At 69.8% G+C, this 55,721-nt stretch carries 60 protein-coding genes, 2 pseudogenes and 1 riboswitch (1 of these 63 running past the window's edge); of the genes and pseudogenes, 34 read left to right on the top strand and 28 right to left on the bottom strand.

Features of this window, described 5'->3' with window-relative positions; all coding sequences use genetic code 11:
* Positions 1–1,045, top strand: partial view of an AAA family ATPase gene (locus tag ACLZOT_RS42975; protein ID WP_416974670.1) — the 3' portion only. Its footprint begins 824 nt before the window's first position; the window shows 1,045 of its 1,869 coding nt (coding positions 825–1,869); the start codon falls outside the window, past its left edge; the stop codon is at positions 1,043–1,045.
* A gap of 15 nt (positions 1,046–1,060) precedes the next feature.
* On the opposite strand, the gene ACLZOT_RS42970 is transcribed toward ACLZOT_RS42975, so the two are convergent.
* The 9 genes from ACLZOT_RS42970 to ACLZOT_RS42930 form a co-directional block, all read right to left on the bottom strand.
* Positions 1,061–2,107 carry a hemolysin family protein gene (locus ACLZOT_RS42970; RefSeq protein WP_416974669.1) on the bottom strand — a complete coding sequence of 349 codons (1,047 nt, stop codon included), beginning with the start codon at positions 2,105–2,107 and terminating at the stop codon, positions 1,061–1,063.
* Positions 2,108–2,171: 64 nt separating this feature from the next.
* Entirely contained in the window at positions 2,172–3,497 is a 1,326-nt protein-coding gene (locus tag ACLZOT_RS42965) for a hemolysin family protein (protein ID WP_416974668.1), read from the bottom strand.
* 215 nt (positions 3,498–3,712) lie between these two features.
* A complete protein-coding gene (locus ACLZOT_RS42960) occupies positions 3,713–4,153 on the bottom strand; it encodes a PH domain-containing protein (protein ID WP_416974667.1) in 441 nt (146 codons plus the stop codon).
* Positions 4,154–4,165: 12 nt separating this feature from the next.
* Positions 4,166–5,014, bottom strand: coding sequence for an ATP phosphoribosyltransferase (gene hisG / locus ACLZOT_RS42955; RefSeq protein ID WP_416974666.1), 849 nt, complete (start codon positions 5,012–5,014; stop codon positions 4,166–4,168).
* 47 nt (positions 5,015–5,061) lie between these two features.
* Positions 5,062–5,334, bottom strand: a complete 273-nt coding sequence (locus ACLZOT_RS42950; RefSeq protein WP_010357964.1) for a phosphoribosyl-ATP diphosphatase — start codon at positions 5,332–5,334, stop codon at positions 5,062–5,064.
* A gap of 33 nt (positions 5,335–5,367) precedes the next feature.
* On the bottom strand, positions 5,368–5,853 hold the full coding sequence (gene ribH / locus ACLZOT_RS42945) for a 6,7-dimethyl-8-ribityllumazine synthase (protein WP_416974665.1): 486 nt from the start codon (positions 5,851–5,853) through the stop codon (positions 5,368–5,370).
* Between the two features lie 54 nt (positions 5,854–5,907).
* Positions 5,908–7,305, bottom strand: a complete 1,398-nt coding sequence (gene ribA, locus ACLZOT_RS42940) for a GTP cyclohydrolase II (RefSeq protein ID WP_416974664.1) — start codon at positions 7,303–7,305, stop codon at positions 5,908–5,910.
* A complete protein-coding gene (locus ACLZOT_RS42935; RefSeq protein ID WP_416974663.1) occupies positions 7,302–7,925 on the bottom strand; it encodes a nicotinamide mononucleotide transporter family protein in 624 nt (207 codons plus the stop codon). Before ACLZOT_RS42935 ends, ribA begins: the two co-directional genes overlap by 4 nt.
* The gene (locus ACLZOT_RS42930; RefSeq protein WP_416974662.1) at positions 7,922–8,530 is read right to left on the bottom strand and encodes a riboflavin synthase; all 609 of its coding nucleotides are present in this window, start codon (positions 8,528–8,530) and stop codon (positions 7,922–7,924) included. The genes ACLZOT_RS42935 and ACLZOT_RS42930 overlap by 4 nt, the downstream gene beginning before the upstream one ends.
* A 154-nt stretch (positions 8,531–8,684) precedes the next feature.
* Positions 8,685–8,815: riboswitch (FMN riboswitch) on the bottom strand.
* Between the two features lie 119 nt (positions 8,816–8,934).
* Here ACLZOT_RS42930 and ACLZOT_RS42925 point away from each other — a divergent pair.
* Both ACLZOT_RS42925 and ACLZOT_RS42920 read left to right on the top strand, forming a co-directional pair.
* The gene (locus ACLZOT_RS42925; RefSeq protein WP_416974661.1) at positions 8,935–9,819 is read left to right on the top strand and encodes an RNA polymerase sigma-70 factor; all 885 of its coding nucleotides are present in this window, start codon (positions 8,935–8,937) and stop codon (positions 9,817–9,819) included.
* A gap of 68 nt (positions 9,820–9,887) precedes the next feature.
* Complete coding sequence (locus tag ACLZOT_RS42920) at positions 9,888–10,622, top strand: SDR family oxidoreductase (protein ID WP_416974660.1); 735 nt, start codon at positions 9,888–9,890, stop codon at positions 10,620–10,622.
* A gap of 534 nt (positions 10,623–11,156) precedes the next feature.
* On the opposite strand, the gene ACLZOT_RS42915 is transcribed toward ACLZOT_RS42920, so the two are convergent.
* On the bottom strand, positions 11,157–12,569 hold the full coding sequence (locus ACLZOT_RS42915) for an ROK family protein (RefSeq protein ID WP_416974659.1): 1,413 nt from the start codon (positions 12,567–12,569) through the stop codon (positions 11,157–11,159).
* A gap of 126 nt (positions 12,570–12,695) precedes the next feature.
* On the opposite strand from ACLZOT_RS42915, the gene ACLZOT_RS42910 reads away from it, so the two are divergent.
* Both ACLZOT_RS42910 and ACLZOT_RS42905 read left to right on the top strand, forming a co-directional pair.
* Entirely contained in the window at positions 12,696–13,883 is a 1,188-nt protein-coding gene (locus ACLZOT_RS42910) for an MFS transporter (RefSeq protein WP_416974658.1), read from the top strand.
* A gap of 111 nt (positions 13,884–13,994) precedes the next feature.
* A complete protein-coding gene (locus tag ACLZOT_RS42905; protein ID WP_416974657.1) occupies positions 13,995–14,684 on the top strand; it encodes a DUF5995 family protein in 690 nt (229 codons plus the stop codon).
* Positions 14,685–14,686: 2 nt separating this feature from the next.
* Here the strand turns inward: ACLZOT_RS42905 and ACLZOT_RS42900 are convergent, their stop codons facing one another.
* The 8 genes and pseudogenes from ACLZOT_RS42900 to ACLZOT_RS42865 form a co-directional block, all read right to left on the bottom strand.
* The gene (locus tag ACLZOT_RS42900; protein ID WP_416974656.1) at positions 14,687–16,384 is read right to left on the bottom strand and encodes a flavin monoamine oxidase family protein; all 1,698 of its coding nucleotides are present in this window, start codon (positions 16,382–16,384) and stop codon (positions 14,687–14,689) included.
* A gap of 14 nt (positions 16,385–16,398) precedes the next feature.
* On the bottom strand, positions 16,399–17,184 hold the full coding sequence (locus tag ACLZOT_RS42895; RefSeq protein ID WP_416974655.1) for a carbon-nitrogen hydrolase family protein: 786 nt from the start codon (positions 17,182–17,184) through the stop codon (positions 16,399–16,401).
* A gap of 215 nt (positions 17,185–17,399) precedes the next feature.
* Positions 17,400–17,840, bottom strand: a complete 441-nt coding sequence (locus tag ACLZOT_RS42890) for an Lrp/AsnC family transcriptional regulator (RefSeq protein ID WP_416974654.1) — start codon at positions 17,838–17,840, stop codon at positions 17,400–17,402.
* 21 nt (positions 17,841–17,861) lie between these two features.
* Complete coding sequence (locus ACLZOT_RS42885; RefSeq protein ID WP_416974653.1) at positions 17,862–18,362, bottom strand: GNAT family N-acetyltransferase; 501 nt, start codon at positions 18,360–18,362, stop codon at positions 17,862–17,864.
* 54 nt (positions 18,363–18,416) lie between these two features.
* Positions 18,417–19,859 (bottom strand): GuaB1 family IMP dehydrogenase-related protein, encoded by a 1,443-nt coding sequence (locus ACLZOT_RS42880; RefSeq protein WP_416974652.1) that lies wholly within the window; start codon positions 19,857–19,859, stop codon positions 18,417–18,419.
* Between the two features lie 79 nt (positions 19,860–19,938).
* Positions 19,939–20,208 carry a barstar family protein gene (locus ACLZOT_RS42875; RefSeq protein ID WP_416974651.1) on the bottom strand — a complete coding sequence of 90 codons (270 nt, stop codon included), beginning with the start codon at positions 20,206–20,208 and terminating at the stop codon, positions 19,939–19,941.
* A pseudogene (locus tag ACLZOT_RS42870) lies at positions 20,205–20,342 on the bottom strand (ribonuclease domain-containing protein); the annotation flags it as partial. The pseudogene ACLZOT_RS42870 and the gene ACLZOT_RS42875, both read right to left, overlap by 4 nt.
* A 475-nt stretch (positions 20,343–20,817) precedes the next feature.
* Positions 20,818–21,327, bottom strand: a complete 510-nt coding sequence (locus ACLZOT_RS42865; protein ID WP_416974717.1) for a hypothetical protein — start codon at positions 21,325–21,327, stop codon at positions 20,818–20,820.
* A gap of 288 nt (positions 21,328–21,615) precedes the next feature.
* Here ACLZOT_RS42865 and ACLZOT_RS42860 point away from each other — a divergent pair.
* The 7 genes and pseudogenes from ACLZOT_RS42860 to ACLZOT_RS42830 form a co-directional block, all read left to right on the top strand.
* A pseudogene (locus ACLZOT_RS42860) lies at positions 21,616–21,780 on the top strand (helix-turn-helix domain-containing protein); the annotation flags it as partial.
* A 96-nt stretch (positions 21,781–21,876) separates the two neighbouring features.
* Complete coding sequence (locus ACLZOT_RS42855) at positions 21,877–22,260, top strand: hypothetical protein (protein ID WP_416974716.1); 384 nt, start codon at positions 21,877–21,879, stop codon at positions 22,258–22,260.
* Positions 22,242–22,826, top strand: coding sequence for a helix-turn-helix domain-containing protein (locus ACLZOT_RS42850; RefSeq protein WP_416974650.1), 585 nt, complete (start codon positions 22,242–22,244; stop codon positions 22,824–22,826). Before ACLZOT_RS42855 ends, ACLZOT_RS42850 begins: the two co-directional genes overlap by 19 nt.
* A 186-nt stretch (positions 22,827–23,012) precedes the next feature.
* Positions 23,013–23,729, top strand: a complete 717-nt coding sequence (locus tag ACLZOT_RS42845; RefSeq protein ID WP_416974649.1) for a ParA family protein — start codon at positions 23,013–23,015, stop codon at positions 23,727–23,729.
* Positions 23,726–24,583 carry a hypothetical protein gene (locus ACLZOT_RS42840; RefSeq protein WP_416974648.1) on the top strand — a complete coding sequence of 286 codons (858 nt, stop codon included), beginning with the start codon at positions 23,726–23,728 and terminating at the stop codon, positions 24,581–24,583. Before ACLZOT_RS42845 ends, ACLZOT_RS42840 begins: the two co-directional genes overlap by 4 nt.
* 122 nt (positions 24,584–24,705) lie before the next feature.
* Positions 24,706–25,017 (top strand): hypothetical protein, encoded by a 312-nt coding sequence (locus tag ACLZOT_RS42835; RefSeq protein ID WP_416974647.1) that lies wholly within the window; start codon positions 24,706–24,708, stop codon positions 25,015–25,017.
* Between the two features lie 440 nt (positions 25,018–25,457).
* Complete coding sequence (locus tag ACLZOT_RS42830) at positions 25,458–25,643, top strand: hypothetical protein (protein WP_416974646.1); 186 nt, start codon at positions 25,458–25,460, stop codon at positions 25,641–25,643.
* 191 nt (positions 25,644–25,834) lie between these two features.
* Here ACLZOT_RS42830 and ACLZOT_RS42825 read toward each other — a convergent pair whose 3' ends face one another.
* The 7 genes from ACLZOT_RS42825 to ACLZOT_RS42795 all read right to left on the bottom strand — a co-directional run bounded on the left by ACLZOT_RS42825 (position 25,835) and on the right by ACLZOT_RS42795 (position 31,726).
* Positions 25,835–26,479: an HAD family hydrolase gene (locus ACLZOT_RS42825; RefSeq protein ID WP_416974711.1), complete on the bottom strand. Its 645-nt coding sequence runs from the start codon at positions 26,477–26,479 to the stop codon at positions 25,835–25,837.
* Between the two features lie 91 nt (positions 26,480–26,570).
* Positions 26,571–27,845, bottom strand: coding sequence for a hypothetical protein (locus ACLZOT_RS42820; protein ID WP_416974645.1), 1,275 nt, complete (start codon positions 27,843–27,845; stop codon positions 26,571–26,573).
* A gap of 42 nt (positions 27,846–27,887) precedes the next feature.
* Positions 27,888–28,103 carry a hypothetical protein gene (locus ACLZOT_RS42815; protein WP_416974644.1) on the bottom strand — a complete coding sequence of 72 codons (216 nt, stop codon included), beginning with the start codon at positions 28,101–28,103 and terminating at the stop codon, positions 27,888–27,890.
* Between the two features lie 66 nt (positions 28,104–28,169).
* Complete coding sequence (locus tag ACLZOT_RS42810) at positions 28,170–29,033, bottom strand: hypothetical protein (protein WP_416974643.1); 864 nt, start codon at positions 29,031–29,033, stop codon at positions 28,170–28,172.
* A 16-nt stretch (positions 29,034–29,049) separates the two neighbouring features.
* Complete coding sequence (egtD, locus tag ACLZOT_RS42805) at positions 29,050–30,054, bottom strand: L-histidine N(alpha)-methyltransferase (protein ID WP_416974642.1); 1,005 nt, start codon at positions 30,052–30,054, stop codon at positions 29,050–29,052.
* Complete coding sequence (locus tag ACLZOT_RS42800) at positions 30,051–31,184, bottom strand: MFS transporter (protein WP_416974641.1); 1,134 nt, start codon at positions 31,182–31,184, stop codon at positions 30,051–30,053. The genes egtD and ACLZOT_RS42800 overlap by 4 nt, the downstream gene beginning before the upstream one ends.
* A gap of 134 nt (positions 31,185–31,318) precedes the next feature.
* Complete coding sequence (locus ACLZOT_RS42795; protein ID WP_416974640.1) at positions 31,319–31,726, bottom strand: hypothetical protein; 408 nt, start codon at positions 31,724–31,726, stop codon at positions 31,319–31,321.
* 1,277 nt (positions 31,727–33,003) lie between these two features.
* Between ACLZOT_RS42795 and ACLZOT_RS42790 the strand changes: the two genes are divergently transcribed.
* Complete coding sequence (locus tag ACLZOT_RS42790; protein WP_416974639.1) at positions 33,004–33,762, top strand: hypothetical protein; 759 nt, start codon at positions 33,004–33,006, stop codon at positions 33,760–33,762.
* A 48-nt stretch (positions 33,763–33,810) separates the two neighbouring features.
* Here ACLZOT_RS42790 and ACLZOT_RS42785 read toward each other — a convergent pair whose 3' ends face one another.
* On the bottom strand, positions 33,811–33,948 hold the full coding sequence (locus tag ACLZOT_RS42785) for a hypothetical protein (RefSeq protein ID WP_416974638.1): 138 nt from the start codon (positions 33,946–33,948) through the stop codon (positions 33,811–33,813).
* 724 nt (positions 33,949–34,672) lie between these two features.
* On the opposite strand from ACLZOT_RS42785, the gene ACLZOT_RS42780 reads away from it, so the two are divergent.
* From ACLZOT_RS42780 to ACLZOT_RS42755, 6 genes are all read left to right on the top strand, one after another.
* A complete protein-coding gene (locus ACLZOT_RS42780) occupies positions 34,673–35,617 on the top strand; it encodes a quinone oxidoreductase family protein (protein WP_416974637.1) in 945 nt (314 codons plus the stop codon).
* Positions 35,618–35,763: 146 nt separating this feature from the next.
* Positions 35,764–36,603: an IclR family transcriptional regulator gene (locus tag ACLZOT_RS42775; RefSeq protein WP_416974636.1), complete on the top strand. Its 840-nt coding sequence runs from the start codon at positions 35,764–35,766 to the stop codon at positions 36,601–36,603.
* A 94-nt stretch (positions 36,604–36,697) separates the two neighbouring features.
* The gene (locus ACLZOT_RS42770) at positions 36,698–37,054 is read left to right on the top strand and encodes a hypothetical protein (protein ID WP_416974635.1); all 357 of its coding nucleotides are present in this window, start codon (positions 36,698–36,700) and stop codon (positions 37,052–37,054) included.
* Between the two features lie 20 nt (positions 37,055–37,074).
* Positions 37,075–37,608 carry a hypothetical protein gene (locus tag ACLZOT_RS42765; protein ID WP_416974634.1) on the top strand — a complete coding sequence of 178 codons (534 nt, stop codon included), beginning with the start codon at positions 37,075–37,077 and terminating at the stop codon, positions 37,606–37,608.
* Positions 37,609–37,737: 129 nt separating this feature from the next.
* Positions 37,738–37,986, top strand: coding sequence for a hypothetical protein (locus tag ACLZOT_RS42760; RefSeq protein ID WP_416974633.1), 249 nt, complete (start codon positions 37,738–37,740; stop codon positions 37,984–37,986).
* Positions 37,987–38,233: 247 nt separating this feature from the next.
* Complete coding sequence (locus ACLZOT_RS42755; protein WP_416974632.1) at positions 38,234–39,964, top strand: hypothetical protein; 1,731 nt, start codon at positions 38,234–38,236, stop codon at positions 39,962–39,964.
* Between the two features lie 213 nt (positions 39,965–40,177).
* Here the strand turns inward: ACLZOT_RS42755 and ACLZOT_RS42750 are convergent, their stop codons facing one another.
* Complete coding sequence (locus tag ACLZOT_RS42750) at positions 40,178–40,456, bottom strand: hypothetical protein (RefSeq protein ID WP_416974631.1); 279 nt, start codon at positions 40,454–40,456, stop codon at positions 40,178–40,180.
* Between the two features lie 467 nt (positions 40,457–40,923).
* On the opposite strand from ACLZOT_RS42750, the gene ACLZOT_RS42745 reads away from it, so the two are divergent.
* The 5 genes from ACLZOT_RS42745 (at position 40,924) to ACLZOT_RS42725 (ending at position 44,806) form a co-directional block, all read left to right on the top strand.
* Entirely contained in the window at positions 40,924–41,265 is a 342-nt protein-coding gene (locus ACLZOT_RS42745) for a hypothetical protein (protein ID WP_416974630.1), read from the top strand.
* 317 nt (positions 41,266–41,582) lie between these two features.
* Positions 41,583–41,936 (top strand): SH3 domain-containing protein, encoded by a 354-nt coding sequence (locus ACLZOT_RS42740; protein WP_416974629.1) that lies wholly within the window; start codon positions 41,583–41,585, stop codon positions 41,934–41,936.
* Between the two features lie 604 nt (positions 41,937–42,540).
* The gene (locus ACLZOT_RS42735) at positions 42,541–43,074 is read left to right on the top strand and encodes a GNAT family N-acetyltransferase (protein ID WP_416974628.1); all 534 of its coding nucleotides are present in this window, start codon (positions 42,541–42,543) and stop codon (positions 43,072–43,074) included.
* A 209-nt stretch (positions 43,075–43,283) separates the two neighbouring features.
* A complete protein-coding gene (locus ACLZOT_RS42730; RefSeq protein WP_416974627.1) occupies positions 43,284–43,871 on the top strand; it encodes a GNAT family N-acetyltransferase in 588 nt (195 codons plus the stop codon).
* The gene (locus ACLZOT_RS42725; RefSeq protein ID WP_416974626.1) at positions 43,868–44,806 is read left to right on the top strand and encodes an alpha/beta fold hydrolase; all 939 of its coding nucleotides are present in this window, start codon (positions 43,868–43,870) and stop codon (positions 44,804–44,806) included. Before ACLZOT_RS42730 ends, ACLZOT_RS42725 begins: the two co-directional genes overlap by 4 nt.
* A gap of 268 nt (positions 44,807–45,074) precedes the next feature.
* Here the strand turns inward: ACLZOT_RS42725 and ACLZOT_RS42720 are convergent, their stop codons facing one another.
* A complete protein-coding gene (locus ACLZOT_RS42720; RefSeq protein WP_416974625.1) occupies positions 45,075–45,305 on the bottom strand; it encodes a hypothetical protein in 231 nt (76 codons plus the stop codon).
* A 232-nt stretch (positions 45,306–45,537) separates the two neighbouring features.
* Here ACLZOT_RS42720 and ACLZOT_RS42715 point away from each other — a divergent pair, with 232 nt between their 5' ends.
* From ACLZOT_RS42715 to ACLZOT_RS42670, 10 genes are all read left to right on the top strand, one after another.
* Positions 45,538–46,722, top strand: coding sequence for a hypothetical protein (locus ACLZOT_RS42715; protein ID WP_416974624.1), 1,185 nt, complete (start codon positions 45,538–45,540; stop codon positions 46,720–46,722).
* A 483-nt stretch (positions 46,723–47,205) separates the two neighbouring features.
* Positions 47,206–47,526 (top strand): hypothetical protein, encoded by a 321-nt coding sequence (locus ACLZOT_RS42710; protein ID WP_416974623.1) that lies wholly within the window; start codon positions 47,206–47,208, stop codon positions 47,524–47,526.
* Between the two features lie 527 nt (positions 47,527–48,053).
* On the top strand, positions 48,054–48,647 hold the full coding sequence (locus ACLZOT_RS42705; protein ID WP_416974622.1) for a hypothetical protein: 594 nt from the start codon (positions 48,054–48,056) through the stop codon (positions 48,645–48,647).
* Between the two features lie 225 nt (positions 48,648–48,872).
* Positions 48,873–50,276, top strand: a complete 1,404-nt coding sequence (locus ACLZOT_RS42700) for a hypothetical protein (protein ID WP_416974621.1) — start codon at positions 48,873–48,875, stop codon at positions 50,274–50,276.
* A gap of 536 nt (positions 50,277–50,812) precedes the next feature.
* Positions 50,813–51,652, top strand: a complete 840-nt coding sequence (locus ACLZOT_RS42695) for a hypothetical protein (protein WP_416974620.1) — start codon at positions 50,813–50,815, stop codon at positions 51,650–51,652.
* A gap of 80 nt (positions 51,653–51,732) precedes the next feature.
* Complete coding sequence (locus ACLZOT_RS42690) at positions 51,733–52,074, top strand: hypothetical protein (RefSeq protein ID WP_416974619.1); 342 nt, start codon at positions 51,733–51,735, stop codon at positions 52,072–52,074.
* Positions 52,075–52,158: 84 nt separating this feature from the next.
* A complete protein-coding gene (locus ACLZOT_RS42685) occupies positions 52,159–52,737 on the top strand; it encodes a DNA cytosine methyltransferase (RefSeq protein WP_416974618.1) in 579 nt (192 codons plus the stop codon).
* Positions 52,738–52,831: 94 nt separating this feature from the next.
* Positions 52,832–53,980 (top strand): ISAs1 family transposase, encoded by a 1,149-nt coding sequence (locus ACLZOT_RS42680; protein WP_416974617.1) that lies wholly within the window; start codon positions 52,832–52,834, stop codon positions 53,978–53,980.
* Between the two features lie 266 nt (positions 53,981–54,246).
* Positions 54,247–54,930 carry a hypothetical protein gene (locus ACLZOT_RS42675; protein WP_416974616.1) on the top strand — a complete coding sequence of 228 codons (684 nt, stop codon included), beginning with the start codon at positions 54,247–54,249 and terminating at the stop codon, positions 54,928–54,930.
* A 101-nt stretch (positions 54,931–55,031) separates the two neighbouring features.
* Positions 55,032–55,637, top strand: a complete 606-nt coding sequence (locus tag ACLZOT_RS42670; protein WP_416974615.1) for a hypothetical protein — start codon at positions 55,032–55,034, stop codon at positions 55,635–55,637.
* Positions 55,638–55,721 lie beyond the last annotated feature (84 nt).

Below are 55,721 nucleotides of genomic sequence, written 5' to 3'. Positions count from 1 at the left end.
CGACGCGGCCGACGGGTTCGACCCGCTGTTCGGCACGGAAGGGCGGGACCTGAAGCTCACCGACCCCGGTGAACTCCCGCCCGTCGTACCGCTGCCGCCCGTCGCCGACCCCGCCGTGCGGGAGAAGTTCCCCTCCAGCGCCGCCACGCTGCCGCCCGGGCCCGCCGACCCCGTCTTACTTGAGGAGGCGCTCGCCGAACTGGAGCGCATGGTCGGGCTCGAACCCGTGAAACGGCAGGTCAAGGCGCTCTCCGCCCAGCTCAACATGGCCCGGCTGCGCGCCGGTCAGGGGCTGCCGGTCCAGCCGCCGAAACGACACTTCGTCTTCTCCGGGCCCTCCGGCACCGGCAAGACCACCGTCGCGCGCATCCTCGGGCGGGTCTTCTACGCGCTCGGGCTGCTCGGCGGGGACCACCTCGTCGAGGCCCAGCGCGCCGACCTCGTCGGGGAGTACCTCGGGCAGACCGCCGTCAAGGCGAACGAGCTGATCGACTCCGCGCTGGGGGGTGTCCTCTTCGTCGACGAGGCTTACTCGCTCTCCAACTCCGGGTACGGCAAAGGGGATGCGTACGGGGACGAGGCGCTGCAAGTTCTGCTGAAGCGGGCCGAGGACAACCGGGATCACCTCGTCGTCATCCTCGCGGGGTACCCGGAGGGGATGGACCGGCTCCTCGCGGCGAACCCCGGGCTGTCGTCGCGGTTCACCTCGCGCGTCGACTTTCCGTCGTACCGACCGCTCGAACTCACCTCCATCGGGGAGGTGTTGGCGGCGGAGAACGGGGACGTGTGGGACGAGGAAGCCCTTGACGAGCTGCGGTCCATCGCCGGGCATGTGGTGGAGCAGGGGTGGATCGACGAGCTGGGGAACGGGCGGTTCCTGCGGACGCTGTACGAGAAGAGTTGTGCGTACCGGGATCTGCGGTTGTCGATGTATACGGGGGCGTTGTCGCGGGATGATCTGTCGACGTTGCGGTTGGCGGATCTGATGCAGGCGTATGGGGAGGTGCTGTCGGGGCGCGGGCCTCAGGACCCGTCGGCCATGTGAGACCCGCGCCCCGCGTCAGACGGCCAGCGCCTTTTCCGGTGCCTCCCTGTGTGCCGGGTCCGTTACCTCCCCCACCAGCATCTCCAGTACGTCTTCCAGCGCGACCAGCCCCAGCACCTTCCCCGTCCCGTCCGCCACCTGCGCCAGGTGCGTCGCCGCTCGGCGCATGACCGTCAGGGCGTCGTCCAGAGGCAATTCCGAGCGCAGGGTCGTCATCGGGCGCCACAGTTGCTGCGGGACCGCTCGGTCCGAGTCCTCCAGGTCCAGGACGTCCTTCACGTGCAGGTAGCCCATGAAGGCGCCGGTCCCGGCCGCTATCGGGAAGCGTGAGTAGCCGGTACGGGCCGTCAGGGCGACGATCTCGCCCGGGGTCACCGCCGGGGTCACCGTGACCAGTGCCTCGCGTTTCAGGAGGACGTCCGTGATCGGGCGGGAGCCCAACTCCAGGGCGTCTTCGAGGCGTTCGCGTTCCTCGGGGTCGAGGAGGCCCGCTTGGCCGGAGTCTTCGAGGAGGCGGTTGAGCTGCTCGCTCGTCACCACCGCCTCGACCTCGTCCTTGGGCTCGACGTGGAAGAGCCGCAGGATGCCCTGGGCGACCGCGCCGAGGGCGATGGTGATCGGCTTGCAGAAGCGCGCGAACCACACCAGGCCGGGGCTCAGCCACAGCGCCGCCTTCTCGGGGGCGGCCATCGCGAGGTTCTTCGGGACCATCTCGCCGATGACGAGGTGGAAGAAGACGACCGCCGCGAGCGCGATGACGTACCCCAGGGGGTGGATCATGCCGTGCGGGAGGTGGATCGCCTCGAAGACCGGCTCCAGGAGGTGCGCGACGGTCGGTTCGGCGACCGCGCCCAGGGTCAGCGAGCAGACGGTGATCCCGAACTGGGCCGCCGCCATCATCTGCGGCAGCCGCTCCAGGCCGTACAGCACCTGCCGGGCCCGCGCGGTGCCGAGCGGTTCGATCTGGCTGCGCCGTACGGAGACGAGCGCGAACTCGGCGCCGACGAAGAAGCCGTTGGCGAGGACGAGGAGCCCGGCGAACAGGAGTTGCAGGAGGCTCATCGGGCGACCTCCGAAGTGATGCGGGCGCGGACGACGTGGCCCGCCTCGCACGATCCCGGACACCTCATCGCGCCACCTCCACGACAACCCCCGTACGCACCACGCGCACCCGCTCCGCGCGGTTGTGGCCCACGCGGCGTACCGACAGGCGCCAGCCGGGGAGTTCGGTGCGGTCGCCGACGGCGGGGATGCGGCCGAGGAGGTCGGCGACGAGGCCGGCGACCGTCTCGTAGGGGCCCTCGGGGACGTCGAGACCTATGCGCTGGAGGGTGTCGACGCGGCAGCTGCCGTCGACGTCCCAGGCGGGCCGTCCGTCCTCGGGCGGGGCGGCGGCGAGTTCGGGGGTGTCCTGGCCGTCGTGCTCGTCGCGGACCTCGCCGACGATCTCCTCGACGATGTCCTCCAGGGTGACCACCCCGGCCGTGCCGCCGTACTCGTCGACGACGACGGCGATGGGCTGCTCACTGCGCAGCCGGCCCAGCAGAGGCTGGACGGGGAGGGTTTCGGGGACCAGGAGCGCGGGGCGGGCGATCCGGCTCGCCGGGGTGCGCAGCCGCTCGTGGACGGGGACGGCGAGGGCGTCCTTCAGGTGGACCATGCCGACGATCTCGTCGATCTTCTCGCGGTAGACGGGGAAGCGGGACAGGCCGGTCGCGCGGGTCAGGTTGACGACGTCCTCGGCGGTGGCCGACGCCTGGAGGGCGCTGACCTTCACGCGGGGTGTCATCACGTGCTGCGCGGTCAGTTCGGCCAGGGACAGGGTGCGGACGAACAGGTCGGCCGTGTCCTGTTCCAGGGCGCCCGCCTGCGCGGAGTGCCGGGCCAGGGAGACCAGTTCACCGGGGGTGCGGGCGGAGGCCAGCTCGTCGGTGGGCTCGACGCCGAGCGCGCGCACGAGCCGGTTGGCGACCGTGTTCAGCGCGGCGATCACCGGCCGGAACAGCCGGGAGAACGCGTGCTGCGGGCCGGCCACGAAGCGGGCGACCTGGAGCGGCTTGGACACCGCCCAGTTCTTCGGCACGAGTTCGCCGATGACCATCTGGACGGCGGAGGCGAGCAGCATGCCGACGACGACGGCGACACCGGAGACGGCGCCCTCGGGGATGCCGATCGCGGTGAACGGGCCGTCGAGGAGCTGGGCGAGGGCCGGTTCGGCGAGCATGCCGACGACCAGGGACGTGATGGTGATGCCGAGCTGGGTGCCGGAGAGCTGGAAGGAGAGTTCCTTCAGCGACTCCACGACCGTACGGGCGCGTTTGTCGCCCTCGGCGGCGGCCTTCTCGGCGTCGGGGCGCTCGACGGTGACGAGTCCGAACTCCGCGGCCACGAAGAAGCCGTTGGCGAGGATCAGGACGAACGCGGCCGTCAGGAGCAGCAGGGGGGTGGTCATGATGCCGCCGCCTCGGGGGTGAGGGGGGAGGGGGCGGCGCAGGTACTACAGGACGATCCGTCCATTGCCGGAGGGAGTCACTCCTCGGATAGCAGGTGTCCCCCTGTCCGCCGGGGCGCGGTACGACAGGGGCGGAGACGCATGGGAGAGTCTCCGCCACCAGATTAATCAAGACAGGGGGGTCAGCGGCAGGCCCGGCGGCCCGGATGTCGTCCCTAGGGTGTTCCGGGTTCCCGGATGGAGCGCGCTTCGCTCAGTGCGCGCAGCGCGGTCGCGTCGGTGATGGCCTGCTTCTTGTCGAAGCCCGGCTGGATGCCGAGCGCGGGCAGGCTGGTGCCGTCGCTGAGGTTCAGGAACACCCACGGGTCGCCCGGGCGCAGGTTGACCTGGAGGATCTCGGCCCAGTCGAGGCGCCGGCGGCTGACGATGTTGACGACGGTGACCCCGGCCTCGTCGGCGACGACCCGGACCCGGGAGAGCAGTCCGAGGACCCAGAAGACCAGGCCGCCGGTGACGACGAAGCTGAGCCGCTCCCCCGGGCCGAGCTGTTCGAGCAGCAGGGCGACGACGGAGATGGTGAGGAAGATCATCACACCGGAGCCGAGCAGCACCACGCGGGTGCGGCCGGGGCGGAAGGTGACGGGCAGATCAGGCATCGCGGGGTTCCCTCAGAGCCGGCAGGCGTGGATGGCCGTCGTGAGGATCGCGCGCGCGCCGATGTCGTACAGGTCGTCCATGATCCGCTGCGCCTCCTTGGTGGGGACCATCGCCCGGACGGCGACCCAGCCCTCGTTGTGCAGCGGGGAGACCGTCGGGGACTCCAGGCCGGGCGTGAGGGCGACGGCCTTCTCCAGCTGCTCGACGCGGCAGTCGTAGTCCATCATCACGTACGTCCGGGCGACCAGGACGCCCTGGAGGCGGCGCAGGAACTGCTGGACCTTCGGGTCCTCGGCGTCCGCGCCGGTGCGGCGGATCACGACCGCCTCGGACTTCATGATGGGCTCGCCGAAGACCTCAAGTCCCGCGTTGCGCAGGGACGTTCCGGTCTCCACGACGTCCGCGATGACCTCGGCGACGCCCAGCTCGATCGCGGTCTCGACGGCGCCGTCGAGGTGGACGACGGAGGCGTCGATGCCGTTGTCGGCGAAGTACTTGGCGACGATGCCCTCGTAGGAGGTGGCGACCGTCTTGCCGTTCAGGTCCTCGACGCTCGTGGCGGTGCCGGGCTTGGCGGCGAAGCGGAACGTCGAGCGGGCGAAGCCGAGCGGGAGGATGACCTCCGCGTTCGCGCCCGAGTCGACGAGGAGGTCCTCGCCGGTGAGGCCGATGTCGAGGCGGCCGGAGGAGACGTAGATCGCGATGTCGCGGGGGCGGAGGTAGAACAGCTCCACCTCGTTGACCGGGTCGACGATCCGCAGTTCCTTCGACTCGCGGCGCTGCTGGTAGCCGGCCTCATGCAGCATGTCCGCCGCAGGGCCGGAGAGGGAACCCTTGTTGGGGACGGCGATGCGCAGCATGAGGGCGGCTTCCTTCTGTGTGAGCGGGATTGACTGAAAGCGGGTTTCTACAGGTGGCTGTAGACGTCGTCCAGCGAGATTCCGCGGGCGACCATCATCACCTGGACGTGGTAGAGGAGCTGCGAGATCTCCTCCGCCGCCGCGTCCTTGCTCTCGTACTCGGCGGCCATCCAGACCTCGGCGGCCTCCTCGACGACCTTCTTGCCGATGGCGTGGACGCCCTTCTCGACGAGTTCGGCGGTGCGGGAGGTGGCGGGGTCGCCGGTGGCGGCCTTCTGCTGGAGCTCGGTGAACAGCTCCTCGAACGTCTTCTTGGACATGGTGAGGTCACTCTAGCCCGATGCTCATTCGGGTCAGTGCCACGGTTCGGATACTGAACGCAGGACGGCCGCCGTCGCCACCGCCGCGGTCACCGCCTCGTGGCCCTTGTCCTCGTTCGAGCCCTCGATGCCCGCGCGGTCCAGGGCCTGATCCTCCGTGTCGCAGGTCAGGACGCCGAAGCCGACGGGGACGCCGGTCTCCACCGAGACCTGGGTCAGACCCTGGGTGACGCCCTGGCAGACGTACTCGAAGTGGGGGGTGCCGCCGCGGATGACGACGCCGAGGGCCACGATCGCGTCGTAGCCGCGGCCGGCGAGGACCTTCGCCGCGACCGGCAGCTCCCAGCTGCCGGGGACCCGGATCAGGGTCGGCTCGTCGATGCCCAGGTCGTGCAGGGCGCGCAGGGCGCCGTCCACCAGGCCGTCCATCACCTTCTCGTGCCACTGCGCCGCGACGACGGCGACCCGCAGGTCACCCACATTGCGTACGGACAGTTCCGGTGCGCCCTTGCCGCTCACGTCTCTCCTTCAGGTCGTTCAGGTCGTTCAGGTCGTTCAGGTGGTTCGGGGGTTCTACTGGTCGCCGGCGGCGTCGAGCCACGGCAGGTCGTGTCCCATCCGGTCCCGCTTGGCGCGCAGGTAGCGGATGTTGTGCTCGCCGACCTGCACGGGGACCGGCTCGCGGGCCGTCACCGGCAGGCCGTACCGGGCGAGCGCGGCGGCCTTGTCGGGGTTGTTCGTCAGCAGGCGTACGGTGCGTACGCCCAGGTCGGCGAGGATGCGGGCGCCGGCCCCGTAGTCCCGGGCGTCGGCGGGCAGGCCGAGTTCCAGGTTGGCGTCCAGGGTGTCGTGGCCCTGCTCCTGGAGTTCGTACGCCCGTAGCTTCGGCAGCAGTCCGATGCCCCGCCCCTCGTGTCCCCGCAGGTACACGACGACTCCCCGGCCCGCTTCCTGGACCCGCTTCAGCGAGGCGTCGAGCTGCGGCCCGCAGTCACAGCGCCGCGAGCCGAGGACGTCACCGGTGAGGCACTCCGAGTGGAGGCGGACCAGTACGTCGGCGCCGTCGCCGATCTCGCCGTGCACGAGCGCGATGTGCTCGACGCCGTCGGCGGCGCGGTAGCCGTACGCGGTGAAGGTGCCGTGGGCGGTAGGGAGGGGGGTCTCGGCCTCGCGGTGGACGAGGGGGGCCGCCGCCGGGGTGTCCTGCGGGGCTTCCTGCGGAGTGGCGGGGCGGGCGTCCAGTTCGGTGAACGTGACGCTCGTGAGGCCGAGTTCCCGGTTCCTGCGGTACGCGATCAGGGCCTCGATGGAGATGATCGTCAGGCCGTGCTTGCGGGCGAACGGCACCAGTTCGGGCAGCCGCAGCATCCGGCCGTCCTCCCCGGCGATCTCGACGATCGCCCCGGCCGGCCGCAGCCCCGCGAGACGGGCGAGATCGACGGCGGCCTCGGTGTGCCCGTCGCGGACGAGGACGCCGCCGGCGCGGGCGCGCAGGGGGAAGACGTGGCCGGGGCGGACGAAGTCGTCGGCCTGGACGGGCTGCTCCGCCTCAGAAGCGCCGTCCGTCCCGCCCGCCCCCTCCGCGAGCAGCCTGATCGTCGTGGCCCGGTCCGCCGCCGAGATGCCCGTCGTCACCCCGTGCGCCCCGGACGCGTCGACCGAGACCGTGAACGCCGTCTTCATCGACTCGGTGTTGTCGCCGACCATCTGGGGCAGGGCGAGCCGGTCGAGGTCGGGGCCCTCCATGGGTGCGCAGATCAGGCCCCGGCACTCGCTCATCATGAACGCGACGATCTCGGGGGTGATCTTCTCCGCGGCGACGACGAGGTCGCCCTCGTTCTCGCGGTTCTCGTCGTCGACGACCACGATGGGGCGTCCGGCGGCGATGTCCGCGACGGCCTGCTCGACGGGGTCGAGGGTGAGATCGTCGGAGTCGGTGTCGGTGCCGTAGAAGACGGTCGCCGTGCTCATGCGGGGGCTCCTTCCAGGGTGGGCCGGCGGGTGCGCAGCCACCAGTCGCGCATGCCCCACAGGACGAGCGCGCCGTAGATGACGTAGACGAAGCCGGAGAAGGCGTAGCCGTTGGCGAAGTTGAGGGGGACGCCGACGGCGTCGACGAGCAGCCAGGCGAACCAGAACTCGACCATGCCCTTGGCCTGCGCGTACATGGCGACGATCGTGCCGACGAAGATGTACGCGTCGGGCCAGGGGTCCCAGGAGAGGCTGGGGTACGCCTCGAAGAGCAGGGCGACGGCGACCGTGCCGGCGGCGCCCGCGGCGATCATCGCGCCGCGTTCGTTCCAGGAGGCGAAGCGGGGGGTGATCCGGCCCTGGCCTCGGTTGCGGCTCCACTGCCACCAGCCGTACGCGGCGACCGCCATGACGATGACCTGCTTGCCGGCGCTGCCCGCGAGGTGCCCGTAGAAGGCGCTGAACAGGACGAGCCCGGAGACGAACTGGACCGGCCAGGTCAGCAGGTGCCGGCGCCAGCCGAGCGCGAGGGCGGCGAGGCCGAGCAGGTTGCCGATCATGTCCGACCAGATGATGTGCTGGTCGAGCAGGACGAACGCCTCGGAGTTCAGCCAGTTCACTTGCCCGCTCCTGGAACCCGGTCGCCCATCAGGCGCTCGACGTACTTCGCGACGACGTCCACTTCGAGGTTGACCGGGTCGCCGGGCTGCTTGCGGCCGAGCGTGGTCAGTTCGAGGGTCGTCGGGATGAGGCTGACGGTGAAGAAGTCCGCGCCCGCCTCGACGACCGTGAGGCTGATGCCGTCGACGGTGATGGAGCCCTTCTCGACGACGTAGCGCGCGAGGTCGGCGGGCAGGGAGACCTTGACGATCTCCCAGTTCTCGGACGGCGTACGGGCCAGGACCTGGCCGGTGCCGTCGACGTGTCCCTGCACGATGTGGCCGCCGAGGCGCGCGCCCACGGCCATCGGGCGTTCCAGGTTGACGCGGGAGCCGACCGCGAGGGCGCCGAGGCTGGAGCGGTCGAGGGTCTCGGCCATGACGTCGGCGGTGAACTCGTCGCCCTCGTGCTCGACGACGGTGAGACAGACGCCGTTCACGGCGATGGAGTCGCCGTGCTTCGCGCCGTCGGTGACGACGGGGCCGCGCAGCCTGAACCGGGAGGAGTCGCCGAGGTTCTCGACGGCGGTGATCTCACCCAGTTCTTCAACGATTCCGGTGAACACTTCCCGGGTCCTCCTGCCACGATCGGGCACGGACTCCGGGGCCTGTCGAGAGACGACAGAGAAGACGGACAGGAACACACTCGGGGGAGGTCGCCGAACGCACCCGTCGGCAGACGGGCACACATACGGCGGCACACCCGAAAGGGCCTGCCCGCCGCGCACTGCCTCCCATCCGGACTTTAACCGTCGGTCCAGGAATTCCACCTGGTCAACCGATCACTGGAAGCGATCGGGTCGCGGACTGTAACCGCCGGTTCGGACTTTCACCGACCCCGGAGTGCGCTGCTATTGGTACACGGTCAGTGTGCCACGGCGGACGGTGGTCCATACGGGTGAAGTCTGTGGAGTGGCTCACAGGGAGCGGCCCGGCACGCTGTGTGCGGGGCGTCGGGCACAGTGGGGTCATGACGACCGCGCTCGCCGAGGAGTTCGAGACCCACCGCCCACGGCTGTTCGGCCTGGCCTACCGGATGCTGGGCTCCGCGCAGGAGGCCGAGGACACCGTCCAGGACGCCTACCTGCGGTTCGGTACGGCCGACCGGGCCGCGATCGAGCACGTCGGGGCGTGGCTCGCGAAGGTCACCACGAACCTGTGCCTGAACCGGCTGACCTCGGCACGGGCCCGCCGCGAGCGGTACGTCGGGACCTGGCTGCCGGAGCCGGTCCTCACCGCGGACGGCACCCTCGGCCCTCTGGAGACCGCCGAGCAGCGCGACGCCGTCTCCCTCGCGCTGCTCGTGCTGCTGGAGCGGCTCACGCCGACCGAGCGCGCGGTGTACGTGCTGCGGACGGGGTTCGCGTACGGGCACGCGGAGATCGCCGGCGTCCTCGACCTCACCGAGGCCAACTCCCGTCAGCTCTACCGGCGGGCCGAGCGGCGGATCGCCGAGGAGAAGGCGCGGTTCGAGCCGGACGCCGGGCGGCGGGACGCGCTGCTGACCGCGTTCCTCGCCGCCGCGCGGGGCGGTGACCTCGCGGGGCTGGAGAAGCTCCTCGCCGCCGATGTCACGTGGTGGGGCGACGGGGGCGGCAAGGCGTCCGCCGCGGTACGGCCCGTCCTCGGGCGGGAGAAGGTGGCGCGGTTCGTGGCCGGCGTGTTCCGGCTGCACCTGGCCGGCGCGACGTTCACGGTCGTCGAACTCAACGGCGCCCCGGGGCTGTTGATCCTCGACGGCGACACCCTCGTCGGCACGGTCGGGGTCGTGTGCCGGGAGGGGGTCGTCAGCGAGGTGCGGGCCGTCCTCAACCCCGACAAGCTCGCCTTCGTACGGCGCCAGCTCGCCGGCTGACGTCGGTGTCACGTTTCACGGGGCTGCCCGGTTCTTCCTGGGAGACACCGTCGAAGGAGCTGATGCGCATGTCCACGATCCTGGTGACCGGGGGGACCGGAACCCTCGGGCGGCCCGTCGTCGAACGGCTGCGGGCAGGGGGCCACGAGGTACGGGTCCTCAGCCGGCGCGGTCCCGACCACGCCGTCGACCTGTCCGCGGGCGGGCCCGCGCTGCGTACGGCGCTGGCGGGCGTCGACACGGTCGTGCACTGCGCGAGTTCGACGCGCGGAGGTGACGAGAAGGCCGCCGCGCACCTGATCTCGGCCTCGCGCGAAGCCGGGGTCGGGCACCTCGTGTACATCTCCATCGTCGGCGTCGACCGGGTGCCGTTCGGCTACTACCGGTCCAAGTTCGCCGTCGAACACCTCGTGGAGGAGTCGGGGCTCGGCTGGACGACCCTGCGGACCACCCAGTTCCACGACCTCATCGCCCAGTGGCTGGACACCCTCGCCAAGTCCCCGGTGATGCCGGTCCTCTCCGGAGTCCGCGACCAGCCCATCGAGGTGACCGAAGTCGCCGCGCGCCTCGCGGAATTGACGCTGGCCGACCCTCAGGGCCGGGTCCCCGACATGGGCGGGCCCGAGATCCTGACGTTCGACGCGCTCGCCCGCGCCTACCTCCGGTCCCGGGGCAAGCGGCGTCCACTGGTGCGGGTGCCCCTGTGGGGCGCGACGTACCGCTCGTTCCGGGCGGGCGACCATCTGACGCCGGGGAACGCGGTGGGGAAGCGGACGTTCGGGGAGTACGTGTCGGGGGTGTAGGGCGGGTACGGGGCACCTGCCTCGCGCGGGGCGTGAGCATTACGGCGGCCCGCCTCGCGCGGGGTGCCGGGCACGACGGCAACTCGCCCCGCGCTGAGCGCAGGTCGCCATGGCCACCCGCCCCGAGCCGGGAGCAGGCCGCCACCAGCCCTCCGCCTCGCGCTGGACGCCGGTCGCGACGGCACCTCGCCCCGCCCTGAGCGTGGACCGCAACAGCGTCCCACCTCACGCCGGGCGCAAGCCGGAAGCAGCCGCCCACCCCACACTCGGCGCAAGCCACCACAGCAGCCCACCCCGCGCTGAGCGAAGGTCGCCATGGCCACCCGCCCCGAGCCGGGAGCAGGCCGCCACCAGCCCTCCGCCTCGCGCTGAGCGCGGATCGCCACGGCGGCTCGCCCCGGGCGCAAGCCGGAAGCAGCCGCCCGCCCCACGCTCAGCGCAAGCCACCACAGCAGCCCACCCCGCACTGAGCGCAGGTAGCCATGGCCGCCCGCCCCCGCACTGGGCGCAAGCCACAGCGCCCCGCCCCGCGCCCTACGACGCCCCGAACAACTCGTCCTGCGCAGCCTCCCGCGCGGTCAGCAAGGCCCCCCGCAGCACAGCCCCGCCCCCCAACCCCCCGGCCCTCACCTCGGTCGCCAGCGGCGCCATCCTCCGGATCCGCTTCTCGACCTTCCCCGCGAGGACGTCCCCACCGGCTTGCCCGATCTCGCCGCCGAGGACCACGCACCCGGGGTCGAGCACGGCGACGACGGAGGCGACGCCGAGGGCGATGCGGTCGGCGAGGGTGTCGAGGAAGGCGGAGGCGGGGGAGGTCACGGTGTCCGGGGCCTCTGTGGCGACGGGCCCCGGGCCAGCCGCTGCCGTCCGGGACGGGGCCTGCGCGGGATCTTCGGGCGGAATGGTTCCCGCCGCAGCGGACCCGGCTCCGGAAACGGCGTCACCGACCGCTGAACCGGCCCGGCCGGCAAGCCCGGTCGCGGCGGAACCCGGCGTGACGACAGCCCCGGACCCCGGCAGCGCCGTACCGGCGTCTCCACCCCCGACCGGTGACACTCCCCCGCAGCTCACCGCCTCGACCGCCCCCCGCACCACCCCCGCGGCCCCCTCCCCCGCCACCCCGTACTCCCGCGCGAGCCGTTCGACGGCCCACCCCCCGGCCACCGAGTGGAATCCGCCCTCGCAGTCCGTGGCGGACGGCAGCGCGACCCCCGGGACGGGAAGGAACCCGATCTCCCCCGTCCCCCCCGACGCGCCCCGGCGCAGCGTGCCGTCCAGGACGACGGCCGCGCCGATGCCGTGGCCGAGCCAGAGCAGGACGAACGTGTCACGGCCCTGCGCGTTGCCCTCGCCGCGTTCCGCGAGGGCGGCGAGGTTGGTCTCGTTCTCGACCAGGACACGGGCGGCGGGGAAACGTTCCTGGAGAACGGCGACGAGGCGCCGGTGCCACAGGGGCAGGCTGCCCGAGTCGTGGAGGTCGCCGGTGGCGGGGTCGATGAGGCCGGGAGCGCCGATACAGACCGTGTGGAGGGCGTCGGCGCCGGCCTCCTTCGCCGCGCGTTCGACGAGGGTGACCGCCTGATCGAGCGCCGGCCCGGTGTCCGTGTCACCGCCGATCGGCACGGACGCCTCCGCGAGGACCCGCCCGACGAGGTCGGAGATCAGCACGGCGACGCTGTCGGTACGGACATCGAGCGCGGCCAGATACGCACGGCCCGCGACGATCCCGTACAGCTTCGCGTTCGGCCCCCGGCGATGCGCGCCGGTCTCCCCCGTGATCTCGACGAGCCCGGCGGCGGTGAGGCGTTCGACGAGGTCGGCGACGGTGGGCCGGGACAGTCCGGTGAGGTGCTTCAACTGCCCCGCCGTGAGCGGGCCTTCCCGCTGGAGCAGGCGCAGGGCGAGCCGGTCGTTGATGGCTCGGGCGGTGCTCGGTGATGCGGGCATGGCGGGATCCTCCCACGGCCGGAGCTGTCTGGAACCGTACCGGCCCCCTATTTATCAGGAAGGGTCCCTGATAGTTTGCGGCGCGGCACAGGACAGCGTCCGAGGGGGCGCGGGAAAGGGGCGGGGATGGGCACGGACGTACGCCGGGGGCGGTACGCCGTCTCGGCGGTGTTCGCGGTGCACGGCGGGGTGACGGGCTCGTTCGCGACCCGCGTCCCGTGGATCCAGGACCACGCGGGCCTCGGCGCGGGCCAGCTCGGCTTCGCGCTGGCGTTCACCGCGTTCGGCGCGGCCTGCGCGATGCCGCTGGCGGGCTGGATCACGCACCACCTGGGCACCCGTACGGCGCTGCGCCTGCTGCTGTCCCTGTGGACGCTCTCCCTGGTCCTGCCGTCCCTCGCACCGGATCTGCTCACCCTGTGCCTGGCGATGTTCGCGTACGGCGCGACCGCGGGGATGGCGGACGTCGCGATGAACGCGATGGGCGTGGAGATCGAGCACCGGCTCGGGAAGTCGATCATGTCGGGCCTGCACGGCATGTGGAGCGTGGGCACGCTGATCGGCTCGGGTGCGGGCACGCTCGCCGCGCACCTCGGCGCGGACGCGCGGATCCACCACGCGCTGGCGGCGGGGCTCCTGACCGTGCTGGGCCTGGCCGCCTGCCGCTGGGTCCTGGACCTGCGGCCGACGCAGGGCGAGGAGGCGCCCCCGCGTTTCACGCTGCCGCCGCGCTCGTCGCTCCTGATCGGCGCGGTCGGTTTCTGCGCGGTGTTCGCGGAAGGCGCCAGCATGGACTGGTCGGCGGTGTACCTGGAGGACCGGCTGACGGCGTCGGCGGGGCTCGCGGCGGCCTGCACGACCGGTTTCATGCTGACGATGGCGATCGCTCGGCTGGCCGGGGACGCGGTGGTGAACCGGTTCGGGGTGGTGCGGACCGTGCGCTTCGGCGGCGGGCTCGCGGTGGCGGGCGGCGCGCTGGTCGTCGTCGCGGATCATCCGGCGGTCGCGATGGCCGGGTTCGCGCTGACGGGGTTCGGGATCGCCGTCGTCGTCCCGCTGTGCTTCGCGGCGGCCGGGCACTCGGGGCCGAACCCGAGTCAGGCGATCGCGGGCGTGGCGACGATCACGTACACGTCGGGGCTGATCGCGCCGAGCCTGATCGGCGGGGTGGCGCACGCGACCAGCCTGACCGTGTCGTTCGGGGTGGTGACGGCCCTGTCGTGCGGGCTGCTGCTGTTCGCGGGCGTCCTGCGGGGTGCGGAACGCGTGAAGGCCGGCTCCGGGGCCGCGGCGGTGGCGGACCCGCGGCCCTGACGGGGGCGTTCCGGGGCGCGGACCGTTGTTCCGGTTTCGCCGTGTCCCTCGTTCCGGGGAAGCCGGGGCGTCCGCGCCCCGAACCCCGCCCGGGCCTGCCACCCTTCCCCCATGCCGGAGTTGGAGCACTACACGTCGTCCGCCGTAGACGCGGTGATCGCCCGGATGCGGGACCTGGCCGCGGAGCTGCCCGCGCGGGACGGGGTCGCCGTGTTCAACCGGGTCTACCTGGCCGTCACCGAGGAGGTGGACCGGCGCGTCGACACGGGCCGCTTCGCCGACCCCCGGGCGGCGGTCACCCTGGACGTGCGGTTCGCGCGGCGCTACCTCGACGCCGTCGACGCGGACCTGGACGACCGCCGTACGCCCGCCTGTTGGCGCCCGCTGTTCCAGATGCGCCGCCATCCGGGGGTACGGCCGCTGCAGTTCGCGCTGGCCGGGATCAACGCGCACATCGGGCACGACCTCGCGCTGGCCCTGGTCGACACCTGTCACGAACTCGGCTGTGAACCGGCCGAGCTGGAGGACGAGTTCGAGCAGGTCGGGGACATCCTCATGACGCTGGAGGAGCGCATCCGGGAGGAGCTGATGCCGGGCCCCGACCTCCTCCAGCTCGCCGACCCGCTCACGCACCTGCTGGGTTCGTGGAGCCTGGAGCGGGCGCGGGCGGCGACCTGGTCGGCGGCGCGGGCGCTGTGGGCGCTGCGGCGGTTCCCCGACCTCACGGAGGAGTTCGGGGAACGGCTCGACACGGCGGTGGGGTTCGCGGGGCGGATGCTGCTGACGCCGCTGCCGAACTGACGTCAGTCCTCGGGGAGTTCGACCGGCGCGATGTCGTCGTACACGTCCCCGGGGCCCGGGTTGGCCGGGTCGGTCTCCCCGCCGAAGTGGTGCATCACGCCCCATACGGCGTTCAGCGCGGTCTGTACGGCTCCCTCGGCCCATCCGGCGGTCCACGAGATGTCGTCCCCGGCGAGGAACAGGCCGCGCCGGTCGGCGGGGAGCCGGTCCTGCATGAAGTGGGTGAACAGGCGGCGCTGGTAGCGGTAGTGGCCGGGCAGGTTGGCCTTGAACGCGCCCATGAAATAAGGCTCGTTCTCCCAGGAGACGGTCACCGGGCTGCCGATGACGTGGCGCCGGATGTCGACGCCCGGATAGATCTCGCCGAGCGACTTCAGCATGACCTCCATCCGCTCGTTCGCGGACAGCGGCAGCCACTTGAGGCTGTCGTCGCACCAGGTGTACGACAGGCAGATCACGGCCGGCTTGTCGGGGCCGTCGTCGAGGAGGTAGGTCCCGCGCGTCATCCGGTCGGTGAGGGTCATCGACATGACGTCCCGCCCGGTCACCGGGTCCTTGTCCAGCCAGAACGGCCGGTCGACGGGGACGAACAGCTTGGAGCTCTCCATGTAGTGGGTGCGCTCGATGGCCGTCCAGTGGTCGACGGGGAACAGGTCGTCGTCGCACACGACCTTGGACAGCAGCATCCACGACTGCGCGGTGAACACTGCCGCGCGGTACGTGCGGATCTCGCCGTCCGCGTCGGTGACGGTGATCCGGTTCCCGGCGGTGCGGTGCAGCCGGGTGACGGCGGGGCGGGGCTCGCCGTGCGGGTGCAGCGTCCTGAGGGAGGTGCCGTACGGCCAGTGGACGAGCTTCGCGGGCTCCGACTCCCAGAGCCTGAGCGGCAGTTGCTGCGAGCCGCCGACGATCCCCCGGTGATGGTCGTCCGCCTCGGTGTAGACGACGCGCAGGATCTCCAGGATCGAGTTCGGGAAGTCGGTGTCCCAGCCGCCCGTCCCGAAGCCGACCTGCCCGAAGATCTCGCGGTGCCGGAACGACCTGAACGCCTCGGAGGCGCACAGGAATCCGTAGAACGTCTGGTTGTCGAGCCGCTCGACGAGCCGCCCCCAGATCTCCCGGATCCGCGGTACGTCCCGCTCGCGCAGCGCCCGGTTCATGTCCGCGAACTCGGCGCCTTCGTCGAGGCACTTGGCCCACGCCTCCGCCACATCCCGGTAGACCTGCGGGAGATCCTCGATCGTCTCCGCGTAGTGCGACTCGCCCTTGAGGTCGACGACCGTCGAAGGGGTCGTCTCCGCGAGGGGGTTGGGGAAGGGGCGGGTCTCCAGACCGACCAGGTCGATGTAGTGCTGGAGGGCCGTCGAGGAGGGCGGGAAGCGCATCGCGCCCATCTCGGCGGTCAGCGAGGGGTCGCAGCCCTCGAAGCCGACGGTCCGCAGCCGCCCGCCGATCTGGTCGGCCTCGTACACGACCGGCTTCAGGCCCATCCGCATCAGCTCGTACGCGGCGACGATCCCCGACAACCCGCCCCCGATGACGGCGACTTCGGCGCCGTGCTCGGTCGCCGGGATCTGCCCGAGGCCAGCCGGGTGGGCGAGGAAGTCGTCGTAGGCGTAGGGGAAGTCCGGCCCGAACATGGTGATCGGCGGCTGCTGCGCGTCGGCGTGCTCTACGGCGTTGGGCACCATGGACGTCATGGGGGTACGGACTCCTAGCGGGCCACGGACCGGTAGAGGTCCGGGCGGCGGTCGGCGAGATAGGGGTTGGCCTCGCGGGACGCGGCGAGGAACGCGGGGTCGGCGTCGGCGAGGAGCAGTTCCTCGTCGCGGCCGGCCCGGGCGCGGGCGACGCCGTCGGGGCCGGCCAGCACGGACAGGCCGACGAAGTCGAACTCCCCTTCCTCACCGACCCTGTTGACGTACGCCACGTACATCTGGCTCTCGAACGCCCGCACCGGGATCATCGACTCCGCGACGAACTGGAAGGGGTGCATCTGGGCCGTCGGGACGATCAGGAGGTCGGTGCCGGCGAGGGCGTGCGCGCGGACGTTCTCCGGGAACTCCACGTCGTAGCAGATCATCAGCCCGACGGTCAGGCCGCCCAACTCGACCTGGACGACGGGCTGTTCGCCCGGTGTGAAGTGGTCGCGCTCGAAGCAGCCGAAGAGGTGGGTCTTGCGGTAGTTGGCGAGCCTGTCGCCGGTCGCCGAGATCACCTGGGCGGAGTTGAAGACGCTCTCGCCGGCCCGCTCGGGATAGCCGTACGCGATTGCGAGGCCGTGCAGCGCGGCCAGGTCCGCGACCGCGTCGGCCGACTCGCCGTCCGCCGGTTCCGCGAGCCCCTCGATGTCGACGGCGTATCCCGTGAGGAACATCTCCGGCGCCACCAGCAGCTCCGCGCCCGCCTCGGCCGCCCGCCCGGCCGCCTCGCCGAGCACCTTGAGGTTCCCCTCGGCCGAGCCGGGGCGTCCGGAGCTCTGGAGCAGGGCGATGCGCATACGGGGTCCTCACCAGGGGCGTAAGGGGGGTGTCGGGGGCCAGATAGACGGTACGGTCGGCCGGACCTGGCGGACAATAGGCACCCATTGCGGGCAGGTGAGCGATTCGTTGCGTGAAGCGGGGAGCCTCCGGCGATTCGTTGCGCGCCCCTCGGGCGGACGCCCGTCACACCGGCAGCCCTCTCGGGCCGGCGCCCGCCACACCAGCAGCCCTCTCAGGCCGGCGCGCGCCTCAGCAGCGGTGACAGCACCAGCACCGACTTGGTCCGCTCCACGAACGGCTCGCCCGCGATCCGCTCCAGGACCCGTTCGAAGTGCCGCATGTCGGAGGCGAAGACCTGCGCGATGGCGTCGGCCTCCCCGGTGACGGTCGACGCGGCGACGACCTCCTGGTACCGCTCCAGGCCGCGCCGGATGGTCTCCGGCGAGGTGTTGCGGCGGCAGTGGATCTCGACGAACCCCTCGGTCTCCCACCCGAGCGCCACGGGGTCGACCCGGACGGTGAACCCGGCGATGGCCCCGCTCTCGCGCAGCCGGTCCACCCGGCGTTTCACGGCGGGCGCGGACAGCCCGACGAGCTGCCCGATGTCGGCGTAGGACCGCCGGGCGTCTTCCGCGAGGGCGTGCACGATACGTTCGTCCAGGTCGTTCAACACATACGGCAGTAGACCACGCCCTCAGGGGCTCAGCTTCCTCGTCAGGAACCGGCACGGGTCGACGTGCTCGTGCCGGACGCCGCGCGGGTCGACCTCGGTCCAGCGGTCGACGTACCGCACGCCGGGCCGGTACCCGAGGCGCTCGTACAGCGCCGCCGCGCGCGGGTTGCGGTCGTCCACGCCGAGCCCCATGACCGTGACGCCCCGCGCGAGCGCCCACTCCTCGGCGGCCCGCACCAGCGCCGTCCCGATGCCCTGCGAGCGCAGGTTCTCGGGCCACACGACCAGGCCGTTGATCTCGGGGCAGCCGGGGTGCGCGGCCTGGACGTCGGGCGCCTCGCAGCCGGTCCAGCGGACCTCCGCGTGGCCGACGGGCCGGCCGTCGAGCCACGGGATCAGATAGGTGCTGCGGCCCGCTTCCTGCCGGGCGAAGCGCATCGGGTGGCTGCCGTCGACGCTGTCCGACGGCATGACGCGTTCCAGCACGACGAGGTCCTCGCGGCGGCAGGCCAAGATCTCCATGGGGACGACGCTAGAGTGCGCCGCCCCCTGCCCGCTTCCCCTTTTCCGAAGCGGCTAGCTCCAGCTCGCGTGCAGCGGCTTGCCCTCCGCGTAGCCGGCCGCGCTCTGGATGCCGACGACGGCCTTCTCCTCGAACTCCGCGAGCGACCCCGCGCCCGCGTACGTGCAGGACGACCGCACCCCGGCGATGACGGAGTCGATCAGGTCCTCCACCCCCGGCCGGGCCGGGTCGAGGAACATGCGGGACGTGGAGATGCCCTCCTCGAAGAGCGCCTTGCGGGCGCGGTCGTAGGAGGACTCCTCGGAGGTGCGGTTGCGGACCGCGCGGGCCGAGGCCATGCCGAAGGACTCCTTGTACAGGCGCCCGTTCGCGTCCTGCTGGAGGTCGCCCGGGGACTCGTACGTACCGGCGAACCAGGAGCCGATCATCACATTGGACGCCCCGGCGGCGAGGGCCATCGCGACGTCGCGCGGGTGGCGGACACCGCCGTCGGCCCAGACGTGCTTGCCGTGCTTGCGGGCCTCGGCCGCGCACTCCAGGACAGCGGAGAACTGGGGCCGGCCGACGCCGGTCATCATGCGGGTCGTGCACATCGCGCCGGGGCCCACGCCGACCTTGATGATGTCCGCGCCCGCCTCGATCAGGTCGCGGACACCCTCGGCGGACACGATGTTCCCGGCGACGATCGGCACCCGGGGATCCAGCGCGCGGACGGTCCGGATCGCGCTGATCATCGACTCCTGGTGGCCGTGCGCGGTGTCGATGACGAGCGTGTCGACGCCCGCGTCGAGGAGCTGCTTGGCCTTGCCGGCGACGTCACCGTTGATGCCGACGGCGGCGGCGATCCGCAGCTTGCCGTTCGCGTCGACGGCCGGCGTGTACAGCGTCGCCCGCAGCGCGCCCTTGCGGGTGAGGATCCCGGCGAGCTTGCCGTCCTTGTCGACAGCGGGCGCGTACCGCCGGTTCGCCCCGTCGAGGGTCGTGAACGCCTCGCGCGGGTCGATGTCCGCGTCGAGGAGCAGCAGGTCACGGGACATGACCTCGCCGAGCTGCGTGAACCGGTCGACGCCGGTCAGGTCCTGGTCGGTGACGACGCCGACGGGCCGGCGCTCCTCGTCGACGACGACACCCGCGTTGTGGGCACGCTTCGGGAGCAGGGCGAGCGCGTCGGCGACGGTCTGCTGGGGGGAGAGCACGATCGGCGTGTCGAGGACGAGGTGGCGGCTCTTGACCCAGGAGACGACGTCCGTGACGACGTCGATGGGGATGTCCTGCGGAATGACGACGAGCCCGCCGCGCCGGGCCATCGTCTCGGCCATCCGGCGCCCCGCGATCGCGGTCATGTTGGCGACGACCAGCGGGATCGTCGTCCCCGTCCCGTCCGGCGAGCGCAGGTCCACGGCCTGGCGGGAGCCGACCGCGCTGCGGCTCGGAACCATGAAGACGTCGTCGTACGTGAGGTCGTACGCGGGCTTGATGTCATTGAGAAAACGCACGTACTTGATTCTCCCACGCGGGCCCCCGAACCGACTCCGGGAGAAACGTCCAGCCTGCGCGGGAACGCCCTGGAGCTTCCTACAGGGCGAGCAGGACCGGGAGGTCAGTCCCCTCGAAGATCTCCAACGCGATCTCCCACTCATCGGGCCTCGCAGTGGCGTACGGCCGCCACTCTTGTATGACAATCCGCTCGGTCCCCGCCGGCCAGAAACCTGGATCGCGCAGGACATCGGCCAGCGCGTCCCAGTTGCGCCCGAACCAGTCGGGCAGCCGCAGTCCCTCGGCGAACCGGTCCATGAGCCCGGCCCTGTCCGTGACGCCGGCGAGGTCGATCGCGATGTCGGTCATCTCAGTACCGTCCGGAACGAGTCGTAGTGATCATCGGTGTAGTAGATCTCGCCGCCCCGCCCCGTGACAATGCGCCGGGCGCCCCGGTCGCGCGAGCCCGGGGTCTTGACGGTGTACTCGTGGTAATCCGACCGCACCCCTCTGACCTGGACCTATGGAGGCCGAGTTGGCTGTGACCTGCCAGGACGGGTTGCAGAGGCCATCTGAGGCAGTCAGAGGAAAACACTCTGATTCGACCCCGGATCGACCCGGGTCGTTCAGAGGCAGTCAGAGGCGATCCCTCTGATTTCGCCTTGGAACGGCCTGCGTCGACCGACCGGATCAGGAGTGGTGACCTCGTGACAGCCCCGGGTCGCGCCATGGTCGGGTTGCGATGGGGACGCCTGCCTCCCTTGGGAGCCAGGCATACGAAAGCCTCCGGGACGGGAATCCTGGAGGCTTCGCTGGCACCGATTGGAGGTCGGTTCCGGACACCACCTGCGGTTTTTGCGGGCCTGGGTGATGTCCATGTCTTTGCGAGACGACTCCAGAGTGCCACACGACGCCCCCCCTACGCACTACTCACAGCAGGCTTCATCCCAACCAGAGGCAGCCACAGGCGTCCAAACCTCACGGCAGGGGCTCGCCCGACTCCCACGGAGCGCGGCTGATCTGGTCCTCCTCGGAGACCTGACCGGCCGTTACGCGGCAGGCAGCTACAGCAAGCTCGACCACCGAGGGCAGGTCGTCCGGCGCGAAGAGCGACAGGGCATTGCCGAACACGGCCACCGCATCACTGCGGCTGTCGCGTGTCACATCGCCCGTTCCGGTGGCACCGTCGACCAGTTGACGGAACTGCTCATGCACCCGGATCACGAGGGTGGCCGGCACGCACAGGCCATCGCGCTTCGCTCTGGACAGGCACGCGCCCTCGACTACATCCATCGCGTCTGGAAGAGCGCCAGCGCAACCGTCGGCAGCACGAAGGAGGTCGATTCCCGCCAAGGCGCCGACGAAGACCTCGCTGCCCTTCGCGACCTCATCGAGGTCACTCCCTGGCGTGGGGAGCGGGGACGCACCGCTCTGCGGATACTGCGCGCCCACCTCAACTTCGCCGAGGCCGCTGGCGGCCGTCTCCACGCCGCGAGCGAGCGCCAGGCAGCAGAGGTGGCCGGGATCTCCCGGCAGACCCTGCGCAACGCGTACGACACGGTGCTGGGGCCCGGTGGGTGGCTTCGTCGCCTGAGGGTCGGGCGTGGAAGGGAAGGTTCCTCGTGGTATCTCGGCAACGGCCCTGCGGACCGCGCGGGGAATCCGCTTTCTCGCATACAGACCACTCAGTTCCCCCCCGCCCCGGAACTTGGGGAGTGGTCTGCCTCTGAGACCGCGCTCTCGGCCGATGTGGACTCCACGGTCATCAGCCGCCTGATGGCCCACGACGCTTTCGCCCACCGCGCTCTGGGGAGCTCCGCCCTCATGATCATCGGAGCGTTGCACGCACGCCCGGCACAGACCGCCGGTGAACTCATCATCACGTCGTCCGTTTCCCGCGCCACCGTCTACCGCACTCTCCACCGCCTCATGAGTCACGGGCTGGTGCAGCACGTCGGTGAGACATGGACCCTTGCTCCTCACGCTTTGGACAACTTCGGTAACAGGCTCCCGCAGGCTGTTACCGGCCCCCACGGCATGTCCTCACCCAGCTGGGACACGATCGCCCGTCATTACGGGACCGCGGGTTCAGCTGCCCGGCGAAGGGCCTTCCACGCCGTCGAACGGGCCCTGTACAGGGAGACGCTGGACCGGCTTGCGGTGCACCCCCGCAGCGCTGCCGTGATCGTGCGCGACGGCCGCCATGTCGTCGTCCCGGCACTCCGCCCCGACGAGATCCCCACCTCGTGGCACGCGCCGGACGGGTGTGTCCTCGATCCGGTCACCGGCCGTGCCGATCCGGACTGGCGTATCGCCACCGACGGCCGGCTGCTCCTCATCACCCCTGCCGACCAGCTCAGTTACGACGAGCTGGCCGCCGCCTACACCGAAGCCCTCAATGAATGGGAGTCCGTCGCATGAACCCGCCCCCGGAGAAGGCCGCCAAAAGCGATTCGCCCACCCCTGAGTCCCTGCGCGAGCAATACGAGTCCGGAGCCACGGTCCACAGGCTCGTGGCTGACAGCGGCCTGTCGTACGGCACGGTTCTCAACCGGCTGCGGGAAGCCGGTACCGAGATGCGCACGTCGTGGCAGACACGCCGGATGCTCAATGACGCGCACGCACGCCAGCGTCTCGCCGCTCATCTCCGCGTGCTGTACGAGAAGCACGGTGCGACCTTCGCCGAACTCGCCACCGCCGCGGGAGAGAGCAGGCGTGGTGCCCGGCGCCTGCTGATCGAGGCCGGGGGTACGCCGCGGACGTCGCAGCAGACGCAGAGGGTGCGTTCGGCGGCGCGCGCCGCCGAACGGCAGAGGCTCGCGATGTTCCTGCGGAAGCGGTACGAGGCCGGCGCGAGCGTGCCGGGACTCGCCCGCAAGTGCAACTGCTCCGTTGCCACGGTCTACCGCCTTCTGCACCAGGCCGGAACCCGTATGCGGCCTCAGCATCAGCACGGCCCCGCATCCAGTCCGGGGAAGCGTCCGTGAGCGCCTTCCTCTCCCCTGACGTTCCCTGCCGTCTGAAGAGTCCGTCCACCGGCTGTCCCGGCTGCTTCTCCGCTGCAAGGGCTCCGCCGCCTGCTCTTCGCCGGCACATCGCGAAGCACGCGTCGACTCTGTCGGCCCCCGCGTTCGGTACCCACGCCATCTTTCCCGCAAGGAGATCAAGCACACGTGAACGAAATCACCCGTCTCAAGACCCTGGAAGCGGTCGCAACCCCTTCCTGGGACGCCTTCGTCATCGTTGTCGGCATGCTCAAGGGCGGTACGGGCAAGACCACCTCGGCCTGGTTCATCGCCCTCTACTACGCCGTCGTCCTCGGCGTCCCGACACTGCTGCTGGACGCCGACGCAAGCAGCCAGTCCGCCTACGACTGGTTCAAGGTCGCCCAGGCCGACGGATTCGAGATCCCCGAGAACCTGGTGGTCGAGCGGTACCCGTTCGACGACATCGCCGAGTACATCCGCGAGAAGCGCTCCGAGTTCGGCGCGATCGTGGTCGACGCCGGCGGCGGGAGCGCGAAGCTGTTCCACGAGGCTGTTACCGAGGCGAACCTGCTTCTCGTGCCGGTTGCTCCCACCAAGATCGAGCGGCGCAAGCTCGTGGCCACCTTCGACGAGGCCGAACGTGCCGCAGCCCGCAACGAGCGCGACGTCACCGCTCACGTGGTCCTCGTGAAGGCCGACGACCGCACCAGTCTGCCCCGCAACGCCAAGGACAAGCTCCTGGAGCCCGCCTCGGGTGAAGGCATCGGCCCGGACCGCGACGAACCGTTCCCGCTCGCCGAGACCGTCATCCACTCCTGGGTCCACTACATGGAGGCATTCGGGGAGATCCCGACCGAACTGAGCGAGTACGCGAGCCTCATGAAGGAGCTGACCGAGGTATGACCGATCAGAACGAGAGGCCCAAGCCTCCGGCCCGCCGCTCCGGTCGCGCGCTGGGCGGGGCGAAGGCGAAGACCGCCGTGGTCCCCCCTCCCGAAGCCGAGCTCACCCCCGAGCGGTTCGCTGCCGAGCGCTCGGCCGGACCGGGCGAAAGCCGTTCCGCTGCCGGTCGGTCTGCGGCTGGGCCGTCCGCCCCCGCTGCCGTCGGGGTTCCGGCACAGGACGACCCTGCCGAGGCAGTACCGGTGACGCCGCGGTCCGCGCAGGTACCGGTCGCCGGGTCCGCTTCGCCCGGCACCGTTCAGTCCGAGGGTGCCGAGTTCGCCGCCCCGCCGGTCGGTGGCCCCGTGATACGGCAGGAGACCGCCGAGCAGGAGGGGCAGCCGGATCCGTATGCGGTCCGTGCCGGCAGCTCTGCGGCACCGGAGATCCGTCCCGCCCGGCAGACTGTGGGCATCCAGCAGGACGGACCGCGCCCGTCCGCCTTCACGGGTGGGCCTGCCGCCGAGGTGGTCATTCGTCCCACGGCCCCTCCGATGCCCGGCGGAACGGCTTTCCCGGTGAGGACCGACGTTCCGGGAGGTCAGCGGACCCCGGGCCCGCAGCCGGAGGCAGTGCTTAGTGAGGGTGCGCCGTGGGCTCACGGTCCCGGCCGCCCCACGGAAATTCCTGAGACTGCCGTCATTCTCAACCAGCGCATCATCACCCGCGAGAGCCTCGATTCGTCGGTCCCCGCCGCGCTGAAGCTGAAGAAGCGCATCAAGCGTTTCATGCTGGACAACGAGATCGACCACCTGCCCATCGGTGACATCGTCGCTGTCGCCTTGGATGAGTGGCTCACCGCCCGCGGTTTCTGACACCCCGGTCCGTCTGGTGGCCGCGAGCGGCCCGCTCGTTCGCGGCCACCCCTCCTCCCGACTATTCCACTAGTCCACTAGGCGGCTAGCTAGTCGCCTAGTGGACCTTCCCGGAGCGCCCTGTGCCCGACTTCTCGCACCACGCCCGTCAGCTACGCGCCGTGGCTGACGCGCTCGAAGCACAATCCGACCAGACCGGTGGCCTGCTGCTTCCTCACCCCGACACTCTGAAGATCCTCAATGGCCGTCACACCACTCGCGGGCAGATCAACTACGCCGTCCCTGACGCTCTCCAGATCCAGCGGCGTGTCCGCCGCTTCCACGCGGATCACGGGATGCAGCACGGAGACGTGGTCGCGCTGGCTCTCGATGTCTTCCTTCGCGCCCAGGGTTACCCGCCCGACCTCACGCCGCCCAGGGAGGAGGGTTCATGAGTGGAGCCGACGGTCAACTCGCGCTGGACGGGTTTCCTCCCGGGCGGGGATTCGCAGAAGCGGATGCCGAGCAGTTGTCGCTTCTCGGGGAGCCGATACCCGTTCGGCTTCCTGCGGACCTTTGGCGGGCTTGGCTCGACGACGAGATGGTCGTCGCACGGTTCGAGGCCAAACGCTACGTCAGGCCGGGGGACCGGTGTTGGCCCTGGATCAATGCGGTCAGCTCGACCGGTCACGGTTCGTTCCGCGCCGCGAGCCTTCCCGGTCCTTCCCGGCGCGGAACCGTGCCGGCTCACCTCTTCGCCTTCCAACTGGACCATGGGGTTATAGACCGGCCTGGATGGACCGCTGCCCAGGACCCGGTCGTCTGCCATAGCTGTGATTTTCACGGCTGTACCAATCCGGCCCATCTGCGGCTCGGGACGGCGGCGGAGAACCGTGTGGAGTGGTCACTGCGGCGGGGGAATCCGCACGGTCCTCTGGCGGACACGCGCGGTGCGGCCGGGCGTACGCGGGCCGTGGCCGAGGCGATACGCGCCGGGCTCAGAAGGGGCGAACCGCCCGGGAGGATCGAGCAGTTGATCCGGGCGGCCGAGGAGGAGGGCATGCCGCTCACCCTCTGGTGAGCGGTTCCGGGAGGGTCCTCACGGGCGCCGGCCGTCCCGACGGTGATGGAACGAGCCGAGCGCCGGTGACGGTGCCCCCAACTCCCCCGTGTCACTCCGGTGTTCCGCCGTCCATTGCTGTGGTCCGTGAGATCCGGGTGTCCGCCGGCGGCATGCCGTCGCGGGCCCCGAATCTCACGTCGTCGGAAGGGTCACACTGTGCGGGTGTACTCCACCGCCAGAGCTGCTGCCTCGTCGAGGGTCGCCGCGACGGGTGCGCCGCTGCCGCGGAGGATGTCGGGGTGCGTCAGGCCCCCGCCGTAGGACACGGGGTGGATCTGGGCCGCTCGTGCGGCGCGGACGTCGTCGACGGTGTCCCCGATGAGAACGATCGGCCGGTCGCCGACGGTCTCGGGGAGCAGGGAGAGATGGCGGGCCAGGGTCTGTCTCTTGCTCCTGGAGGACGGGGTCGTCCGTCCGTCGGCGCGCAGGAACAAGGAGTTGATGCCCAGGTCCGAGATGTGCCGGGTCAAGGCGTTGTGGGCGCTCAGCGACAGCACCGAGTGGGTGCACGAGCTGCGCAGGAGGCGGGTGAGGAGTTCCTCGGCTCCGGGCAGGAGCGCGGCCGGTGGCCGGCGGGCGTGGTAGCTCTCGAATGCCACATTCACCTGTGTCCGCTCCCGGTGGGTGAGCGCACGGCCGAGGATGCCGGCGCAGACAGCGGGGGCGGTTGTGGCGAAGTGCTGTCGGACCGTATCCGGATCGGCTGGCTGCTCGTCCAGAGAGATCAGGGCGGCGTTCACTGCTGCGACCTGGCGCTCGACGTCGTCAGCGAGTGTGCCTCTCCATCCCCACACCAGGTGTGGCCGGTTCAAGGTCCGTGGCACGGGACGTGGATCCTTTCTTGATCAGGTGAAGACTACGGTTCCGGTTTTGGAGAAGGGACAGTCACCGGTGCCGGATCCTGTGAAGATCTGCCGCCAGGGCGTGGATGCGGCGGCAGTCCCTCTCGATCGCCTCGGGCTCCTCGTGCGCGAGGACGATCTCGAAGGTTCTCCCGTCGGGAAGCTGCGCCTCGGTCCCGGGGATGAAGGAGTCCGGATGTGCGTCGATGCACACCGTAGTGGGCAGTTCGGCGTCGGCGGGCAGCAGGTTCGACCCGAGTGTGCTGGTGAGCGGGGCAGTAAGGCGGATCCGAGTCACGCGCCGGTGTTGAGTGCCGCGGCGGCGGTCGCGGGGTGTTGTGTCCAGCGTCATGTCGATCGGGTCGTGGCCGGTCAACGCCCATGTCGCCTCGTCCCCGAGGGACCGATGGGTGACGACGCCCGCGGAGAGCAGGACCGGTCCGCGGTCGGGGTCGAAGGCGACGTGGCACACCGCCGGTCCCGATGCCACGCCCAGAGCGTCCAGAACGCGGTGCGTGTGCAGGGACAGACGTCGGGCGAGAAGGTCGTAGCGGTGCAGCAGGTCGATCCGGTCGAGGAGCCCCGTGGGAGCGTACGCATGTGCCCAGATGTCGGTAACAGTGTGCTGGGGACCACCGGGGCCGGACCTCGTGGCGCTGCAGATCACGTACTGCCGCCCGGGCACGCGTTCCTGGATGACGAGGGCGTTGTCGCCGCCGAGGCGCAGGGCTGTCTGCTGGGCCTGCGGCCATACGGCGGTGATCGAGGGCCTCGTCACGTACTCGGCGGGTCCCGCAGGGACACCGATGCAGGGGGAGGCCAACCGGTACGCGGATGCCCGGTGGCTCCTGGTCCAGGCGAGGGCCTCGGCGAGACTGGTCGTGCACAGGGTGCGTGGTGCCGCGATTCCCGCCTGGGACAGTGCTTCTGCCTGAGCGCCGTGGTCCGTGCGCAGGAGAGCTGTCCGCGGTGCGCCGCTCCCGGGCAGGCCCAGCTTCCAGGCGATCTTCTCCGCCAGTTCCACACCGGCCGGGCTGGCGGGCATCACGGCTTCGGTTCCGGCCGCTCGCAGCCTGGCCGCGACGGGATGCGGGTCGCCGGTGTACTCGATGACGTCGGTGTATCTCCCGTCGAGCGCGGCACTCCAGTGTGCAGGCGGGCCTGCGGTGGGGCTGAGGACGACCGCAACGGTGCCCCGTCCTCGGCGGGCCAGTGCGTTGGCATAGCCACAGCCGTGCTGCGGGGCGATGACCGCGACGGTCCGTCTCCCCGCTGTGCAGGATTCTGTCGCGAGGTCAGCGGCGTACTCGGTCGTCATCGGGCAGCCTCCAGAATGCGTCGGTTGGTGGGGCCGTGGAGATCACGGTGTGTGGGCGGGCCGGGGAACCTGCTCGCGAGGGGGCGCGGCGATCAGGCCGGAGCGTTTCGTGCGCCCGGCGTCCGGAGCGGTCGCGGGCCGGCGGGCGAGGCGGCTGTCGGGAGCGGCATGCGGGGGCGTGTGGGGTGCGCTCCGGGTGAGGGCGGGGCCCGCTCCGGCGTACGGGTCGGCGGCGCGGTCGGTCCCGCGCAGGGGCACAGGCGTGGTACTTGTGTGCCGGGATGCCCGGCAGTGAACTTGCCCGCCCGTGGGCGTGACGCGTCTTCATGCGGTTTCTCCGACGTCGGACGGAAGGTGCGGGGTACGGAGTCCGGTTTCGATGGCGGAGAGGACGCGTCGGCGCCAGGTCAGGGCGTACCGGAGGCAGTTCGCCTCGTTCTGGTGCGGACCGTACGAGCGCGGCAGCCGAAACGTGCAGTCGCGGGCGGGGATGCGGCGCCCTTGGGCGGACCAGGCATGGGAGTCAGCGCTGCGCAGACGGCGTGCGGATTTGCGGAGTCCCGTGATTTTGAAGCCGAATCCGTGGCAGCGGGCGGGGCCGAGGATGCCGGTGACCGTCTCGACGATCTCGACGGCTTCTTCGGTGGCCTGGATCCGGCAGACGGAGCCGATGCCGACGAGCGGCTCGTTCAGGAGGTTGATCCCGGCCTGTTCGTACAGGTCGACGCAGTGGGCGTAGTCGGACGGCCTGCGGCCCTGCACGACGGGGATGATGGGCAGGTCCGGGTCCAGGCCGCGCAGGTCCAGGTAGTTTCCGACGGTTCTGTGCAGGTGTTCTTCCACGCTCAGCCCGGTTCCGGGGAAGAACTGGCTGCCGGCCTGTCCGCCGTGGATGATGGCGTCCTCACACATCCAGTCCTGGGGCGCGGCCCAGAGCAGGTTTCCGATTTCGTCGCGGTAGCGCCGCAGGTGCTGGACGTAGGCGCGGGGGCTGGGTCCGGTGTCCCAGGTTCCCTCGCGGCTGAGCTGGGTGAATCCTCCGGAGTCCACGGCGAAGGGTCCGCGGGCCCGTGGAAGGGTCCGCCGGTCCGCCAGGTGGGGATGGGCAATGAACAGGGGCACGTCCGTGTGGGCGAGGAAGTGCGGCTTCGCTCCGAGGAAGAACAGCGGGAGCGTCGGCTCGGTCACGGCAGCGCCTCGCGCATCACGGGCGGTCGGCCCGGGGCGGCAGGCTGGTCTGTGCAGGAGGCGGGGCGACGGGGGCGGCGAGCGTCAGGGCGTACATGTGGCCGGCGGTCCACCAGTGGCGCAGTTCCAGTCCGGCTCCGGCGAGTTCGCGGCGTACGCCGTCCCGGCGGAATTTGGCGGAGACCTCCGTGCGGATCTCCTCGCCGGCCGTGAAGTCGACCGTGAGGTCGAGCGGGGGGATCTTCACGGTCTGCGCGGTGGAGGACCTCAGCCGCATTTCGATCCACTCGTGGGTCTCGTCCCAGCGGACCTTGTGATCGAATGCGCCGGGGTCGAAGTCGGCGCCCAGTTCACGGTTGAGGACGGTGAGGAGGTTCTTGTTGAAGGCCGCCGTCACACCGCCGGTGTCGTCGTAGGCGGCGATGAGCCGGCGTTCGTCCTTAACGAGGTCGGTGCCGAGCAGGAGCGCGTCTCCGGGCGAGAGCAGGGAGCGTACGGACGACATCAGGGCGGCGCGTTCGGGGGGCAGGAGGTTGCCGATGGTGCCGCCGAGGAACGCGACGAGGCGGGGTCCGGGTGCCCCGGGCAGTGCCAGGCCCGTGGTGAAGTCCGCGCTCAGTGCGTGGATGTTCAGGGCGGGGCGTTGCTCTGCCAGTGCGTGGCCCGCCTGGATCAGGGCGCTCTCGCTGACGTCCACCGGCACGTAGGTGTGCAGGTCCGGCATGGCGTCCAGCAGGAGTCTCGTTTTGCCGGACGAGCCGGAGCCGAGGTCGACCAGGGTGCGCGCGCCGGTCTCGGCCGCGATGTCGGCCGCGTGGGCGGCCAGAAGGGCGCGCTCGGCGCGGGCGGGGTAGTAGTCGGGCAGCCTGGTGATCTGCTCGAACAGTTCGCTGCCGTACGCGTCGTAGAACCACTTCGGCGGCAGCGTTTTCGGGGTGCGGGTCAGGCCGCGCAGTACGTCGGCGCGCAGGGCGGCCGTGGTGTTCTCGGGCAGCGTGCGGGTGAGCAGGAAGGGACTCACGGTGAGGTTCCGTTCGCGTCAGGCATCGCCGCGGGGGCGAGCGCAGGGTGATCGGGCCGGGGTGGGGTGGGGTGTCTGCGGGAGGCGGTGAGAATCAGCGCGGCTGCGGTCGCCCCGGCCGGCAGAAGGAGGAGAGAACGCGTGAGATCGGCGGCGGCCGTGCCGATCGCGCAGCCGATGTCCATGCCGGCGACCAGCAGGGCATGGGCCTGCGTCATGTGTCCTCGCGGTGCGTGGGCACTGGTCGTGGCTAAGGCCGCGCCGAGCAGAGGCGCCATGGCCAGGCCCGGGACCGCTGCGGCGAACAGGAGCACGGTGGGGTTGTCCACGGCGGTCAGCGGAAGCCATCCGGCGGCGAAGCAGACGGACAGGGCGGTCAGACGGCTGTCGCGCTCTGCTCGTCCTGCCGCCGCGCCGTAGAGCAGGCCGCCCGCGACAGCGCCGCAGGACAGGGCTGCGGGCAGCCCTCCGGTCAGTCCAGGGGCATCGAGGCGCTCGGCCGCCTGAACGGCCAGCGGGGAGAGGGCACCGAGGGTGATGCCGTTGCACGTCATGGCCAGGTACAGGTGCCGCAGTGCGGGATGCCGGCCCCGCCCGGCTCGTAAGCAGTTCTCGCGACCGGCGCTGGATCCGCGCACGCGCGGGTGTGCCGCGCTCACGAACAGGGCCGTGCCGAGGCCGCCGGCGGCGCCGGTCGCCACGAGAGCCCAGGGGGCGGAGACCGCCATGGTGATCGCGGTCACGAGGAGCGGACCGACGATGTAGTTGATCTCCTGGGTGGTGGAGTCCAGAGCCAGGGCCACCCGCTGATGGGCCGCCGACGGCATCGTCCCGCCGGTGCCCCAACGTGCTCGCAGTGCCGCGTCCAGTGGTGGCCGGGCAGCCCCGGCGACCGCCACCGCCCCCGCCGCCCACCAGGTTTCCTCCGACCCGGCGGCCAGGGTGAGGAAGGCCGTGCTGCTCAAGACTCCGCCCGCCGCTAGTACTCTCCTTTGCCCGTGCCGGTCGGCCAGGCGGGCGCTGACGGGACCCCCGGCAGCGCCGGCCAGCAGGTAGACCGCGGCCAGCAGCCCGCCCGTGCCGTGGCCGCCGCCCGGATCGGCGCTCAGCAGGATCGCCAGCGGGGCCATGGCCGTGGGCAGCCGCCCGGTGAGAGACCCGAGGAGAAGCGTCGGGGCGTCACCTGTTCTCAGGACATCGCGGTAGCGGACCCGGACCGCTGAGCAGGGTCGGCGTGTGGAAGTCCGGGGAAAACCGGGCATGTTCACGGGTGCTGCCGTGTACCCGTGTGTCGGCCCGTACCGGGTGCGGGAGGCTGGGTGGCTGCGGGGTGGAAGGCGGGTTCCCATCCAGGGGTGTTCCGCCACGCGCTGTGCGCCAGGCACCGCAGAGCCCAGCCCATGGCCGCTATCTGCGCGGCGTGCGGGTCCTGTCCGGATGCTCCGGCGCGCTCGCGCGCCTGGTCCCATTCGGTGTAGAGATCGAGCACGCCGGCCGCGAGTTTCTTCTCGGCGAGGCAGCCCGTTGCCTCCACGTCGGCGAGACGCTGGAGGAGGAATCGCGCGAAGCGCGTGTCCCGCTCGCGGGTCTCCTCCTCGTCAAGGAGCCGGAACGCGAGCCCCGCCCTCAGACGGCTGTCGGCCTCCTGCCCCACCGGGTACGACGCCCTCATCACGAGACCCACCGGCAGCCGGCGCTGGAACGATCCGGTTCACCGGACGGGAACCGGACAAGGTTGTACTGCTGGCGCTCGCCCATGGATGCCGTACGCCGGATCGTGTGCAAGGCGGTCCGCCACGGGGCGAGCGAGCGCGCAGGCACCGGCGGCCTGTCGGTGCTCGCACCGTAGTCGGGCAGGGCAGTGGTGGTCTCGCCATCGAGGGACAGCGTCAGGCAGGGCAGTCGTGGGGTTCGGGACGTAGGCAGCATCGTGCCGTGTGCTCCTTAGTTCTCCAGCGGTGCGTAACAGGTCTCCGGACGTCACCGGCCCGGCCGGCGGTCAGCGAGATCATGTGAGTGCACGGGGCAGTCCATGAGCTGTGGCCGGCGCCTCGACGCCCGCGAGAAGAACGCCGAGGCGGGGCATAGGCGAGAAGAGCCACGCCCTGCGGCCGGGGACTCCGCCGTGCGAGCGACTGCGGTGTGCGAGTGAGTCCAGCAGCACGCCGCGAGTGCCGCGGAGAGCCGGGGGTGGAGGGGCGTCACGGCAACCTGCGGTGACGCCCCTCCAGGGAGCCGAGGACCGTACGGGGGGGGGTGGGGTCCTCGGCTGGTCTGCGGACCGGCGACTCGGCACTCCTCAGGATCCGAACGGCACTTTCATGGTCGCCGTACCCGGAGCCCGTGCGTTCCGTCGGCGAGCATGCGGCTGTGTGCTCCTGCCGCTGTCCTGCGGCGCTTCTGGACGGTCAAGGCGGACCCCTCGTCGCTTCTCGGAAGGCATTTCGTGGATGCGGGGCCCAGAGCACGCCGCATCCGCGCATGACGCGCGGAACCTGGGTCCCGCACACTCACATGCTTAAATACTTATGGATAGAAGGAGTCGACCATAACCCTGAGGCAACACCCAGTCGACCCCTTTGTAAATAAATATTTATGATCTTGGTTCCCGCCGCAGCTCCGGGCGGGAACCTCGGCGCCCCCGAAGCCGCGGCCGGCCGCCCCTCAACCCGTCCTGGGGCGGGTCGCCCGCATGATCCCGTATGAGTTAGATTTTCATAAACGCCCGCAGGGAACCCGCCGGAGCGGTCGGCGATTTCCCTGCCAACGAGCGACCCGGAAGGCCGCACGTCCACCTCTGGGCCATGCCTGTTCCCGCGACGGGAGCTGCACGACAGGAGTGCTTGACGCGCACCGCTGGCTTGGTGATATTCACATGCGTGGACAGCCGCGAGGTTCATGCGCCTCCACACGACGACCAGTCCGCACAGGAAGGGGGAGGAGCCGACGATGCCGGAACCCGGCGGCGAGGGCACTCAAGAGCCGCCGCGCACACTCGCAGAGAAACTGACGAGGCTCCGTGAAGCACTAGCACCTGAAGGCGGGAAGCCGCCCTCCTGGGACAAGCTGGCGAAGCGAATCACCGCAGAGACCGGCACCTCGATCACGGGCCAGTACCTCTGGAATCTGGCTGCCGGAAAGGCTGAAGGCAGCCTGAAGTTGCGTCACCTCAAGGCATTCGCCGCGTTCTTCGGCCGGACTATCACCTACTTCGCCGAGGACACCGTGGCGTTCGAGGACGACATCCGGGCACAGACAGCTCTCCTGGAAGAGTTGCGCCGTCTCGGCGTCGATCAGATCCGGCTGCAGAACATGGACCATGACGCGAGTCCCGAGATCGTCACCGACCTCCTCGGGCGGCTGAAGGAAATCGACGTCCTGAGCGACCCCCAGGTCCGCGCCATGGCCATGCAGCTCGCCGACCTGGCGCCCGAACAGCGTGAGGCGTTGGGCAGCGTGGCCGGGGAACCCACACTGCTCAGCACCCTCCCGCGCGCGATCGGTCTCCTTGAGGCCGCCGCCGGGGCCACCGATGAGCAGATCGCCTCGGCAGCCCACGCCCTCACCCAGGCCCTCGACCTCCAAGTCCTCCAGGACGAGGAAGCGGTCGGCATCGCGCGGCAGTGCCGTGACCTGCTTCCGTCCAGCAGACAAGCCGTTCTGTCGATGATCCGGCAGCTCGATCACCTGGAGAAAGGCCAAGTGTGAATGCCGGGCCGCCCCCATGAGGGACCGCCCGGCACCCGGCCGACAGAACTAGGCGGCACCGCCGTCGCGGAACTCGCCCAGCCCGAGCCGCTCCGCAATCAGTTCGCGCGGAAGCAGGGGCATCAGCCGGCATGCCGCATCGAGCGTCAGCTCGTCCGCCGCCTCCGCGGAGGCGGCTTCCGGCATACGGCACCCTCCGCTCCCACCCGGGGAGACGGACTGAAAGAGCACAGTCCCGCCCTCGACCGAGAGCCACACTCCGCCGGGACCATCAGCCTCGCTCGCGTCACCGCGGCGGACCGGACCGCCTCCGCCTTTCCCTTCACGGCGGATTCCGCCCGTTGAGGGCAGATCCCCGTCTTCACGAAATTCCGGGGAATCCACATTCTGCGGATCCTCATCCAGGAATCCGTTCCGTTCCCGCCGGCCCCTGCCCGGCACTATCATCGCTATCGCCCCCACGGTCGGTATTCCACTCTCCGTGCCTCGCGCGACTGCGGCTCGTTCCCCGGTGAGTACACGCGTCTCTTCTCCCTGCCCATGAAGGCGGAACGCCGCGCAACCCGGAGACCCAACTACCGCCCTGGCACACGATTCCAGGGCCGACAGCTTCCAGCCATCCGGCACGCGGCGTCCCGATCCATGCGGTTGATCGCCCTCCCCCGTGCCTTGATTCCTACCCTTGCAAATATGCCCAAGTCAACGAGGAAACACAGAGCGTCGCACACGGCACTGGTTTCTCGCCCAGCGAGAAACCAACCGGGCAGACGCATTGTTTTCCTCAGGGAAACGCTTTCATTTCTCACTGGGTGAGAAGCGGAAGTTTTCGCAATTGCTCCACGCGAGCGTCACCTTTGTGCAATAGCCTGACGGCACGACACGCCTGATAACCACCTACCCAAGGAGACGTGTGCGCGCCATCAGGATGGAACGGTTCGGCGGCCCGGAGGTACTGGAACTGGCAGAGGTCCCCGACCTTGAGCCACTGCGCGGGCATCATCTCCTGCGTGTGAGCCGTGCCGGGGTCAACTACGCGGACGTGCATGTGCGCGGCGACAGCTACCTCGCCCCGGTAACACTCCCCTACACCCCGGGCAACGAGGTCGTCGGCCGCACTGCGGACGGCAAGCGGTTCGTCGGGCTGACCCAGGGCGGCGGATACGCCGAGCAGGCCCTTGTCCACCGCCTCACCTCCTGGGAGGTACCCGAGGAAGTGAGCGACGAACAAGCCCTGGCCCTGTGCCTCCAGGGCAATTCGGCCTACCACCTGCTCCACACCGTCGTCGGCCTCCGGGCGGGCGAGAAGGTGGTAATCCCGGCCGCTGCGGGCGGCCTGGGCTCCATAGCCGTCCAACTGGCCAAGGAACTCGGCGCGACGGTCATCGCGCTGGCGAGCACCGAGGACAAGCGCCGGCTCGCGGAGAAACTCGGCGCGGACATCGTCGTCGACTCCACCAGCGACAACCTCACCGAGGACATCACGAAGGCAGCGGGGGGCCAGGTCCAGGCCGCTCTGGAGATGACCGGAGGAGCGACCTTCCACTCCGTCCTCGACGCCGTCGCCAACCGCGGACGCCTCGCGGTGTACGGATACGCGTCCGGCGAGACCGCCGAGGTGCCGACGAAGGTACTGATGGAACGGTCGATCACCGTGGCCGGCTTCTGGCTGCCCTCGCTCTTCAGCGACCGGCAAGCCCTGCGCACCAGCATGAACGCCCTGTTCGGCGCCGTACATGAGGGATCACTGCACCCCGTCCTCGGGCAGGTCTATCCGCTGAACGAGGCATCGGCGGCACACGCCAACCTGGCCGCCCGGACCCACACAGGCAAGCTCAGCCTGGACACCGCCGGCTAGCCAGAGCTCAAGAATCCTTCAAGTTTCCTCCTTCCCGGAACAAGACCACGACGCGCATTGTCGTTCAACTAGTCATCCATGCGCAGGATTTGGCGGGCCGCACCCCGGGCGGGACCACGGCCCGCCCGACGGGAGGTAGCGACTGCATGACTGGCAACGAGAACCCGAACGCTTCAGGGACTAGTCCACGATTGTTCGACCGATTCATCCGCATTCAGGATGCCTTCAGTGAGCTCAGGGGCGAAGTCCACGGAACCGGCGAGATAGCCCAGGCTGCCGGACTGGATGACTCGACCACCTCCCGGATCCTGCAAGCCGGCGCGGAAACCGGCTTCTTCGACCGCGTCGGCCGCGGCAGATACCGCCTCGGTGTCGGCGCCGTGAACCTCGGCATGCAGGCACTCGCCCACACACGCGCAAAGGACGACGAAACACACTCTGCCCTGGAAGAACTCCGCGAAGCCACCGACGGAGGGCTCGTCTTCGAGTACTTACTGGCCCCGTTCGGTGGCGCCCAGCGCCAGTGCATCGACATGGCCGTCGGCGACTCGGACCTCGTCGAACTCGGCATGACCGCCCTCGACATCTTGTCCGTCACCCGGTCCCTGCGCACTGGCGCAAGCGGACGCACCATCCTTGCCCACCTCCCCCGAGCACTCCAGGAACCCGTCCTGGCCGAGCCCGTACCGGCCGAAGCCGGCCCAGGCGTCTACCGTGACGACAAGGAACTGCTCGCCTCGCTGGAAGAGATCCGCGACCGCGGCTACGCCCTCGGCTTCGAAGAGTGCATGCCCTACTGGAACTCGTGCGCGGCTCCCATCCTCTGGGACAACTCGATCATGGGAGCCGTCCTCCTGCTCAAACCCGCCACCGTCATGCCGAAGGCGCCGGAGTCGGTCATCGAAGCCACCAAAGCAGCCGCGTCCAGGATCAGCGCCAGGCTGAACCACCTGTCGGAATCCGCAGCCGTGACACTCAGTCCGTAACCGGGAACTCCCAGAGCCCGGAAGCCGCCCGCACCCGGCAGGCCAGGACGAAAGCCCAGCGCCTGCCACGGGCCCCGGGACTAGAGTGAGACGCATGAGCGACCATCAGGCGGTTCACTCCGCCGCCCGAGTTGCCGCCACTCTGCGAACGGTCCTGGCCGGATTCCGCAAGGGAGGGGAACGGGCCCTCCCCCTCCTGCTCGCCGAGCAGGAGGGGGGCGACCCCGAAGCCGTCCTCCTCCCCTACGACCTGTTCACCGCTCTCGTCCAGGCCCTGGACAGCGCCGACGACGCCGCAGCCCGCGATCTCACCGCCCGCCGCCTGGCCAGCGCTCCCCTTCCCGGGCAAGGGCTGGACAACGCGGCCCTGGCCCGCCTCATCGCCCGAGAAGACCCCGACCACGCCGACGAGATCCTCCAGGCCGGCGGAGCACCAGCAGACCAGAACTGACCGCGGCAGACGGAGAACTCGTGGCGGCATCCCACCCGTTCCGCGGAGACCATCTCCTGGAAGTCGCCGACGACATCCTCAAACTCAGCCCGCAACTGCGGAGGCTGGCCGTCATCCGCATCGCGCAACTGACCAGCGGCGAGGCCACCGGCATCCGGCTCGAACGGATGCCGGACTCCTGGCCGGCGGAGCTGCGGAACTGCTGGAAGCTGTACTTCGACGAGCAGGAGTACGACGTGGGACGACGGCTCAACCGCCAAGCCCCGCGCTACCGCATCGTCTACCGGTTCCTCGATCCCGTGCCCGATCCCGCCGACCGCGACCGGCGGCCCCGCCTCCAGGTCCTCGCGGTCGGTCCGCGCTACCAGTCGGAAGCCTACGAACGAGCCGTTTCCCGGCTCGCCCGACCGGAGATCGCCAACGAGCCCACCGTCCAGCCGACACCGCGTCCCAACGCGCAGGGCCGCAGACAGCGCGCCGACGAGCGGGCCAGGCGCAATCGGACAGAACCGCAATCCCGCCAGCGTCCTCACCGACCCCAGCACCCCGGATAACGTATACGCAGTGGCACGTCGACATGCCGCGCGCGAGCCGAACGGACCGCGATCACTCAGAGACCCCGCCCCGAGGCATTCCCGTGACCTACGGCACCTTGGTCCTCGGGACGCAGCAAGAGGAGACACATGGGAGACGAGTTCCGCCTGGTAGGTGAGAGCGAAGGTGTACTCGATTCCTTCGACACCTACAACGCCGCCTTTGATGCCATGAAAGGCGTCATCGCCGAGGACGTGACGTCACACGGGAAGCAGGAGGCCCGGGACTCCGGAGTGTCCAGCCCCTACGGCTACTCCATCGAGGTGTGGGAAGACGGCGAGAACATCACCCAGACGTGGCAGAACAACCGCCCGCACCAGCCCCTCAGCCTGAGCTGAGCCGGAGGGCCTGCGACGCACAGACTGAGCAGCCACCGCATCGGTTCACTCGCCGGTGCGGGTTGGTTTCCGCGGCGCGCGGCTGTCTCAGATCCACGCCGCTGCCGGTGTTGTGCCGCATACAGGTCCGCGGGCGCACCGATCTGCGCCACCATTGCGGTCATCACGTTCATCTGCGCCGTCCTAGCATCCGAGGAGTCCGTCTGGGCGGCGCCCTGGGGACAAGGGTGAGGAAAGCAGGAGCACCATGACGGACGTGCACGCCTCCGTGCTCGCGGCACTGGACGCCGCGTCGTCGGTACCCGGCCCGTCGCACTCGATCGTCGCCGGGGAACTGGCGGCTGCGGCCGACCGGCAGACCTGGACCGGGGAGGAGACCCGGCATCTGGAAGCGCTGCGTGCCGCGCTGAACTTCTTCGGCCCGTCCGACGGCACGTTCCGCGGTGAGTACCAGGGACCGGAGGAAGTCCCGTGGCCGCGCGAACTGCGCGAGGTCCCGCAGGAGGCGCGTGAGACGTGGGCGGCGTACGCGCAGGCCGCCCGTCACCCTGTCGTTCGCGCACGGCTGCACCACCTCCTGTGGGCTGCACACCACGGCACGCCCCCGATCGGCCACCTGCGCGCGGCGGTCGACGCGTACCGCCAGGCCGTCCCCCTCCTCATCGGCGGAACGGGGATCTTCGCCTCGTTCGGCCGGATGCAGGCCGCTGACTCGCTCTCCGCCGCGTACGGGCTCGCCGTCTCGACCCGCCAGCCGGTCCTGGTGGACGTCGTCGCTGAGATGCTCGACCTCGCCGGCACCGCACTGGGCTGGGACGATCCGGCTCCGGGCGTCGTCGCGGCGCTCACCGGGCCGCTCCTCGGGCACGAGGATTACCACGGCAGGCTGCGCCCGCTCCTGGAACTCGCCGTCGATGCGTACAGCGCTGATCCTCCCATGCAGGTGGAGTTCCTGGCCGGCCTGCGGCAGACAGCGGCCGACGACGCCGAACGCGGCGCGATCGACCAGCGCGTCGTCGACTCCTTCCTCCGCCGCGCCGAACGGGGCGACGGAGTCACGCAGTTGATAGGACTTGAGGAAGCTGCTGCGTACGCTCAAAGGATGGGCCTCCCCCAGGCCCTGGAGGAAATCCGCCTCCGGCAGCAGCGCCTCACCCTCGACGACCTCGGCCTGACCCGGATCGGCATCCCTGTCCAGGTCCCCGCCGACTTCTTCACCCCGGCCGTCATGCTCGTGGACGCTGCCCGCGACCTCGGCGAAGCATTGCGGGAACTCGCCACAGCCACACCCTCGTTGCCTGAAGCCGCAGCCGTTCCCGAGGACACGATCCAAGGTCTGCTGCGCCTCCCGACAGCAAGAATCAACACGAACGGCCCCGTCATCACCACGCCCCCCTCCGACGTCCGCCCGCGGCCCGTCGGCACCGACACGCGCATCCTCGTACTGGATCTGCACGGCCTTCTCCTGGAGGCCCGGCTCGAACGTATCCGGGAGCGGTTCATCCCTTCCCTCGACGACCTCCTCACCGTCCTCGTCCGTTCCCCGGCCGCTCCTCCCGACCGGATGCGCGGCCTCGCCCGCGCCTTCCTCGCGTACTTCGACCACGACGACGACGTCGCCCTCGAACTCGCCCTCGTCCGCGTCGAGGGCCTCCTGCGCCGTCACCTCAAAGCCGCGGGCATCCCCGTCATCCAGCACGCCCAAGGGGACCGCCCTGGGCAGGTCAGCCAACTCGGCGGTCTCATCGCGCACATGGAGCCAGCCGGCTTCCCGCCTCCGTGGCCGACCGTCTTCCGCCTCCTGCTCGCCGACCCGAACGAGGGCATGAACCTACGCAACGAGGTCCTCCACGACCTGACGACACGTCCTGTCCCCCGCCACCGCACCGCCCTCGTCCTCCAGGCCGCCCTCGTCGTACTCCAGCAGATCACCACCCACCAGCACACCGGACCCGGGACAGACCGCCCATCGGCATAAGCGCCTCCCTCCCCACCCCCACCGCCACACCCGTCGGCAAGGACGCCCAGAACGCGGAGCGGAACCGATAATCCGACAGCGGCAAGGTTTCCCAGCCTGAACCGCGCGCCCTCAGCGAAGACGTCCTGGTCGCCCCGCCGCCCCCAGAGCGCGGCGGGCTCCGGAGCCGCTCAGGCCCTGTTCGCCAGCATCAGACCTGGCGTATTCCGCAGGTCAACTCTGTTGGGCCAGGTAGTCGGACAGGATGCTTTCGGTCTCCGAGGAGAGCTTGACGGTCATGCTCAGGTCACCGTCGCGATAGGTGAGGCTCCCCGGCTCGCCGCCGGAGGCCGGACGGTAATCGGCAGCGGTGACCTGAGGCAGAGCGTTACGACGGACGCCTTCGCGGAGCATCAGTGACATCGTGAGGGTGGCGTAAATGCCGTGAACACGGGCCGCATTGACGAGTCCGAGGACGTCCTGCTTGGTGAGCAAACTGCGTTGTCCGGTCATCGACCCAGTATTGAGCCTTCACCCTCACGGCGCCATCGTCTTCGACCGGTCCCGACACCGCCTGCACCGGCCGTCGGCCCGCCAGAAGTGGCTACGACGGTGTTCAGAAACGGCGTCAGAGCCAGCCAGAGGCGGCCGTCGTACGCCGAACTTCCGCGTTGGCGGACCTTTACCGCGGCTCCGAGGCATCCGTCGTGTCTTCCTCAAGCGGACCCGTTGGACCGAGCTTGACCGCGCCGGCGTCTCCCCGTAATCCGCCAGGCCGCTCCGGCTGACCGTACTGCCTACGCCCAGCCCCCTTCTCTGCTCCCCTTCATGACACCCCCCAACAACCATAAACATGCATTGATAGACCGGACCTCGGCCACCCCTCCCCCAGGCATGGATCAGCCCCTAGTATCAATATTTATTGACGATGGTGCTTCGTAGCGCCGTCGATCGCATGCCACAGGACGGAGTCCAGGTTCATGACCTTGTACACCCGAACCGTAGCCTTGGCCGTGTCCGCCGTCCTCCTCGCCGGAGGCGCGATGGCCCTGGCTCCGGCCGCATCCGCAGTCGCCTCGTCCTCGTGCTCCTACCGGACCGGTTTCACCGGCACCGTGGACGGCAACGGCGTCAACTACCGGACGGGTCCCAGCACCGGTTTCGTGTCCAAGGGGCTGCTCTACGACGGCGACCAGGTGCGTATCTCCTGCGGGAAGGGCGCATGGTTCTACGGCTCGTTGGCCAAACGCTCAAAGGGGGGCCCGGCCAAGGGAGCCACGGGCTGGATCCGCAGCGACATGCTGTACCAGCTCGCCGGCTGAACTGCGGGAACCATCCGCGCCGCAGTGCCAGGGCCATGCCGGACACGACGGCGGCACCGGAACCCGCCCCTCGCAGGTGCACCGCCCGCTTCCGTGTCCGGCCCTGGTCCTGGTCCTGGTCTGAGGAAAACGGCGCGGGGGCGGGACGAGAACCGAACGACACGGCACGTGACGCGTCCGAGAACCACTCGTCAAAGTGACGGCCGCCCGCCCCGCCCCGGAGCCGGGTTTCGGAAACGCGGGCCGACCTCTGCCGTGGCGCCGCAACCACCAAGCGCGTGCGCCGGACCTCATAACACGAAAGTGGGGCAATTCATATGAAACTCATTCTGCGCAGAACAGCAGCCGCTGCGGCTGTGGGCACGCTGATGTTTGGTGGGGCCATCGTCACCGCCACCAGTGCGTCCGCCGTCGGCTCATCGAAGTGCAACATCGACGACGCCCGGCCCGGAAGTGTGTGGGAGACCAGCGCGAGCAACGTGAACCTCCGGAGCGGTCCGGGAACGAACTACAGCTCCAAGGGCCAGCTCAAGAAGGGCACGGATTTCACCTACCACTGCACCTACCAGACCAGTGACCGCAGGGGCCTCTGGTACTACGGCACCGTTCGGCAGGGCTACCACAAGGGCGTCAAGGGCTGGGTCTTCTGGCAGTACGCACACGTGGCGTAGAGATCGCGCCCGTCCCCAGGCTTGCTGATGGCCGCTGCAAAGGCGCTCCACAGCATCTTTGCGGTGAGCAGCGCCGTCCAAGGGCCGCTGCTCACCGCGGAGAGTTCGGCAGTCGGGTGCGGAACCTACAGCTGCCGAGGAGTCCCGAGTCCCTTGCCGCGATCCGCACCGTGCCCGCAGCGCCGGGGACGCGGCTGCCCGAAGCCGACGGGCACAAGCCCCGCGCATCGGAACGTCACCACATCGAACGGAGAGGGATGCGCATGCGAACGGGCATCGTGTCACTGGCAGTCACATCCGCCCTTCTCTCGGGAGGAGCGGTTGCCGCGGCTCCGGCCGCATCAGCCGTCGGAGGCAACGCCAAATACTCGGGTGACGCCACCTACCTGTGGTTCTACGTCAAGGTCAAGTCCGGTGCGCACACAGGTCAGCGCGGCTGGGTCCGTGACGACCTCCTCGTCTGGCCGGTGGGGCCAGCTGGTGACCGCGAGTGCTGAACCGGGAAACCGCCGGCCCAGGCGGACCGGAAGGTGAACAGGACCGCCCGAGGGCCGGGTCGCGGCTGCCGTCATCGTCACTGTTGCTCCCGCCTCAGCCACGGCTCATGACCACGCGTACGCGGCAGACCGTACTGACCCGCACGGCGGTTCCCGACGACCTCGACGCGGCGAACCTCATGCACCTGAGGTCCTCCGCGCAGTCGCGGTTCGCCCGCTACCACAGCGCCCGGCAGACCGTGGCACCCCGCGAATGGGCACATCTCTGTGACCCCTCCCAGGGGACGACGATGATCACCGTTCCGCAAGACGAACCGGCTCGTGTCATCGCGGTCACTCATCTGATGCGAACACCGGTCCCGCACATTCGCGAACTCGGCATCCTCGTCGAGGACTCCTGGCAGCAGCAGGGACTGGGTACCGTCCTCGTCCAGTACACGGTGGACCTGGCACGCACCCATACCCTCGACTGCCGGGGAATCACCGCCATGACCGGAAGCGGCAACCGTCCGGTGCTGGCCATCCTTCGGAGGCTCAACGCCCGGGTGACAGGCAGGGACGGAGCCACCCTTGACGTCATGATCCCGGTGGAGGCACAGCGCCACCTGCCGCTGCCTCCGCCCGGCTCCGCTGCGCAGTGACGAAAGAGCCACGGGGCCGCCCCCAGGGAGGGTGCGGCCCCCGTGCCCGCCGCACCCTCCCGCGCCCTGCGGAAACGGCCTGAGGTTCATGTACTGGCCAGCGGGCAGTACACCGCCCCCCAACCCGGCCTGGCGCCAGCGCCTTCAGTACCGCGACACGTCCGACCACCCGAATCAGCCAATCCGACTTCGCATGGGAGATCTCCCTCGTGCCCTCGCTCCTCACCGACACCCGCCGCGCGATGCTCCTCACTCTCGACGACGGAACCATCGCCCACGCCCGTCCTGCGGCCGTAAAGGATCTTCCTCTCATCGACGACCTGCACAGCCGGTGCAGCACGGGCAGCCTCACCGCCTGCTACGGAGGCCATCTTCCCGGCTTCACCTCTATGGAATGGCGACGCCGGGCAGACAGCCCGCGCCATTGCGTGCTTCTGGTCACCCCGGCCGGATCCGATGGTGTCGTGGCGATGGCGTCGATGACCGAATCCCCAGACGCCCCCGACACGTGCGAGATGAAGCTGCTGGTCGCTGACCGCTCCGAAGCCTCTTTCCAGTCCCGCGGGCTCGGCACCGCGCTCGCCGGCCTCGTCGCCGACCTCGCCCGCGATACAGGCTTCGCCTCCCTCGCCGTCTCCCTGTCGTGGGCGAACTGGCGGATGCTGCTCATCGTCGAGCACCTCGGCGGCCCGGTCCTGCCGCAGACCTCGTACGTACGCAACATGGCGATGCTCGGTCTTGTGCCGAACCGTGGCCTGGACGTGGCCGACGCGATCGACTTGCGGATCGTCCTGTGACGGCAGATGCGACGCCGGGCACGACACGTTCATCTCTTGTCACCGACGACGGCGCCCGGCTGGCGGTGTACACCGACGGTCCGCCGGACGCGGGCGTGACGGTGGTCCTCAGCCACGGTTTCCTGATGACCGCGGACGTATGGCGCCTCCAGGTGCGCGAACTGTCCGCCCGCAGGGTACGGGTCGTCCGCTATGACCAGAGAGCCCACGGCAACTCCGCCCCGGGGAGCGCCGCCACGACCGTCGGGCGGCTCGGAGCCGATCTCGCCCACGTCATCGACGTGACAGCGCCGCGGGGACCGGTCGTCCTCGCCGGGCACAGCCTGGGCGGCATGGCAGCCCTCACCGTCGCCGCCCGCGACCCCGACCTCATTCTGCGCCGCAGCCCCCGCGTGGCCCTGATCTCTACGGCATGCAGCTCCGCCCGCCTCGCGCCGGGCAACCGGCCGCTCGACTGGCTCAAGGCGGCAGCCCGCGCCGGGTACTCGTATCCCCTCTGCTGGCTGCCGGCCGCAGCCGACGCCGCACGGTGCCAACTGCCGAACCGCCACCCGTGGGCCCTCCGTCCCGAGACCCAGGAACAGGGTGCCGTCCCGCCGCCGAGCCGCCAGGCCATCCACCGCACCACCACACGGCACATCGCCCACCTGTGGAGATCCATGCGCGCCTACACCACGGAGAACGGTCTGCACGCCCTCGGCAGTCTCGCCGACCAGGTCGAGATCGTCACCGGTGAGCTGGACGACTGGATCCCCCTGCCCCAAACCCGTGAACTGGCTCGGCAGTTGCCCCACGCGCGCCTGCACGAGCCCGTCATCGGTGCAGGGCATCGACTGCCCGCAGACAAAGCCGGCCACCCCGCCGTCACCAAGATCCTGATCCGGATGACCGAGTCAGCTCTCCGGGACTCCGCCTCCACGGTGTCCGCGAGATGAAGCGCATGGCCCGAACCCCTCGACAGCCGCCGCCTTGTCGACCGTCCGGTACCGTCCTCGCACGGCGACGGCGCTGCGGTCGATCACCATGCCGGACCGACCCTCCGATGCCCCTCTTCCTCGGAAGGCCCGCCTCCCGGCCCGCAGCGCTCCCTCCGGTGTTCGTCCGGCCCCGGCTGTCCCAGCTCCGGACGGCTCGCCGCGCTCCACGGTGATGTCTACGACACCCCCGGCGCGGAGACGCTCCCTGGACGACAGGGCCGACACGTCAGCGCCGCGCAACACGCATCACCGCGCCGGCCACCCCGGCGAGCGCGCTCATGACGCTTGCCCCCACTCCCAGCGGCTGCGCGAGCACCGGGTGCTCGCAGGCGACATAGACGGCCGCCCCGGTGACCAGCAGCCCTACCACGAGGGCAAGGAGCAGGACCGCCAGGTACAGCCCCCCGCCCTCATCGCCAGCGTCCTGCCGGCGAAACTCGTCCCTGTCCATGGTCATGAGCGGTGCTCCCTTTACCCCTCGGGCGTCTGCGGCGCCGCCCTCAAACGGGCGGCTCCGCAGACGCGGATGACGAACAGCGCGCAGGACGACTGCCACGCAACAACAGTGATCAGCCGGACCTGCCCGGTTCCCCGGCCACTGTGCAGGGCAGCCACCCAGGAGACCGGACGAAGATGGGGGGTCTCCAAAAACCGTCCGCATGCGCGACGCGTTCCGGTAATGTCCCGCCGTGGGTTCCAGCAAGCCGCCCAGTGCCGCAGACCAGCGCCTCATCGACCACGCGGCACGTCACGGCGTCACCGTCACCGTCAAGCAGTTCACCCGCTGGCGGCAAAACGGGCTTCTCCCGGGGAACATCCCCGGCGGCGGTCTGGGCCGGGGACGGGGCAGCACGTCCTCACCGCCACCCCAGAGTTTCGACCTCGTCCTCGCGCTGGGCCGCCTCGCGGGGCGCGGCAAACGGCCCACGGACCTGGCGCTCCTCATGTTCGCCGAGGGTCTCCCCGTGCCCGAGGAGACGGTCCGGGCCGCTTTCCGGGCCTCCGTGGACACCGACGTCCTTCCCGGCGGAGACGACGCAGACGGCTCTGATCCGGACGCGCGGCTTGACCAGGCCGCTCAGCACCTCGCGGACCGCGGCCTGGTCCTCACCCTCGTCCCGGCCCGTGTCCGCCGTATCGACGAGCGCATCGCGCGCGTCCTCGGCCGGCTCCCGCCCGAGATCCTGGAGCTCGACCAGAACAGCGAGCCGCAGCCGCTGACTCCTCAGGACGCCACGCTGACCGCCGTGACGGCGGCCGTGGGCGGGTCCGTCCCCCTCCAGGACATCGGTGCCCTGCTGCGCGCCCTGAATCCCGCCACGACAGCCAATCCGATCGCCTCGCTCGTCGAGACCACGCAGGCCGACGCTCCGGGGGCCGCAGCCAGCATTCTCGCGACGGACGGTTCCCTGGCCTTCGTCCCCGACTCTCCCTCCCCCACCCTTCTGCGGGAACTCGCGGAGACGGCTCCACTGAGCGACCTCGCCGCCGGATGGGACACCGCGGTACGGGTTCGGCAGTGGGCACTGGACCTGTGCCGACGCGTCGAGGAAGAACTCGAAGCCGGGCAGATCGGCACGGCCGTCGAGGAGTGGGTGCAGGGCAGGCAGTTGCTGTCCGGGCTGTCCGTCGTCACAGCACTGCGCGAGGCCAACGGGACACCGTCAAGAAGCGCGTCCTCAGCCCTGGTCTGGCTGTTCCAGTGCCAGATGTTCGTACAGCTCGACAGACTGCTCCCCGGCTGTCAGTGGCACATCCTCCAGACCCCGTTCGTCGCACCCCCACCCGTCCGGGACCTGATCCTCACCAAGGTCACCGGCTCCGGCACAGCCTCACCGCCAGAGCCGCCAAGCCGTCCGAACCCCGAGCCGTAGCAGCAGCTCCGACACCCCTGACGACATCGAACGGCAGCCGGGCGGCGCAGGATCCCGTCCCGCCGAGCCCCACCACGGCCACCGTTCATCATGCACCGGGCAGCCGCTCGCGGACGTCGCCGCAGGCCGCGCGAACCCGGCCGGCCACCACGTCCGGCGCCCGCCCGGGCGAGTCCGGATGGGGTCCCGCCCGGCGATCGAGTCCAGCAGGCCCCGGCCAATTCCGCGCAAGGTCGATGGTGGCCCACTTCACCGGCAAGGCCAGGGGCCGACATCCACGGCAGTGCTATTCCTGGGCCGAGCCCGTCACCCAACCGCACAAAACACGCGAACCCCGCCCGTGAATCCCGGAAAGAATTATCCATCTCCCCGTCGTTAAGCACTTTCCAGCATTGACCAGAACACCGCATTTCATTAGATTTACCCATGTCGAAACGGGGTGTCGAATTTCCCCAGCCAACCCTCACGCGGAAATGAGGCTTCATGGATGACGAATTGTCCCTCAAGCTGGATGAGAAGACGCATATCAGGCCAGTCTTCGACCCAGTTCTCCGATCCTTCACGGTGCAGCTCTGGACGGACGGAGAACCGGCCGGAACGCTAGGGGCGGACAGCATCTTCCTTCACCCCGATGACATTCTCGACGAGATCGATGGTTTCCTCGAAACGCATGGACGTTCGCCTCTGACCGAGAATCAGGGGGCAGAGTTCTGCGGGATGCTGATCATGGCGAAGGGTGGCCCGGACGCCATGCTTCTCCAGATGGTCCGCAAGAACCCCGAGGGCTTCTTGTTCCTCGAATAGACCTCTCTTTCCGGGGCGGGAAGAGCCGCCTCTACCACCCCGGAAAGCCCGCCTCTCGCCGACCCGTCAGCTCTCCGGCCGGAAACCGTCGTACCGGCAGAGAGCCACGCGTTCCAGAATTCCCGCACGAACCGAAAGGACAACAAGCCTTGCGCACTCTCTCAGACATCACGCTACGCGTTGCCGAGATACTCGGAGACGACTGGACCTCCGAAGTCGGCCAGTGGGGTGTCCACAGCAACTTTTCGAGCCTCACCGAGTCCGAGGAAACCTATACCCTCCACGTCGAGGACAATGTGCATCTGGTCCTGGAATCGGTATTCTGGCATTCCGGTGAAATAGCCCGGTTCGCACCCGGCCCCGCGGGAAGCGCGGATTCCGTCGCACAGGACATCGCCGATGCCATACGCGAACACGAAGGCCGGAACGCCGAAGAGGGTTCACAGGAGCCCACGGTTCTTCCCGGTGCGAGTGATCTCGCCGCTGCCCGCCCGACCAACGCCCGGCCGGGCAGTCGGCTCACCTCCATGCTCGTGGGACGGGCGGGCCAGCCGAGGGTGGAGCCTGCCCGGGAAGGAACCGCACGTCCCGGGCACGGGCAGCTCCGGTTCGGGCCCTACGAGCACGACAGCAACGGGACCGAGGACGAGAAGGCCGCGCTGTACCGGGAGCTGAATCGGGACGCCCACTTCTCCGTCGCCGACTACAGCGACCCGGAATCGCCGTGCCTTCCGTCCCTCACCATTGCAGGTGCCTACGCCTACTTCTACATCGACGACGACGGCACCCTTCAGGTCTCCGTCCACCTGGACAGCATCACCGCGGTCGGTACCCACATCTGGGGCGAGACGTCCGTCCCCCTCCGCATCACGTGCGAGGACACCGTCCTGTTCTCGTCCACCGGCACATGGGTGATCCAGTTCCAGCACCCCGACGACGGCGGGAACGACGGAGTCTGGGAGTGCTCCGTCCCCGCACAGGAGGCCCCGACCGAGGCCGAAGCTCGCGCCGTCGCCACGCAACGGTTCCTCACGGAGATCAGTGCTCACGCCAACGCCGACGCGTGGGACGGCATCACTATCCGCAGCGTGAGGCTCACCGACCACCCCCCGACGTCCTGACGCTCCCGCATCGCCGCCGCCCGCGCCGACCGCAAAGGCCCGCGCGGGCGGCACCGCCCGGAGGATTCCCCCGTTCCCTCCCGCCTTTCGGGCAGCCTCCGCCGGGCCCGGCCGCCGCCCGTACAGCAGGCCCTCCCCGACGAGGGGGATCCCGGCCGCACCGACGCCCCCACGGATTCACCGACACAACTCACCGCAGGCCGGGCCTGCCACAGGAGGTCACGCATGAGCATCCACGATCCTCAGCTGCAACTCGGCCTGTGGGACGATCCGCCTCTCCCCACGGCCGACACCAAACCGACGACCGTGCTTTCCTACGGATTGGGAGCGGATTCGACACTCGTCCTGATCGACATGCTCCGCGATCCGGCCGGCTACGGCCTGGAGCCGGATCTCTCGGACCTGATCGTAGTCACAGCGACGGTCGGGTCGGAATGGCAGGACACCGTCCGGCTCGTCGAGAACCATGTCTTCCCTCTCCTGCGGCGCCACCAAGTCAGGTATATCCAGGTCGCACGCTGCGGCCCGTTTGAGGCGGACGGATGGGAAGTTCTAGCCGACTCACGCGCACCGCAGCACTTCGTCCCGCGCGGGCACTGGACACTCATGGACGAACTGTCCCTCAACGGCACGGTCGTCCAGGCTGCGGGCGGTAACACATGCTCCCTGAAATACAAAGGCTGGCCCCTGGACCAGTGGGCGAAAAAAGAATTTCCCCGCACCACCTTCAGGAAGCTCATCGGCTACCATGCCGGAGAACGCAAACGCGCGACGAAGTATGACGCCTGCCAGCAGCAGGACAACGCCAAAGCCAGACGGACCGTCTGCACGGTAACGTATCCGCTGATCGAAAGGAACTGGGGGCGCACCGTGGTGGAATCGCGCCTCTTCACCGAATTCGGTTTCGTGTGGCCGAAATCCCATTGCACTTTTTGCGTCTATTCAGGAGCCTGCTCGTCCCGCCCGGCCCACATGGCACGCATGCGCGACCACCTTCCCCAGGCCGTCGAGGTACTGGCCCTGGAGTACACGTCGATGGCACTGAACGAGGCCGGCTCGTTCTACCCGGGCGAGACGCTGTACAAGCGCGTCGACGAGGACGGCAACACCGAGGCCCTGCGGGCACTGGAGGAGCATCTGGCCCGCACAGAGTGGGCCCTGTACCGGGTGCGCCGCGTGTTCCCGGCGGCCCGCAGCGCCGACTGCAAAGCCCTGCACGGCAGTTCCTGCCGGACACCGTGGCCCGGCTGCATCGACCCCGAAACCGGCGGGCGGACGCCACCGTGCCGGCAGTGGCACGGCCCCTCCTGCCGAACACCGCAGCCGGCCTGCCGCAACGCTGCCCGCAAGGGCCGGGCGAGCAGGTCCGTCGAGATCGTGATCACCGGATCGCGCACGCAGGTGACGCGCCTCGTCCGCCGTCGCGCCGCAGCCAATGGCGAACGGGTCGAGGCGAGCACTCTCCACCCGCTCGGGCATCTCCGCAGCTGGACCCTCTCGCGTGCCGCCACCTATCCCTGCGCCGAGGAGTTCCACGCCATTGCACCGAGCGGTGTGATCGCGAAGCAGAGGGACGGTTTCGAGGAGCTGTGGCGCGCGACCTGCCGCAGGCTCCTCATACCTGCCTGATCCGTGAACGACGCCTTACCTGGATCCGGCGCCCCCCGGTTCTGCGACACTCTCGGGGCATCCGCTTTCCCGGCATCCGAGTGTGAGGCCCGAGCGGGAGGGGTGCAAGAACAGACTCCGCCGCGTTCTTGCACCCCTCCCGCTCGGGCCTCTTTTTCTTCTCACCGGGAAAGGGCGGGGGACACTCACCGGCATCACACCGGGATCGGTGCCGCGCCGCCGCCGTGTGCACGCCACCCCGCCCGGGAGCGGTGCAGCTCTTCGGATGCAGAGAACATTCTGGATTCCCGCCCCTGGCCGACCTTTAAAGATTGACCCCCCACCCCATAAAGATTAGATTTACCTATGTCGAAACGGGGCGAGAATCAGGCGAAACGAGAGCCCTGAAAAGACGGAACGACCAGAAACACTGCTCTTTGAAAACTCCACAGCGGATTTTGCGAGAACCGTAGAACATTGACGTTTTCCATGAATCAGAAATGCGACGGGGCAGGGCAAAGCCCCGCGCGATCCACACCGCAGAATGGAGTCACGTCGTGACAGAGAACGAGATTCCGATCACCATGGTCGCCCTCGCCGCCGCCATCCGGGACGGCGCTCAGGTCGACTCCGACCACCACTACGGCAAATCCGTCACGTTCACCCTCCCCGGCTCCGGGGACCGAGTGACGGTGTGGCCCGAAGGGCCCCGGCCTTCCTCGCCGTTCGTCCTTCTCTGGCGGCGTGAGTCTCCGGAGGGCATGACCGTCGACGGCGGCAAACTGCCCTGGAGCGTCGACCCGGAGCCGCTCGTGAGCTGGGCGATCACCATGGCCTACCCGGCCGACGAGTTCGCGACGCAGTACGCACCCGCCCTCGTCTCCCTGCGCGAGCACGGCATGACCGCCGACATCGCTCCCGCCGAAGGAGGAGTCGGCTACGTCATCCGCATCCCGCTCCCCGACTCCACCTGCCTGACCATCGGGGGCGAAAGGAACTTGCCCAGCCGCGCCGAACTGATCGAGAACTGGCACGTGCAGCACCAGGGCATCGACCGGCACATCGGTGTCGTCCATCACGGTTCCGACTTCCCCCGGATGGTCGCCGCGACCATGCGTTACCTCCAGGCGACGGCCGCGCGCTACGGCGGCCATCACCCGCTCGGCGCCCCCGTGGAAGGGGAACGCCACGACGGCCCGGACAAGCTCTACGGCCTTCTCGCCGACCTGTCCGAACTGCGCCGCACCGTCCACGTCGCACCGGGAGGAGCACGGGTGGTCGTCTTCGACGCCGACGGCTACAGCGGCGCGACCGTCGACGTCCCCGCCGAGGTCGTGGCCCGGATCTGCCGCCTGCTGACCGTCGAGAAGCGGGTTGTGGAGACCTACGGGGGCTGACGGCCGCCACCCCGCCTCTACCTGGTGCCGGGCCCGCAACTCCGGGCCCGGCACCACGAGCCGAACACCCGGAGGAATCCATGAGTAACCGCATTCCCCTGGCTCACAACCACTGGCCCCTGGCCCTCGGCAACGAAGCGGAACGCCCGGTGCCCGGCTGGTTCGACGAGCTCTTCGGGGACGCGTCCCCGTTCCTGGCCTTCCCGCAGCTCCCGCCGCACTGGAGCCCGGCAGGACCGCGCCGTTCCCCGCAGGCCGAGAACTCCCGCTGCCGCATCGCCCGCGTCCTGGAAGTCCACCTCAGCACGGGGCCCGCCTGGGACCTGATCCGCAGCGCGCAGGCCTGCACCTTCCAGGTGACCACGGTCGCGGACGTCATCGAGACCGCGACCTGGATCACCCTCCGCTCCCGCAGGGCGTAGCCGTATTCCACCTTCTCCGCCGCGCCGGGCACAGGGGGCAGAGTTCGTCCGGCGCGGCCAGACCCCGCATGCGTAGGAACACATTTGAGTCTCACTTTCACCGACATGTACGCGGGTGCGGGCGGCTCCAGTACGGGCCTGGTCCACGCAGGACTCAGGCTCGTACTCGCCGCCAACCACTGGCAGATCGCCGTGGACACCCACACCGCCAACCATCCCGACGCCGAACACCTGTGCGCCGAGATGGAGTACTACGACATGAGGCGCCTACCGAGGACCGACATCCTCTGGGCCAGCCCCATCTGTACGGAGATAAGTCCCGCCGGGGGCCGACCCCGGACCAGCGGACAACTCGACGACGAGGAGTGGAAAGCCCTCCCCGACAAGGCGTTCGCGCGGACCAGGGCCACCGCGTACGAGGTCATCCGCGCCGTACAACTCCACCGCTACAAGGCAATTTTGGTCGAGAATGTCATTGAATTCGCGACCGACTGGGAGCTGTTCGACTGGTGGCTGGCCGGAATGGCCCAGCTCGGCTACAACTACCAGATCGTGTGCGTCTCGTCGGCGCACATCGGGGACGCGTCCAACATCCCCGCCCCCCAGTGGCGCGACAGGGCTGATTCAAAGTCCTGGGGGTCATGGAAACGTGCAGGTCGCTGAGGTGTGACGATCCAGTGGAAGTCCGTCACGGACACAACGAAGCTCCGGTTGACGGGGTGACCTTCCCAAGTCGCCCTGCCCGTCCGGAGCTTCGATGTGTCGCCAGTCTGCCACTGTCTGCCTGACCAAGTCGCCCACCGCCGCCCAGCGCGGCGTGAACGGTGTCGCCGAACGGCTGGCCGTTCTTCGCGATCCACGAGATCGACGGGGACGGCGCCATTCGCTGGTATCGGTCCTGCTCACCGCCTGCTGCGCGGTGCTGGCCGGGGCTCGCTCCTATCTGGCCGTGGGCCAGTGGGCCCGCCACGCGCCCCTGGATGCGCTCGCCCGCCTCGGCGTGCGCGCCGCCGGTCCGCTGGGCGTGCGCCGTGCACCGTCCAGCTCAACCATCCGCCGCCTCCTGACCCTGGTATGTCCCGGCGGGCTTGCCGACCTGCTCGGATGCGCCCCGACGGGCAGCCGGCACCTGGCCGTGGACGGTAAGACCGCCCGCGGCTCGCGCACGGACACCGCCCCGGCCGCCCACCTGCTCTCCGCCGTCCTGGAAGGCGGACGCACCGTCAGCCAGCTGCGGGTACCGGACAAGACCACCGAGGTCACCGGCTTCACAAAGCTGCTGTCCCCGTTCGACCTGGCCGGGGTCGTGGTGACCGCCGACGCCCTGCACACCCACCGTGACCACGCCAGATGGCTGGTCGAGGCGAAAAGGGCGCACTACCTGCTCGTGGTCAAGCGGAACCAGCCGACGCTGCACGACACGTTGCGCTCGCTGCCATGGAAGGAGGTGACCGCCCGCCGCTACGACCGCGACGCGGGACACGGGCGGCGCGAGACCCGCTCGGTACGTACGCTCACCGTCACCGGTCTCGGACTGGACTTCCCGTACCTGGCGCAGGCCGTGAAGGTTCACCGGCACCGCACCGACGTCAAGACCGGCAAGATCACCCGTGAGACCGTCTACGCCATCACCGACCTGACGGCACGGGCAGCGTCTCCCCAGGCCATCGGCCAACTCGCCCGAGCGCAATGGGGCATCGAGGCCGTGCACCACGTCAGAGACACCACGTTCGGCGAGGACGCCTCGAAGATCCGCACCGGACACGGACCGGAGAACATGGCCACACTGCGCAGCTTCGCGATCAGCACCCTGCGCACCGCCGGGCACCGCAGCATCGCCGCCGGCCTGCGCGAGATCTCCTACACACCTTTCACCCGACCGCTGGACATGATCGGACTGCCCTGACCAGCAACGCCACTTGATCACCAGGACTTTGAATCAGCCCTGAGTGGCGCGACCGGCTGTACATCGTCTTCACCAAGGCCGGAATCCGCCTCCCGGACGTCAGGCCGACGCCGCTGGCTTTCTGCACCGTCTGCGACGAGGACGTCCACGCGGTACAGACGTGGCGCAAGCTCCGCCCGCCCCGCAAGGGGCAGCGGCCCCGGAGAAAGGGGGTCGGCAAATACGGGGTGCAGTACGACTACACATGCCCCGGCGGGCACGGGGTCGTGGAACCGTACGTCCAGCCCGCGTCCTCCATCATCGACTGGAACGACGAAGGCATCCGCATCGCCGACCGCCACGAACACGGTCTCGATCCGCTCGCGGACAACACCATGGCGCGGATCCGGGCAGGGCTGGAGATGTTCCCCGCCCACCCTTCCATGGTGACCCTGAACCACAGCGGACACGACGGCAGAGCGTTCCGTCCGGACCTGGCCCCGCTGCCGGTCCGGGCCGCGAAGATCGGCGAAGGGCTGCTCATCCCGCCGCCGGGGTCCTTCCCGTACGCCACCGCGTCACCGGATCTGGCGGCGCCCCCGTTCATAGTCGAGTTGCGCAACCACGGCAAGGCACGCCGGATCGAAGAGCCGCTGGCCGTGGTCACGGCGAGCGGGAACCATCACGGGCTGGTCATCCCTTACCGCAAGGGCGCCGGGGCCAAGCCGACCTCCGAGCCGCTGCACACCCTCTCCACTCATGACTCCGCCGGTCTTCTGCGGCAGGCCCCGCGGATCGAGGACTGCCGGTTCCGGATGTTGGCATGGCGCGAGCAGATGAGCGCCCAGCGGTTCCCGCCGGACTACATCGTCACCGGCCCCAGCAACGCCGCCAAGACGGTCCAGGCCGGAAACGCCGTGAGCTGCAACGTCGCGCAATGGCTCGGTGAACGCGTGGCCGCCGTCCTGTAACTCCCCGGGGCCGCCGCACGGCGGCCCCGGCCCTTCCCCTCGCCTCCCGCCGGGTCCGCAGGACAAACCGGGCCCGGCACCCCCACTCTCAGGAGCATTCTTTGGCCTTCCCCGACCCACGGCACACCGCACGCCAGCAGGTCGCCCGCACCGTCCAGCACGGCCGCATCTCACGGGCCGCGATCCGGCTCCTGCTCACCCGGGGCATCCGGCCCCAGGTAACCCGTTCCCGCCCCCGCGAGGAACCCTGGGCCGAAGTCAAGTTCGGTCACGGCACAACGTCCGGGCGATGGTTCAACACCTACGCGCGCAACGGACACGGGCACAGCCTCCGCTTCGCCCTGCTCCCCCTCAGCCTGGTGCCTCCCCTCCTCGCCGCCGTCGGCGACACCCCCGACCCCGCTGAGGCCGACCTCCACGACCCGGCCGACTTCCAGGGCGACGCCGCCCAGTGGCTGGACGAACAGACCGCAGGGCTCCTCGGCGTGGGCGACAGCCGCCCGCTGCCCGGCCACGACGAGGACGCGTCCGACACCCCCCGCTACTCCTCTCAGCTCTCCGGGCGCTGGCAGGTGGAGGGAATCGCCCACCTGGAAGTGTCCGGACCCGACATGACCGCCGTGTGCAACCTGGAGATTCTCGGTCTCAGCGAGGCTGCGGTCCACGCGGTCATCAGCGTGTACGCGGACCTCGTCCCGCCCCGATGACCCGGTCGTGGGGGGGGGGGGGGGGGGGGGGGGGGGGGGGGGGGGGGGGGGGGGGGGGGGGGGGGGGGGGGGGGGGGGGGGGGG

The organism is Streptomyces sp. 4F14 (assembly GCF_048159485.1).
Lineage (GTDB): Bacteria > Actinomycetota > Actinomycetes > Streptomycetales > Streptomycetaceae > Streptomyces.
Note: the sequence above shows the minus strand (reverse complement) of the source record. Positions and strands in the feature narration are given on the sequence as shown.

Bases quoted from the DNA above. Each gene is read 5' to 3' on its own strand.
- ACLZOT_RS42960 (WP_416974667.1), bottom strand. From the start codon at position 4,153: ATGCCTGATCTGCCCGTCACCTTCCGCCCCGGCCGCACCCGCGTGGTG.
- ACLZOT_RS42950 (WP_010357964.1), bottom strand. From the start codon at position 5,334: ATGTCCAAGAAGACGTTCGAGGAGCTGTTCACCGAGCTCCAGCAGAAG.
- ACLZOT_RS42790 (WP_416974639.1), top strand. From the start codon at position 33,004: ATGCCGGAACCCGGCGGCGAGGGCACTCAAGAGCCGCCGCGCACACTC.
- ACLZOT_RS42700 (WP_416974621.1), top strand. From the start codon at position 48,873: ATGAGCATCCACGATCCTCAGCTGCAACTCGGCCTGTGGGACGATCCG.
- ACLZOT_RS42705 (WP_416974622.1), top strand. From the start codon at position 48,054: ATGCTCGTGGGACGGGCGGGCCAGCCGAGGGTGGAGCCTGCCCGGGAA.
- ACLZOT_RS42855 (WP_416974716.1), top strand. From the start codon at position 21,877: ATGTCCTCACCCAGCTGGGACACGATCGCCCGTCATTACGGGACCGCG.
- ACLZOT_RS42920 (WP_416974660.1), top strand. From the start codon at position 9,888: ATGTCCACGATCCTGGTGACCGGGGGGACCGGAACCCTCGGGCGGCCC.
- ACLZOT_RS42910 (WP_416974658.1), top strand. From the start codon at position 12,696: ATGGGCACGGACGTACGCCGGGGGCGGTACGCCGTCTCGGCGGTGTTC.
- ACLZOT_RS42900 (WP_416974656.1), bottom strand. From the start codon at position 16,384: ATGACGTCCATGGTGCCCAACGCCGTAGAGCACGCCGACGCGCAGCAG.
- ACLZOT_RS42820 (WP_416974645.1), bottom strand. From the start codon at position 27,845: ATGACGACCGAGTACGCCGCTGACCTCGCGACAGAATCCTGCACAGCG.
- ACLZOT_RS42690 (WP_416974619.1), top strand. From the start codon at position 51,733: ATGAGTAACCGCATTCCCCTGGCTCACAACCACTGGCCCCTGGCCCTC.
- ACLZOT_RS42925 (WP_416974661.1), top strand. From the start codon at position 8,935: ATGACGACCGCGCTCGCCGAGGAGTTCGAGACCCACCGCCCACGGCTG.
- ACLZOT_RS42915 (WP_416974659.1), bottom strand. From the start codon at position 12,569: ATGCCCGCATCACCGAGCACCGCCCGAGCCATCAACGACCGGCTCGCC.
- ACLZOT_RS42775 (WP_416974636.1), top strand. From the start codon at position 35,764: ATGACTGGCAACGAGAACCCGAACGCTTCAGGGACTAGTCCACGATTG.
- ACLZOT_RS42840 (WP_416974648.1), top strand. From the start codon at position 23,726: ATGACCGATCAGAACGAGAGGCCCAAGCCTCCGGCCCGCCGCTCCGGT.
- ACLZOT_RS42965 (WP_416974668.1), bottom strand. From the start codon at position 3,497: ATGACCACCCCCCTGCTGCTCCTGACGGCCGCGTTCGTCCTGATCCTC.
- ACLZOT_RS42850 (WP_416974650.1), top strand. From the start codon at position 22,242: ATGGGAGTCCGTCGCATGAACCCGCCCCCGGAGAAGGCCGCCAAAAGC.
- ACLZOT_RS42750 (WP_416974631.1), bottom strand. From the start codon at position 40,456: ATGACCGGACAACGCAGTTTGCTCACCAAGCAGGACGTCCTCGGACTC.
- ribA (WP_416974664.1), bottom strand. From the start codon at position 7,305: ATGAGCACGGCGACCGTCTTCTACGGCACCGACACCGACTCCGACGAT.
- ACLZOT_RS42885 (WP_416974653.1), bottom strand. From the start codon at position 18,362: ATGGAGATCTTGGCCTGCCGCCGCGAGGACCTCGTCGTGCTGGAACGC.
- ACLZOT_RS42735 (WP_416974628.1), top strand. From the start codon at position 42,541: ATGACCACGCGTACGCGGCAGACCGTACTGACCCGCACGGCGGTTCCC.
- ACLZOT_RS42740 (WP_416974629.1), top strand. From the start codon at position 41,583: ATGAAACTCATTCTGCGCAGAACAGCAGCCGCTGCGGCTGTGGGCACG.
- ACLZOT_RS42875 (WP_416974651.1), bottom strand. From the start codon at position 20,208: ATGACCGACATCGCGATCGACCTCGCCGGCGTCACGGACAGGGCCGGG.
- ACLZOT_RS42720 (WP_416974625.1), bottom strand. From the start codon at position 45,305: ATGACCATGGACAGGGACGAGTTTCGCCGGCAGGACGCTGGCGATGAG.
- ACLZOT_RS42770 (WP_416974635.1), top strand. From the start codon at position 36,698: ATGAGCGACCATCAGGCGGTTCACTCCGCCGCCCGAGTTGCCGCCACT.
- ACLZOT_RS42760 (WP_416974633.1), top strand. From the start codon at position 37,738: ATGGGAGACGAGTTCCGCCTGGTAGGTGAGAGCGAAGGTGTACTCGAT.
- ACLZOT_RS42755 (WP_416974632.1), top strand. From the start codon at position 38,234: ATGACGGACGTGCACGCCTCCGTGCTCGCGGCACTGGACGCCGCGTCG.
- ACLZOT_RS42710 (WP_416974623.1), top strand. From the start codon at position 47,206: ATGGATGACGAATTGTCCCTCAAGCTGGATGAGAAGACGCATATCAGG.
- ACLZOT_RS42905 (WP_416974657.1), top strand. From the start codon at position 13,995: ATGCCGGAGTTGGAGCACTACACGTCGTCCGCCGTAGACGCGGTGATC.
- ACLZOT_RS42795 (WP_416974640.1), bottom strand. From the start codon at position 31,726: ATGAGGGCGTCGTACCCGGTGGGGCAGGAGGCCGACAGCCGTCTGAGG.
- ACLZOT_RS42800 (WP_416974641.1), bottom strand. From the start codon at position 31,184: ATGGCCCCGCTGGCGATCCTGCTGAGCGCCGATCCGGGCGGCGGCCAC.
- ACLZOT_RS42895 (WP_416974655.1), bottom strand. From the start codon at position 17,184: ATGCGCATCGCCCTGCTCCAGAGCTCCGGACGCCCCGGCTCGGCCGAG.
- ACLZOT_RS42745 (WP_416974630.1), top strand. From the start codon at position 40,924: ATGACCTTGTACACCCGAACCGTAGCCTTGGCCGTGTCCGCCGTCCTC.
- hisG (WP_416974666.1), bottom strand. From the start codon at position 5,014: ATGCTGCGCATCGCCGTCCCCAACAAGGGTTCCCTCTCCGGCCCTGCG.
- ACLZOT_RS42785 (WP_416974638.1), bottom strand. From the start codon at position 33,948: ATGCCGGAAGCCGCCTCCGCGGAGGCGGCGGACGAGCTGACGCTCGAT.
- ACLZOT_RS42680 (WP_416974617.1), top strand. From the start codon at position 52,832: ATGTGTCGCCAGTCTGCCACTGTCTGCCTGACCAAGTCGCCCACCGCC.
- ACLZOT_RS42970 (WP_416974669.1), bottom strand. From the start codon at position 2,107: ATGAGCCTCCTGCAACTCCTGTTCGCCGGGCTCCTCGTCCTCGCCAAC.